Source organism: Nocardia heshunensis, from assembly GCF_054782115.1.
In genome coordinates this window covers 114,141-169,860 of the sequence record NZ_BAAGTC010000009.1, presented here as the reverse complement: position 1 = coordinate 169,860, position 55,720 = coordinate 114,141, and the positions used below count along the sequence as shown (strand labels likewise).

Annotated in this window: 55 protein-coding genes, 1 tRNA gene and 1 pseudogene (2 of these 57 only partly in view); 32 read left to right on the top strand and 25 right to left on the bottom strand. The window is 68.3% G+C overall.

The window, feature by feature from the left end; translation table 11 throughout:
* Positions 1–822: the 5' portion of a phosphotransferase family protein gene (locus ACYVN4_RS28695; RefSeq protein WP_460725131.1), read on the bottom strand. It extends 312 nt beyond the left edge of the window; the window shows 822 of its 1,134 coding nt (coding positions 1–822); the start codon lies at positions 820–822; the stop codon falls past the left edge of the window.
* Between the two features lie 88 nt (positions 823–910).
* Complete coding sequence (locus ACYVN4_RS28690; protein ID WP_460725130.1) at positions 911–1,546, bottom strand: TetR/AcrR family transcriptional regulator; 636 nt, start codon at positions 1,544–1,546, stop codon at positions 911–913.
* A gap of 219 nt (positions 1,547–1,765) precedes the next feature.
* Here ACYVN4_RS28690 and ACYVN4_RS28685 point away from each other — a divergent pair, with 219 nt between their 5' ends.
* Entirely contained in the window at positions 1,766–2,086 is a 321-nt protein-coding gene (locus tag ACYVN4_RS28685; protein ID WP_460726709.1) for a YbjQ family protein, read from the top strand.
* 51 nt (positions 2,087–2,137) lie between these two features.
* Here the strand turns inward: ACYVN4_RS28685 and ACYVN4_RS28680 are convergent, their stop codons facing one another.
* The 4 genes from ACYVN4_RS28680 to ACYVN4_RS28665 form a co-directional block, all read right to left on the bottom strand.
* A complete protein-coding gene (locus ACYVN4_RS28680; protein WP_460725129.1) occupies positions 2,138–2,956 on the bottom strand; it encodes a hypothetical protein in 819 nt (272 codons plus the stop codon).
* A gap of 64 nt (positions 2,957–3,020) precedes the next feature.
* Positions 3,021–3,455, bottom strand: coding sequence for an ABA4-like family protein (locus ACYVN4_RS28675; protein ID WP_460725128.1), 435 nt, complete (start codon positions 3,453–3,455; stop codon positions 3,021–3,023).
* Entirely contained in the window at positions 3,452–4,378 is a 927-nt protein-coding gene (locus ACYVN4_RS28670; RefSeq protein WP_460725127.1) for a hypothetical protein, read from the bottom strand. Before ACYVN4_RS28670 ends, ACYVN4_RS28675 begins: the two co-directional genes overlap by 4 nt.
* A gap of 42 nt (positions 4,379–4,420) precedes the next feature.
* Positions 4,421–4,843, bottom strand: coding sequence for a hypothetical protein (locus ACYVN4_RS28665; RefSeq protein WP_460725126.1), 423 nt, complete (start codon positions 4,841–4,843; stop codon positions 4,421–4,423).
* 147 nt (positions 4,844–4,990) lie between these two features.
* On the opposite strand from ACYVN4_RS28665, the gene ACYVN4_RS28660 reads away from it, so the two are divergent.
* Positions 4,991–7,897 (top strand): AfsR/SARP family transcriptional regulator, encoded by a 2,907-nt coding sequence (locus ACYVN4_RS28660; RefSeq protein WP_460725125.1) that lies wholly within the window; start codon positions 4,991–4,993, stop codon positions 7,895–7,897.
* Between the two features lie 12 nt (positions 7,898–7,909).
* On the opposite strand, the gene ACYVN4_RS28655 is transcribed toward ACYVN4_RS28660, so the two are convergent.
* Positions 7,910–8,593, bottom strand: a complete 684-nt coding sequence (locus ACYVN4_RS28655) for a hemerythrin domain-containing protein (protein WP_460725124.1) — start codon at positions 8,591–8,593, stop codon at positions 7,910–7,912.
* A 78-nt stretch (positions 8,594–8,671) separates the two neighbouring features.
* Positions 8,672–9,226 (bottom strand): LppP/LprE family lipoprotein, encoded by a 555-nt coding sequence (locus ACYVN4_RS28650; protein WP_460725123.1) that lies wholly within the window; start codon positions 9,224–9,226, stop codon positions 8,672–8,674.
* Positions 9,227–9,329: 103 nt separating this feature from the next.
* Here ACYVN4_RS28650 and ACYVN4_RS28645 point away from each other — a divergent pair, with 103 nt between their 5' ends.
* The 4 genes from ACYVN4_RS28645 (at position 9,330) to ACYVN4_RS28630 (ending at position 16,355) form a co-directional block, all read left to right on the top strand.
* On the top strand, positions 9,330–9,815 hold the full coding sequence (locus ACYVN4_RS28645) for an Lrp/AsnC family transcriptional regulator (RefSeq protein ID WP_460725122.1): 486 nt from the start codon (positions 9,330–9,332) through the stop codon (positions 9,813–9,815).
* A 191-nt stretch (positions 9,816–10,006) separates the two neighbouring features.
* On the top strand, positions 10,007–13,483 hold the full coding sequence (locus ACYVN4_RS28640; RefSeq protein WP_460725121.1) for an indolepyruvate ferredoxin oxidoreductase family protein: 3,477 nt from the start codon (positions 10,007–10,009) through the stop codon (positions 13,481–13,483).
* Between the two features lie 255 nt (positions 13,484–13,738).
* Positions 13,739–14,809, top strand: coding sequence for a Glu/Leu/Phe/Val dehydrogenase dimerization domain-containing protein (locus tag ACYVN4_RS28635; protein ID WP_460726707.1), 1,071 nt, complete (start codon positions 13,739–13,741; stop codon positions 14,807–14,809).
* Between the two features lie 49 nt (positions 14,810–14,858).
* The gene (locus ACYVN4_RS28630) at positions 14,859–16,355 is read left to right on the top strand and encodes an amino acid permease (RefSeq protein WP_460726705.1); all 1,497 of its coding nucleotides are present in this window, start codon (positions 14,859–14,861) and stop codon (positions 16,353–16,355) included.
* Here the strand turns inward: ACYVN4_RS28630 and ACYVN4_RS28625 are convergent.
* Complete coding sequence (locus ACYVN4_RS28625) at positions 16,316–16,600, bottom strand: YciI family protein (protein WP_460725120.1); 285 nt, start codon at positions 16,598–16,600, stop codon at positions 16,316–16,318. The genes ACYVN4_RS28630 and ACYVN4_RS28625 overlap by 40 nt on opposite strands.
* Positions 16,601–16,751: 151 nt before the next feature.
* Here ACYVN4_RS28625 and ACYVN4_RS28620 point away from each other — a divergent pair.
* Positions 16,752–17,489 (top strand): annotated as a pseudogene (locus tag ACYVN4_RS28620) (formate/nitrite transporter family protein); the annotation flags it as partial.
* A gap of 30 nt (positions 17,490–17,519) precedes the next feature.
* Here ACYVN4_RS28620 and ACYVN4_RS28615 read toward each other — a convergent pair.
* The gene (locus ACYVN4_RS28615) at positions 17,520–18,779 is read right to left on the bottom strand and encodes a serine hydrolase (RefSeq protein WP_460725119.1); all 1,260 of its coding nucleotides are present in this window, start codon (positions 18,777–18,779) and stop codon (positions 17,520–17,522) included.
* An 84-nt stretch (positions 18,780–18,863) separates the two neighbouring features.
* On the opposite strand from ACYVN4_RS28615, the gene ACYVN4_RS28610 reads away from it, so the two are divergent.
* From ACYVN4_RS28610 to ACYVN4_RS28600, 3 genes are read left to right on the top strand one after another with little or no spacing between them, the layout of a single operon-like run.
* Positions 18,864–19,430 (top strand): helix-turn-helix domain-containing protein, encoded by a 567-nt coding sequence (locus ACYVN4_RS28610; protein ID WP_460725118.1) that lies wholly within the window; start codon positions 18,864–18,866, stop codon positions 19,428–19,430.
* An 11-nt stretch (positions 19,431–19,441) separates the two neighbouring features.
* Positions 19,442–20,005, top strand: a complete 564-nt coding sequence (locus ACYVN4_RS28605) for an NUDIX domain-containing protein (RefSeq protein ID WP_460725117.1) — start codon at positions 19,442–19,444, stop codon at positions 20,003–20,005.
* The gene (locus ACYVN4_RS28600) at positions 20,002–20,511 is read left to right on the top strand and encodes a P-loop NTPase family protein (RefSeq protein WP_460725116.1); all 510 of its coding nucleotides are present in this window, start codon (positions 20,002–20,004) and stop codon (positions 20,509–20,511) included. Before ACYVN4_RS28605 ends, ACYVN4_RS28600 begins: the two co-directional genes overlap by 4 nt.
* Before the next feature lie 10 nt (positions 20,512–20,521).
* On the opposite strand, the gene ACYVN4_RS28595 is transcribed toward ACYVN4_RS28600, so the two are convergent.
* Positions 20,522–21,457, bottom strand: coding sequence for an SDR family NAD(P)-dependent oxidoreductase (locus ACYVN4_RS28595; protein ID WP_460725115.1), 936 nt, complete (start codon positions 21,455–21,457; stop codon positions 20,522–20,524).
* 191 nt (positions 21,458–21,648) lie between these two features.
* On the opposite strand from ACYVN4_RS28595, the gene ACYVN4_RS28590 reads away from it, so the two are divergent.
* On the top strand, positions 21,649–22,494 hold the full coding sequence (locus ACYVN4_RS28590; protein ID WP_460725114.1) for a thioesterase family protein: 846 nt from the start codon (positions 21,649–21,651) through the stop codon (positions 22,492–22,494).
* Between the two features lie 49 nt (positions 22,495–22,543).
* Positions 22,544–23,506, top strand: coding sequence for a LysR family transcriptional regulator (locus ACYVN4_RS28585; RefSeq protein ID WP_460725113.1), 963 nt, complete (start codon positions 22,544–22,546; stop codon positions 23,504–23,506).
* Between the two features lie 51 nt (positions 23,507–23,557).
* Here the strand turns inward: ACYVN4_RS28585 and ACYVN4_RS28580 are convergent, their stop codons facing one another.
* Positions 23,558–24,448, bottom strand: coding sequence for a serine hydrolase (locus tag ACYVN4_RS28580; protein ID WP_460725112.1), 891 nt, complete (start codon positions 24,446–24,448; stop codon positions 23,558–23,560).
* A 155-nt stretch (positions 24,449–24,603) separates the two neighbouring features.
* Between ACYVN4_RS28580 and ACYVN4_RS28575 the strand changes: the two genes are divergently transcribed.
* The 4 genes from ACYVN4_RS28575 to ACYVN4_RS28560 are packed head-to-tail and all read left to right on the top strand — an operon-like array spanning position 24,604 to position 29,869.
* Entirely contained in the window at positions 24,604–26,379 is a 1,776-nt protein-coding gene (locus tag ACYVN4_RS28575; RefSeq protein WP_460725111.1) for a penicillin-binding transpeptidase domain-containing protein, read from the top strand.
* Positions 26,380–26,426: 47 nt separating this feature from the next.
* On the top strand, positions 26,427–27,350 hold the full coding sequence (bla, locus tag ACYVN4_RS28570; RefSeq protein ID WP_460725110.1) for a class A beta-lactamase: 924 nt from the start codon (positions 26,427–26,429) through the stop codon (positions 27,348–27,350).
* Positions 27,351–27,389: 39 nt separating this feature from the next.
* Positions 27,390–28,160 (top strand): cyclase family protein, encoded by a 771-nt coding sequence (locus ACYVN4_RS28565; RefSeq protein WP_460725109.1) that lies wholly within the window; start codon positions 27,390–27,392, stop codon positions 28,158–28,160.
* A 5-nt stretch (positions 28,161–28,165) separates the two neighbouring features.
* Complete coding sequence (locus ACYVN4_RS28560) at positions 28,166–29,869, top strand: thiamine pyrophosphate-binding protein (protein ID WP_460725108.1); 1,704 nt, start codon at positions 28,166–28,168, stop codon at positions 29,867–29,869.
* Positions 29,870–29,878: 9 nt separating this feature from the next.
* On the opposite strand, the gene ACYVN4_RS28555 is transcribed toward ACYVN4_RS28560, so the two are convergent.
* From ACYVN4_RS28555 to ACYVN4_RS28540, 4 genes are all read right to left on the bottom strand, one after another.
* Positions 29,879–30,700 (bottom strand): hypothetical protein, encoded by an 822-nt coding sequence (locus tag ACYVN4_RS28555; protein ID WP_460725107.1) that lies wholly within the window; start codon positions 30,698–30,700, stop codon positions 29,879–29,881.
* A 73-nt stretch (positions 30,701–30,773) separates the two neighbouring features.
* A complete protein-coding gene (gene sigI / locus ACYVN4_RS28550) occupies positions 30,774–31,640 on the bottom strand; it encodes an RNA polymerase sigma factor SigI (protein WP_460725106.1) in 867 nt (288 codons plus the stop codon).
* 98 nt (positions 31,641–31,738) lie between these two features.
* Positions 31,739–32,503, bottom strand: a complete 765-nt coding sequence (locus ACYVN4_RS28545; protein ID WP_460725105.1) for an SDR family NAD(P)-dependent oxidoreductase — start codon at positions 32,501–32,503, stop codon at positions 31,739–31,741.
* 39 nt (positions 32,504–32,542) lie between these two features.
* A complete protein-coding gene (locus ACYVN4_RS28540; RefSeq protein WP_460725104.1) occupies positions 32,543–33,181 on the bottom strand; it encodes a DUF4386 domain-containing protein in 639 nt (212 codons plus the stop codon).
* A 103-nt stretch (positions 33,182–33,284) separates the two neighbouring features.
* Here ACYVN4_RS28540 and ACYVN4_RS28535 point away from each other — a divergent pair, with 103 nt between their 5' ends.
* Positions 33,285–33,767, top strand: coding sequence for a MarR family winged helix-turn-helix transcriptional regulator (locus ACYVN4_RS28535; protein WP_460725103.1), 483 nt, complete (start codon positions 33,285–33,287; stop codon positions 33,765–33,767).
* Positions 33,768–33,780: 13 nt separating this feature from the next.
* On the opposite strand, the gene ACYVN4_RS28530 is transcribed toward ACYVN4_RS28535, so the two are convergent.
* The gene (locus ACYVN4_RS28530) at positions 33,781–34,203 is read right to left on the bottom strand and encodes a helix-turn-helix domain-containing protein (RefSeq protein WP_460725102.1); all 423 of its coding nucleotides are present in this window, start codon (positions 34,201–34,203) and stop codon (positions 33,781–33,783) included.
* An 86-nt stretch (positions 34,204–34,289) separates the two neighbouring features.
* On the opposite strand from ACYVN4_RS28530, the gene ACYVN4_RS28525 reads away from it, so the two are divergent.
* The gene (locus ACYVN4_RS28525) at positions 34,290–35,105 is read left to right on the top strand and encodes a class I SAM-dependent methyltransferase (RefSeq protein ID WP_460725101.1); all 816 of its coding nucleotides are present in this window, start codon (positions 34,290–34,292) and stop codon (positions 35,103–35,105) included.
* A 212-nt stretch (positions 35,106–35,317) separates the two neighbouring features.
* Here ACYVN4_RS28525 and ACYVN4_RS28520 read toward each other — a convergent pair whose 3' ends face one another.
* Positions 35,318–36,475 (bottom strand): glycosyltransferase, encoded by a 1,158-nt coding sequence (locus ACYVN4_RS28520; RefSeq protein WP_460725100.1) that lies wholly within the window; start codon positions 36,473–36,475, stop codon positions 35,318–35,320.
* A gap of 57 nt (positions 36,476–36,532) precedes the next feature.
* On the opposite strand from ACYVN4_RS28520, the gene ACYVN4_RS28515 reads away from it, so the two are divergent.
* From ACYVN4_RS28515 to ACYVN4_RS28475, 9 genes are all read left to right on the top strand, one after another.
* Positions 36,533–37,165, top strand: a complete 633-nt coding sequence (locus ACYVN4_RS28515) for a TetR/AcrR family transcriptional regulator (protein WP_460725099.1) — start codon at positions 36,533–36,535, stop codon at positions 37,163–37,165.
* Between the two features lie 87 nt (positions 37,166–37,252).
* Positions 37,253–37,966, top strand: a complete 714-nt coding sequence (locus ACYVN4_RS28510; RefSeq protein ID WP_460725098.1) for a GntR family transcriptional regulator — start codon at positions 37,253–37,255, stop codon at positions 37,964–37,966.
* 3 nt (positions 37,967–37,969) lie between these two features.
* Positions 37,970–41,584 (top strand): urea carboxylase, encoded by a 3,615-nt coding sequence (uca, locus tag ACYVN4_RS28505; protein WP_460725097.1) that lies wholly within the window; start codon positions 37,970–37,972, stop codon positions 41,582–41,584.
* On the top strand, positions 41,585–43,303 hold the full coding sequence (gene atzF / locus ACYVN4_RS28500; protein ID WP_460725096.1) for an allophanate hydrolase: 1,719 nt from the start codon (positions 41,585–41,587) through the stop codon (positions 43,301–43,303). It begins immediately after the preceding gene.
* A 113-nt stretch (positions 43,304–43,416) separates the two neighbouring features.
* Positions 43,417–43,563 (top strand): DUF6307 family protein, encoded by a 147-nt coding sequence (locus ACYVN4_RS28495; RefSeq protein WP_460725095.1) that lies wholly within the window; start codon positions 43,417–43,419, stop codon positions 43,561–43,563.
* A gap of 104 nt (positions 43,564–43,667) precedes the next feature.
* Positions 43,668–44,495, top strand: a complete 828-nt coding sequence (locus tag ACYVN4_RS28490) for a slipin family protein (RefSeq protein ID WP_460725094.1) — start codon at positions 43,668–43,670, stop codon at positions 44,493–44,495.
* Entirely contained in the window at positions 44,492–44,914 is a 423-nt protein-coding gene (locus tag ACYVN4_RS28485; protein WP_460725093.1) for a DUF5994 family protein, read from the top strand. The genes ACYVN4_RS28490 and ACYVN4_RS28485 overlap by 4 nt, the downstream gene beginning before the upstream one ends.
* 1 nt (position 44,915) lies before the next feature.
* On the top strand, positions 44,916–45,314 hold the full coding sequence (locus ACYVN4_RS28480) for a DUF5994 family protein (protein ID WP_460725092.1): 399 nt from the start codon (positions 44,916–44,918) through the stop codon (positions 45,312–45,314).
* 146 nt (positions 45,315–45,460) lie between these two features.
* Positions 45,461–46,177 (top strand): TetR/AcrR family transcriptional regulator C-terminal domain-containing protein, encoded by a 717-nt coding sequence (locus ACYVN4_RS28475; protein ID WP_460725091.1) that lies wholly within the window; start codon positions 45,461–45,463, stop codon positions 46,175–46,177.
* On the opposite strand, the gene ACYVN4_RS28470 is transcribed toward ACYVN4_RS28475, so the two are convergent.
* Positions 46,146–46,493, bottom strand: a complete 348-nt coding sequence (locus ACYVN4_RS28470; protein WP_460725090.1) for a DUF5994 family protein — start codon at positions 46,491–46,493, stop codon at positions 46,146–46,148. The two genes, ACYVN4_RS28475 and ACYVN4_RS28470, sit on opposite strands and share 32 nt — an antisense overlap.
* A complete protein-coding gene (locus ACYVN4_RS28465; RefSeq protein ID WP_460726703.1) occupies positions 46,490–47,146 on the bottom strand; it encodes a TetR/AcrR family transcriptional regulator in 657 nt (218 codons plus the stop codon). The genes ACYVN4_RS28470 and ACYVN4_RS28465 overlap by 4 nt, the downstream gene beginning before the upstream one ends.
* 89 nt (positions 47,147–47,235) lie before the next feature.
* Here ACYVN4_RS28465 and ACYVN4_RS28460 point away from each other — a divergent pair, with 89 nt between their 5' ends.
* Positions 47,236–48,465, top strand: a complete 1,230-nt coding sequence (locus ACYVN4_RS28460; protein WP_460725089.1) for a fatty acid desaturase family protein — start codon at positions 47,236–47,238, stop codon at positions 48,463–48,465.
* Here the strand turns inward: ACYVN4_RS28460 and ACYVN4_RS28455 are convergent.
* A complete protein-coding gene (locus tag ACYVN4_RS28455; protein ID WP_460725087.1) occupies positions 48,449–48,988 on the bottom strand; it encodes a DUF5994 family protein in 540 nt (179 codons plus the stop codon). The two genes, ACYVN4_RS28460 and ACYVN4_RS28455, sit on opposite strands and share 17 nt — an antisense overlap.
* A gap of 233 nt (positions 48,989–49,221) precedes the next feature.
* On the opposite strand from ACYVN4_RS28455, the gene ACYVN4_RS28450 reads away from it, so the two are divergent.
* Entirely contained in the window at positions 49,222–50,676 is a 1,455-nt protein-coding gene (locus ACYVN4_RS28450; RefSeq protein WP_460725086.1) for a serine/threonine-protein kinase, read from the top strand.
* Here ACYVN4_RS28450 and ACYVN4_RS28445 read toward each other — a convergent pair.
* Positions 50,673–51,026 (bottom strand): DUF4870 domain-containing protein, encoded by a 354-nt coding sequence (locus tag ACYVN4_RS28445; protein ID WP_460725085.1) that lies wholly within the window; start codon positions 51,024–51,026, stop codon positions 50,673–50,675. The two genes, ACYVN4_RS28450 and ACYVN4_RS28445, sit on opposite strands and share 4 nt — an antisense overlap.
* A 201-nt stretch (positions 51,027–51,227) precedes the next feature.
* On the opposite strand from ACYVN4_RS28445, the gene ACYVN4_RS28440 reads away from it, so the two are divergent.
* Positions 51,228–52,682 (top strand): aldehyde dehydrogenase family protein, encoded by a 1,455-nt coding sequence (locus tag ACYVN4_RS28440; RefSeq protein WP_460725084.1) that lies wholly within the window; start codon positions 51,228–51,230, stop codon positions 52,680–52,682.
* A gap of 71 nt (positions 52,683–52,753) precedes the next feature.
* Here the strand turns inward: ACYVN4_RS28440 and ACYVN4_RS28435 are convergent.
* Positions 52,754–52,826 (bottom strand) — tRNA-Lys (locus tag ACYVN4_RS28435).
* 223 nt (positions 52,827–53,049) lie between these two features.
* On the opposite strand from ACYVN4_RS28435, the gene ACYVN4_RS28430 reads away from it, so the two are divergent.
* Positions 53,050–54,258, top strand: a complete 1,209-nt coding sequence (locus ACYVN4_RS28430) for a L,D-transpeptidase (protein WP_460725083.1) — start codon at positions 53,050–53,052, stop codon at positions 54,256–54,258.
* Positions 54,259–54,338: 80 nt separating this feature from the next.
* On the opposite strand, the gene ACYVN4_RS28425 is transcribed toward ACYVN4_RS28430, so the two are convergent.
* Positions 54,339–54,680 (bottom strand): hypothetical protein, encoded by a 342-nt coding sequence (locus tag ACYVN4_RS28425; RefSeq protein ID WP_460725082.1) that lies wholly within the window; start codon positions 54,678–54,680, stop codon positions 54,339–54,341.
* A 181-nt stretch (positions 54,681–54,861) separates the two neighbouring features.
* Positions 54,862–55,509, bottom strand: coding sequence for a cyclase family protein (locus tag ACYVN4_RS28420; RefSeq protein WP_460725081.1), 648 nt, complete (start codon positions 55,507–55,509; stop codon positions 54,862–54,864).
* 127 nt (positions 55,510–55,636) lie between these two features.
* Here ACYVN4_RS28420 and ACYVN4_RS28415 point away from each other — a divergent pair, with 127 nt between their 5' ends.
* Positions 55,637–55,720 carry the start of a hypothetical protein gene (locus tag ACYVN4_RS28415; protein WP_460725080.1) on the top strand. It continues 621 nt past the right edge of the window, so only the first 84 of its 705 coding nucleotides appear in the window; its start codon is at positions 55,637–55,639; its stop codon lies beyond the right edge, outside the window.

The window sequence follows — 55,720 nt, the reverse complement described above, 5'->3', positions numbered from 1 at the left end:
GCGGGGGCCGATCGTCGCCATCTCCCAGTCCAGCACCGCCACCGGCGTGAAATCCCGGTACATCACGTTGCCGAGCCGTGCGTCACCCCACGACAGCACGGTCTCATACGAGCCGGGCTCCGGCAGATTGGCGTCGAGCCAGGCCAGGATTCGCTCCACCAGCGGTGAGCGGCCGGTGTCACGCACCGAGTACTCGTACCAGGCTCGGGCGCGGTTGAGGTTGCGCTCGAGCAGGGTTTCCCCGGGGTGCTTCGGGTCCAGGAACGCGAAAGTGGTTGCCGCGTCGGGGATCGCGTGCAGTGCGGCCAGGGTCCGGATAGTGCTGTCCTGCACGCGACGCTGCTGCTCGACGTCGGCGTCGAAGAGCCAGTTGCTGCCGAAGGTGTAGGGCATGACGTCCGGCGGCACCAACCCGTCGATGCGGTCCATCAGCAGGAACGGGGTACCGAGCACCTCGCCGGTCGGCTCCAGGAACCGCACCCGTGGCACGCGGACGTCACTCGTCTCGGCCACGATGCGCATGACTTCGAACTGGTCGGGCAGGTTGTAGTGCTCGTAGACGGGAAAGTCGCCGGGCGCCGGGACCACACGCGCGATCAGCTCGGCGACCTGCGTTGCTCCGGCCGCACGCCAGGTCAGGGTCAAGGTCAAAGTCTCCGCCGACATGCCGTTGCTGTCGATGCCGGACCCCAGGGCGAGTTCCGGGTCGGCGCCCTCGGGAAGCTGTCCGGCCAGCCATTCGGTGAGGCGCGGGATCAGGGCGGCGGTGTCGCGGCTGCTGCGTTGCAGACGCATGCCCTGGTCATCGGGAGACGGAGACATGGATCACTCCTGACTGATCGCGAAAAGCTGGGGGTAACAGTGGACCCCCTCTCCGCAATTGTCAACGAGGGTTCTCAAAGAATGTGGATCACTCCAGGTAGACCGCTATCGCGTCGACGAGACACGCTCGCGCGCCGGTCAATTCGGCGGGCGAGGACAGCCGCCGCTCGTTATTGATGCCGCGCATGGCCATCGGGATGAGCCGCTGCACGCCACGCAGCTTGTCCGCGTCGAGCGACAGGTCCGCCAGGAAGTATTCGAAGGCCCGCAGCCAGGCGTCCTCGTACCCGGCCAGGGCCGCGGCGGTCAGCGGGAAGACCTCGGACCGCTCCGCCTGGCCGGTGGGCAGGCCCCCACGCAGGGTTTCGACCGCCCGCCCCTCGGGTGTGTCCAGGATGGTCCACATCGCATCGACCATCTCCCACACCCGATCCCGGATCGAGCCCGCGACCCGCGGCCAGACCTCGGGGCTGTTGCCCCCGCTGCGATCGGTCAACTCGACCAGCACCGCCGCCCACAGGCCGTCGATATCACCGAACTGATGCTTGAGCGTGCCCCAGCTGACCCCGGCCTCCCGCGCCACCCGATTCGCCGACAACGGTTCCCCGGCCCCCTCGGCCAGACACCCGATGGCCACGTCCAGCAGCCGCTGCCGGGTCTCGCGCCCCCGCCGGTTGAGGCGAGTCCCGGCCGCGGACTGCACTACTGAACTCGCCTCTGTCATCCTGCGACGATAGCGCCGCGCCCACCCCGAGACCGACGCCGCCGCAAGTCGTACACCGGCCCCATCGGCACACGACCTGAGGATGACGTGGCTCGGAACCTGCGGGCGATGCCGGGCAGCGGTCCGGAGGCCGAGGATCGACAGGGAGAACGTCAAGCGAGAGGACATGTTGTGAGCGTCGACGACATCAGCGCAACCACGGCTTCGAATGCCGACACCATGCTGGTCAGCACCATGAACGATCTGCCCGGCTACGAGGTGGTCGAGGTGCTCGGGGACGTCTTCGGGCTGACCGTGCGCAGCCGCCACCTCGGCTCGCAGATCGGCGCGGGCATCAAGTCGATGTTCGGCGGCGAGCTCAAGGGCATGACGAAGATGCTGTTCGACAGCCGGATCGAGGCCCAACAGCGAATGATCGAACTCGCCCGCGAGAAGGGTGCCGACGCGATCCTCGCAATGCGCTTCGACGCCAACGACTTCGGCGACAGCGGCCAGGAGATCTGCGCGTACGGCACGGCGGTCAGGATCCGGCGACTGTAGTCGCGCCGGTGTCCGCTCCCGCGGTCGAGCGGGAGCGGGGCGGCATCGCGGTCAGGCGCAGGGCTGGGTGCCCGCGGCGGCGATCGGCATCCACATTTCGCCGGCGCTGCCGGGCTGAATCACTGCGTCGCTGAGGAAGCCGGGCTGGGCTCCGGTGTCGTACTGGCTGTTCAAGTGGTGCAGCCCTGCCGTCGTCGGGGTCCATTTGAAGGTGACGCTGCTGCCGTTGATGGCGGTGTTGCCGGTGCTCGTGCCGTTGTCGGACATCCACGCGTTGCGGGCTACGGAGCCGGCGCTGAGGCTGGACAGCATGGCCGAACCGGAGGAGGCCGCCAGCGAGGCCGGGATGGTCGAAATAGTCACGGTGAGTGCGCATCCCACCTCGGGAGTGCCGTGGACGGTCGTGCAGACCGAGGCGGCGGTGTCGCCACACGCCTTGGGATCGGCGCTGCCGTTGCCGCCGACCTCGACGGTGGCATTACCGAGATCGGTGTAGGGCGGGAGATTCGGGTTGCTGTTGCCGAAGCCGATGCCCAGGAGGTGGGTGCCCGGGGTCAGCGGGGTCCACTGGATGGTCTCGGTGGAGGTCGTTCCGTTGCAGGGCTTGCCCGCGATGCTCGAGGTGATGGTTCCGGCGGCTCGCACGGTCACGCCGCCGGAGGTGTCCGACATCCCCGGGAGATAGCAGCCGGACACCGGGACGACGATCGTGTAGGTCTGTCCGACCTGAAAGTTACTGCCCTGCACGGTCATTCCCGTGCCCGCGATATCGGCATGGGCGGCCGTCCCGGCGCTGAGCGCGGTCAGAACGGAGGCTGCGGCGGTGATACCGGCCGCGGCGTAGGTACGGGCAGATGTCCGGGTACGCATACGGGTCATTCTCGATTCGACAGGGATGTGAAGGGTTCACATTTCAGTTTGCGAATAGCACTGTTCACCGATCGCGATCCCGTTGCATGCCCCCGCTTTTGGGGGCAAGCAAATAGGACAGCAATCCGATGGGAGACAGGAAGATCGTGACGAACAGGATGGGCGAGACGAGCCAGGGAGAGATCCGGCGCGCCCGGCTGTCGAGGTAGATCCAGCGGCCGATGAACAGGTCGAAGCCGATGAGGTGGGCCCAGATCGCGGCGGCTCCCCAGTCAGCACCGAGGATGTCGCGCAGGGCGTGGAGGTTGGGGTGGACCATGACCGAGAAGAACTGGGGGAAGTGCGGGAGCATGATCGCCAGGTAGATCAGCAGCGGTGGTACGGCGATCAGGGGTGAGGCGACCAGGCGGCGGGTCCAGGGGTGGGCGGGGGCGAGGATCATGGCGGCCCAGAAGGGGGCTGCCAGCCAGAAGACCAGGCCGAACAGGGTGGGGATCATCGGCGGACCGCCCAGGTCGAGGCACCGGCGGTGGCGATCGCGAGGACGCCGAGCGAGGCGAGGGTGAGCGCCTGGGGATGGATGATCGACTCGCCGCGGAGCGCTTGCCACGTCACCACGGCCATCAGAGCGGCGTAGGCGGCTGCGGCGACCGTGACGAGTCGCGCTCGACCGCCGACGTCACGTAGGGCCGGCAGGCGACTCGCGAGCAGCTCCAGCGCGATCACGATCAGCGGAATCACCTGCAGCGCATGGAGTCCCACGAAATGCGGGATCCGCAGATCACCGCCGACGGTGCTCCAGCCCAGCAGCGGCAGTCCGGGTCCGCCGTCCGGCAGGCCGACGGTGTGCGCGCCCGCGATGAGACGCGGTCGGCCGCTCTGCTTTTGCGTCGGCAGCACCATGAGGAACCCGAGCGCCATCCCGACCAGCGACAGGACGGTGCCGTAACGAATCCCCAAGGCGCGGGCGCGATCCGGCCCCGGATTGCGCCACAGCACCAGCCCGATCGCGGCGGTGGCTAGCCAGACGCCGATGATCGAGATCCCCATCGAGTACCAGAGGGTGCTGTTGAACGGGCTGCTCACATTGAAGTGGCTGGTGGTTCCCCGCGTCACCTGGATCACGATGATCACCATCTCGACGCCCAGCAGCGCGGCGGCGATGGACCCCGCCCAGCGCGCCACCCGCCCACCCCTGGGTAGCTGCGGAATGAGCCACGACCACGTGACCGCGTAAATCAGTACGGAGAGAGCGAATTTCGCGGGTTTGTCCCAGGCGGGTAAGCCGGTGATGACCCGGTGGTCGAACACCATGCCGCCCACCGACCAGACCACCAGCACCGCCATGGTCGCCGCCAGCCAGAGCAACGGCCGATGCCACGACGTTCGAACGGGAGCAGGAATGACAGTCGCATAAGTCATATCGGATAGCGTAACTATCGATAGTACGACTGTCCATATGGCTTATTTGTTCGGGACCGGGCAGTTGGCGACCTGAACCTGCTGCAGGTGCAGGGTCGCCTTGGCCAGGGCCGGGCCCTCGGCCGTCACCGTGGTGGTGCCCGCGGCGATCGCGCGATACGTCGCGCTCATGGTGTCGATGTCGGCGACAGCGTCGGCGGGTGCGGTCGCCTTCAACGCGTCGTACTGGTCGGCGGTCTTGCTGTACTCGGCCGGGGTGATCGTCGACTTCGAGGCGATCTCGCGGGTGGACTTGGCCAGGTCGCGCATGCCGGAACAGAAGTCGGTGGCCTGCGCGGCAGGACTCGCGGGGGCGGTCGCGGCGGAGCTCGGGGCGGCGGTGTCCTTGCTGTCGCTCGAGCAGCCGGCGAGCGCGGCGCAGGTCAGGCCGGTCAGCGCGAGGGCGGCCGATACGCGTCGAATCATGCGGGTTCTCCTGGTTTGACTGGGTACCGGCCGCGTTTCGCGGGGTACGGGCGGCGCTGCCCGGTTGCTATCGTCGGCTCAGTAGATCAACGCGAAGCCTGTCGTCGATCAACAGCGGATCAACGGCCTCGGACTGGAGTGTGCGCGGTGACGGATGCGGAACTGCGGTTCACGATCCTGGGGCGAATGGCGGTCCGGCGCGGCGACATCGAGATCACCATGGCACGCCCGCGCACCCAGGCGGTGCTGGCTGCCCTGTTGCTGGCCGACGGGCGGGCACTGGCCGCGGGCCGTCTGATCGATGCCGTGTGGGGTGACGATCCGCCGGAGCGGGTGCTCGGATCGCTGCGCTCGCATATCGCATTGCTGCGCAAGGAACTCGAGCCCGAGCGGCCCCCGCGCACTCCCCCGAGCGTCATCGTCTCGGTCGGCGACGGCTACGAATTGCGGGCCGGGCGCGACGCGGTCGACGGCTGGCAAGCCGAATCCCTCGCGGCGGCGGCCGAGAATGCCCGGCGGGCAGGAGAATTCGACCGGGCACAGGAACTGGTGGACCGCGCGCTGGCACTGTGGCGCGGCGAACCGCTGGCCGGTGTGCCCGGCCCCTTCGCCGAGGCCCAGCGTCGCCGCTTCACCGAATTGCGGGTCGGGTTGCGGGAATCGCGCCTCGCGCTGGACGTGGAACTGGGCCGGGGACATCAGGCCATCGGTGAGCTGACCGCGTTGAGCGCCGAGTTCCCGCTGCGCGAACGCCCGCGCGGACTGCTGATGACGGCCCTGGCGCGCACCGGCCGCCGCGCGGACGCGCTCGCGGTCTATCACGAGATCCGCCGCGCCCTGGTCGAGGAACTCGGCATCGAACCCGGCCCCGAATTGGCCGAACTGCATCGCCGCATCCTGAACGACGAACTGCCCGTGGCGATCACCACCGGCCATGACGAGCGGGCGCCCCTCGGCGAGACAGCCGCCGGTCCGTCCGCTGCCCTCCCGACCGATATCAGCGACTTCACCGGCCGCGAAGCGCTACTGGCCCACCTGGATTCACGCCTGACGCCCTCGCCGACCGCCCCGACCGTCGTGGTGATCACCGGCATGGGCGGCATCGGCAAGACGACGGTGGCCGTGCACCTGGCGCACCGGCTCGCCGTCCGCTACCCCGGCGGCCGCCTCTACGTCGATCTCGACGGTGTCGGTGAACATCCCGCGGAACCGGATGCCGTGCTCGGCGTGCTGCTGCGGGCTCTCGACGTCGGCGAGGGCGCGATTCCGCCGGGCGGAGCCGAACGTTCGGCCCTGCTGCAACGCCTGCTGGCGGATCGAAAAGTGTTGCTGGTGCTCGACAATGCCGGTGACGCCGCGCAGCTGGCCCCGCTGTTGCCGACCGCCGCGGGCAGCAGCGCCTTGATCACCAGTCGCTCGACCCTGGCCGAACTGCCCGGCGCGCAACTGGTTCCGGTCGATGTGCTCGACACCGGTCAGGCGCTCACCCTGCTGGCCCGCATCATCGGCGAGCCCCGGGTCGCGGCGGAAGACGAAGCGGCCCAACAAATTGTGCAGGCCTGCGGCCTGCTGCCACTGGCCGTGCGGATCATTGCCGCCCGGTTGGCGGCTCGCCCGCACTGGTCGCTGGCCTCGGTCGCCGCCCGGCTCGCCGACGAGAGCACTCGCTTGAGCCAGTTGCGGCTGGGCGCGGCGGCGGTGGAGTCGACCTTCCGTTTCAGTTACCGCCAGCTCGACGGTGAAACCGCCCGTGCCTTCCGACTTCTGGCGGTACCCGCGGCCGGTGACCTGTCGGCGGTGGCCGCCGCAGCCGTCCTCGAGCGCACCGAGACCGACGCCGAGCAGCTCTGCGAGACCCTCGTTGATCTGGGCATGCTGCAATCGCCGCAGCCGGGCCGCTACCGCTATCACGATCTGCTGCGGCTGTTCGCGATCGAGGAGGACGAGCCCGAAGCCGAGCTCGCACCCGCACGCCTGCTGGATTTCCTGCTGGCGACGGCCAAGAACCTGCTGCGCATCCAGTGCCCGGGCTTCCGGGTCGACCATTTGGCCGCGACCACCCATTCCGGCACCGTGATCCCGGATGTCGCCCGGGGCGCGAGTTGGCTAGGGCTCGAACAGCCCACCATCACCGCCGTGATCCGGCAGATCGCCACCGACTACCCGGCGCACGCGGCCGCCGCCATCGATCTCACCTTGGCGCTGGCCGCACTCCTCGACGCCAGCGAGTACTCCCCGCACCGGGCGCAATCGCTGCGCCTGCTGATCGAGGTGACGCGCCGCAGCGGCGATCAGGCCGCGGAGGTCGCGGCCCGATCGGTACTGGGACTGCTGCTGGTCATGGATCTCGACGAGCGCGAGGAGGCCCGCCGCGTGCTTGCCGACCGCACGATCGCCGCCACCACCGACCCCTTCATCCTCGGCACCGTCGCCTACGACTTCGGCATCGCCGAATTCCTCGACGGCCGACTCGATACTGCCGCAACACATCTCGACACCTCCATCGACCTGTACCGGGCCGCGGCCGACACCTCCCTGGAGGGCATGGCCGTGGCCAGCCTCGCCCTGTGCCACGGCGAAGCCGGGCACTGGGACAAATGCTCGACGGCCGCCGAGCGAGCGCTGACCCTCGTCCGCGCACACGGCGACCCCGGGCTGTGGGGCGGCAGCTCCGCGTCCCGAAGCACCCCGCCCGCCTGGAGTGGTTCCTCGCCGAAGGGTGGCGCCGGGCTCTCGAGTAGTGCTGCGGAATTCGAGTCGATCGCGCTGGGCGAGCTCAGCCGGGTGGCGCTCGAACGGGACGACGATGCGGAGCGGGCCATCGAGTTGGCGCGGCAGGCGGTGGAGGCGGCCCGGGCCCGCGGCCGCCACCGCCACGAGGGCTGGGCGCTACTGCGCCTGGCGGAGGCGGGCCTGCGCGCCGACCGCCTCGATCTCGCCGAGTCGGCCGCCGACACCGCCGTCCGCATCCTCACCGACCATGCCGGGCCCGCCCATCGTGCCCAGGCGATGCTGGTGCACGACCGGGTGATGGCGGCCGTGCCGCCGCGATAACGGTTGTGGGACTTACGCTTCCACCGGCGCGTAGAGTCGTTCCCGGGTCCGGCGGTACGAGGGCCGCCCCGCGAAGCGCCACAGCAACCGCACCGGCCCGGGCACCCGATCGAGAAAGATGTGCCGCTCCGCCGGTGTCGCGACCGCGAGCAGCCCGCTCAATTCGGCCAGCTTCTTGCTCGGCGGTTTGCGGCTCGTGTTCGCCGCGGCGGCCCGGCCGAAATCCTCCCATTCCTCGGCGGTCAGATACTTCGAGACCAACGGCAGGATCGAGCGTTCCTCATCGTCCATGTGGGTGCTCAGCGCCGACCGCAGATCCTCGAGGAATCCCGCCACTCGTTCCCGCACACCCGTTTCCGGATCGGCCGTCAGTGCGGGCAGCAGGTTGGCGACCTCGGTGGCCAGCCATTCGATATTGCGATGCTGTTCTTCCATCCGGTGCACCACCCCGGCTTGCAGGGTCACCCGCGGTGACAGCACCGGCCAGAGGTGGTCGTCCTCATTGGTGTGGTGGTCTTCGACCGCCTCCAGCACGTCACGCAGATGGCCGACAACGAATTCGGTGCGGGCCCGATCCCCCGGCCGCAGCGTCCGCACCAGATCCGGCGTGCGCCGCAGCAATTCCCGCAGCCAGCGGTGCACCACCACCATTTCCTGAATGTCCGGCCCGGCCTCGACGCGCGATTGTGTATTCATGCGTCCGATCGTCGGCCGCCCCGCTCGAGGCCGGATCGCCACCGGATAGCCACCCGTTGATCGAGCGTTGATCGCCGCTCAGTTGTGCGGCGGGAACTGGCCGTCGGCGGTGACTTTCGTGCCGTTCAAGCTGAAGGTGACGGCGCTGGGCCCACCCGCCGGGCAGCACATGGCCTCGTTGTCCTTGATCCAGTGGTAGGTGAGGGTCACGGAAGTGCGGGTCTTGCCGGTGATCTGCGTATACATGTACGGCTCGGAGGTGGCGGTACCGAGATAGGCACCCCCGGTGAAGAACAGCAGGTGCGTGTAGGGGTGATTGATGGTCGAGCTGACTTCCATCCACGACAGCACACCGTCACAGCCCGCGGAGATCGGATTGTCGCTGGCCTGACCTGTCTGCCACTTGCCCAGTGGCGCCGGCGCCAGCTTGGCGATGGCCGCCTGCGCCAGATCGGAATTCACATCGAAGCACGACCCGTGCCCACTGCCCGCGGGCGCCGCCTGCTGCTGCGCGACCGTCGGCACCGTCGTGGTCGTCGTCCCTCCCGCCGTGGTGGACGTGCCACCACACCCGCTGACCGCGACCGTCATCGCTGCCACCGCCGAAACCAGCGCCGCTGACCTGGCCTTCATGATTCCCCTCCGCTCACGTTGCACGACTGGATCATCGAGCAAGCCGGAATTCGCGTTATCCCCGGCCCTCCTGTCGCACCTGTCCGGAGTGCGAGAATGCGTTATGAGCATCAAGATCGACGGGCTGGATTCCGCGCTGTTGGCGGAGTTGGCGGGTGATCCGCGGGCGCCGATTCTGGAGTTGGCGCAGCGGTTGGGGATCGCGCGGAACACGGTGCAGGCCAGGATGAAGCGGCTGGAGGCGTCCGGGGTGGTGCGGGGGTATCCGCCGGATGTGGATCTGGAGGCGATCGGGTTCGCGGTGCACGCGTTCCTGGGGATCGAGCTGAACCAGAACAAGATGAACGACATCGTCGAGGCGTTGCGGGAGTTCCCTAACGTGCTCGAGGTGCATGCGACCACCGGGCGCGGGGATCTGCTGGTGCGGATCGCGGCGCGGTCGCAGCCGGATCTGCTGGCAATCATCCAGCGCGTGCATTCGATCCCCGGGGTGAAGCACACCGAAACCATGCTGGCGCTGGCGACTCCGGTGGAGTACCGGTCGCTGCCGCTCGTCGAGCACCTCACGAGTCAGGCGGGCACGGACTGACGGTCGGCGCGCTACGGCGCTGAACAGATTGATGCGCGCGTCACAGTGTTCCAGATCACTTTTGAGCAATCTGATCAACTTTTCGCGCCACAGTTGACACACATCACACATCACGGCAGATTTCGCGGCACCGATCGCTTGATCCCCTTCGTTTGCAGCCCACAAGGCTGTGGAGAGTGTGGTGACCGTCCATGACCGACGTTGCCTGGGCGCCTGTCCGTCAGGCCGAACCGGCTACGCCCTACGACCTCGCCGACCGCTATCGGTCCGGCGCGGGTCCGGTCCTCCTGACCGGAGTTCAGGCCATCGCCCGGCTACTCGTGGAGCAGCATGTGCGCGATATGCGGGCCGGACATCGGGTCGCGACCTTCGTCTCCGGCTATCAGGGCAGCCCGCTGGGCGGGGTCGACAAGATGCTGCTGGGCATGCCGAATGTGCTGGCCGAGCACGACATCGCGTTCACGCCCGGCTTCAACGAGGAGCTCGCGGCCACCGCGGTCTGGGGCAGCCAGGCCGATCTGCCCGCCGGGACGCCGACACACGATGGCGTGGTGGGGGTTTGGTACGGGAAGGGCCCCGGCGTGGACCGGGCCACCGATGCCATCCGGCACGCGAACATGTACGGGGTGAACCCGCGCGGCGGTGTGCTGCTGCTGGTGGGTGATGATCCGGCCTCGAAGTCCTCGACCGTGCCCGCGGTGAGCGAGCGCTCGCTGGCGGCCATGGGTGTGCCGGTGCTGTTCCCGCGCAATGCCCGCGAGATCATCACCATGGGCATGCAGGGTGTGGCGCTGTCGCGCGCCTCGGGCTGCATCGTGGCCATGAAGATCGTGGCCGATGTCGCCGACGGCGCGTGGACGGTGGACTCCTCGGTCGCCGAGCTCCCCATCTCGGTGCCGGAAGTGCAGTGGGACGGAAAGACTTTCGCCTACCGGCAGCGGCCGATGGCGGCACCGGCGGACAGCGTGCTGGCCGAGGCGGATCTGTACGGGCCGCGCTGGGCCACCGTGCGCGCCTTCGGGGCCGCCAATGACCTCGATGTCATCGAGGTGGATCCGGTGGGGGCGCGGCTGGGTATCGCGGCCACCGGCACCACCTTCGACGCGGTGCGCCAAGCGCTGGTCGATCTGGGCGTCGACGAGGCGGCCATGCATCGGGCGGGGATTCGACTGCTGCGCATCGGTATGCCGTATCCGGTTGGGGCGCAACGGGTCACCGAGTTCGCGCAGGGGCTGGAGCAGGTGATCGTGGTCGAGGACAAGACCGCGTTCATCGAGACCCAGATCCGCGAAATCCTGTACGGGACAGCCGATGCGCCGCGCATCATCGGCAAGCTGGACGGCAACGGCATGCCGCTCATGCCGTTCGACGGCGAGCTCACGGCGGGCCGCCTGCTGGGTCCGCTGCGGCGGGTGCTGCGGGATCATGTCGAGCTGAAAAAGGCTCCCCCACCCGCGCTTTCGCTGGAGGTGCTGTCGGCCAAGCGCACCCCGTACTTCTGCTCCGGCTGCCCACACAACCGCTCCACCGCCATCCCGGAGGGTTCGATCGGTGGCGGCGGTATCGGCTGCCACACCCTCGTCACCCTGTCCGGGCGCAGTGACAGCGCGGTCACCGGGCTGACCCAAATGGGCGGCGAGGGCAGTCAGTGGATCGGGCAGGCCCCGTTCACCGATGTGCCGCATCTGTTCCAGAACGTCGGCGACGGCACGTTCTTCCACTCCGGGCAGCTGGCCGTGCAGGCGTGTGTGGCGGCGGGGGTGAACATCACCTACAAGCTGCTCTACAACGAGGTCGTCGCCATGACCGGCGCGCAGGACGTGGAGGGGCAGCTGTCGGTCGCGCAGTTGACGCACAAGCTCACCGTCGAGGGCGTCAAGAAGATCGTCATCTGCGCCGATGAACCCAAGCGGCACAACCGCAAAGCGCTCGCCAAGGGCACGCTGCTGTGGCATCGCGACCGGCTCGACGAGGCGCAGAAGATGCTGCGCGAGATCGAGGGCGTCACCGTACTGATCTACGACCAGCACTGCGCCGCCGACGCCCGCCGTCAGCGCAAGCGCGGCACACTGCCGGTGCGCAATACCCGCGTGGTGATCAACGAGGCCGTGTGCGAGGGCTGCGGCGACTGCGGCACCAAGTCGAACTGCCTGTCGGTGCAGCCGGTCGAGACCGAGTTCGGGCGCAAGACGCGCATCGACCAGACCTCGTGCAATACCGATTACAGCTGCCTGGACGGCGACTGCCCGTCGTTCGTCACGGTCGAGGTCAACCCGGATGCCAAGGGGCGCAAGGGTTCCAAGCGCAAGACCGCCGAGCCGCCCGCCGTGGCGGATCCCGGGCTGGGCGCGCCGCCGGGTACCCAGAACGTGCTCATCGCGGGCATCGGCGGCACCGGCATCGTGACCGTCAACCAGGTGCTGGCGACCGCCGCGCTGCGGGCCGGGTACGCGGTGGAGAGCCTCGACCAGATCGGGCTGAGCCAGAAGGCCGGGCCGGTGCTGTCGCACTTGCGTTTCTCCGCAACGGAATTGGAGCCGTCCAACCGGCTCACCCCGGGCAGCGCGGATTGCATCGTGGCCATCGATCTACTGGGCGCGGCCGATCCCAAGAACCTGCAGTACGGCAATCCGGCGGCGACCGTTGTGGTCGCCTCGACCAGCCAGACCCCGACCGGGGACATGGTCTACGACAAGTCGGTGGCCTACCCCGAGACCGGCACGCTGCTGGATCGCCTTGGCGCGGTGTCGGATTCACTGTTCGACTTCGACGCGCTGGCGGCCGCACAGCAGCTGTTCGGCAATACCGCCGCCGCCAACTTCCTGATGGTCGGTGCGGCCTTCCAGACCGGCGGACTGCGGCTGCCCGCGGCCTCGATCGAAGAGGCGATCGGCATCAACGGGGTCGCGGTGGCGGCCAACGTCGCGGCCTTCCGCTGGGGCCGCGTGGCCATCGCCGATCCGCAAGCCTTCGCGGCGGCCACGGAATCGGCTGCGGCCCGGCGTACTCCGCGGGTGGCTCCCGCCGAGCTGCTGGCGGGCACCACCTTCGAGGGTGAGGTGCGGCGGATCGCCGAGCTGCGCGCCGCCGAGTTGCTCGACTACCAGAACGCGAAGGTGGCCCACCGGTACCTGGACACCGTCCAGGCCGCGTGGACGGCCGAGCGCACCGTGACCGAGCGCACCGAATTCAGCGAAGCGGTGGCGCGCGGGCTGTACAAGTTCACCGCCTACAAGGACGAGTACGAAGTGGCCCGTCTGCTGGTGGATCCCGCGTTCCTGGCCGAGGTTTCGGCTCAGGTCCCCGGCGGCGAGAACCTCACCTACAAGCTGCATCCCCCGGTGCTGCGGGCCCTGGGCCGCAAGAAGAAGATCGGCCTCACCCCCAAATCCCATGTGGCGCTGAAACTCCTCGCCAAAGGCAAGGCCCTGCGCGGCACCAAACTCGACCCCTTCGGCTACGCCCACGTCCGCAAGGTGGAACGGGAGCTGCTGTCCCACTACACCGAAATGATCCACCGCCTCGCCGCCGGACTCACCGACCAGACCTACGCGACCGCCACCGAGGCAGCAGCCCTGCCCGACCTGGTCCGCGGCTACGAGGACGTCAAGCTCGGCAACGTCGAGCTCTACCGAGCCCGCCTCCGCGACCTCGGCCTCGACGGCTGAACCGAGCCACACCGACCTGGGACCAGCCCCTACCCCGGGCCAACCCCACCCCGTCATTCCGGCGTGCTTTTGGCCGGAATCCACCAAAACTGTTGGACCACTCCGCGTGTGGATCCCGGCCAAAACCATGCCGGGATGACGAGGGGTGTCCATACCCCGGCCGCCGCCACCGCGCGGCCACCCCGGCCGCACACCACGCGGCCACCAACCAGCCGCCACAAGCGGCGCACTTGAAAGGAATCGATTGTGACCGCAATGCACACCGAGGCAGGGGTTTTCGGCCGCGCACACGAGCTCAGCGCCCGAGGCCACGAGCAGGTGGTGTTCTGTGAGGACGACAAGAGTGGGCTCAAGGCGATCATCGCGATTCATTCGACCACGCTGGGGCCGGCGTTGGGCGGGACCCGGATGTACCCGTATGCGAGCGAGTCGGCGGCGCTGGATGATGTGCTGCGGTTGTCGTGGGGCATGACCTACAAGGCCGCGGCGGCCGGGTGCGATCTGGGCGGCGGTAAGGCTGTCATCATCGGTGATCCGGCGCTGGACAAGAGCGAGGAACTGTTCGCGGCGTACGCGCGGTTCGTGGAATCCCTTGGCGGCCGGTACATCACGGCGGGCGACGTGGGCACCAACACCGACGATCTGGATACCATCGGCCGCTACACCAACCATGTCACCGGTCGCAGTGCCGGGGCGGGCGGCTCGGGTGACAGCGCCCGACTGACCGCGCTGGGCGTGTTCAACGCCATGCGCGCCGGGGCCGAATCCGTCTGGGGCGCACCCACTCTCGCCGGTCGCACGGTTGGCGTCGAGGGCGTCGGCAAGGTCGGCAGCGAGCTCATCGCCCTGCTGCTGGCCGACGGCGCGGAGGTATGCGCGACCGACGTGAACCAGGCTGCCCTGGAACGCCTTACGCACGATCACCCCTCGGTTCGACTGTTGAGCGCCGTCTCCACCGCTCCGGTCGACGTCTACGCCCCCTGCGCGCTCGGCGGCACGCTCACCATGTCGAGCGCCGAGGCCATCGAGGCGAAACTCGTCTGCGGCGCGGCCAACAACCAGTTGGCTACGCCCGCAGTGGAATACACCCTGAACGAGCGCGGTATCACCTGGGTCCCGGATTTCGTGGCCAATGCCGGTGGGCTCATTCAGGTGGCCGGTGAGCTGCGTCAGGCAGCCGCGGCCGAGGTCGAAGGCGCGGTGAGGGGCATCTTCGACCGTTGCCGCGACATCATCGCGGAAAGCAAGGCCGAGGGAATCGGCACCGGAGCGGCGGCGAACAGGTTCGCGGAACGGCGTCTCGACGCCATCCCGCGCGGCCTCTGATCGCACCCGCAGTTCAGAGAGGAGACGCAAAGTGGCGTTCGCGAGCGGCATGTTCCGCACCAAATCGGTCGAGCAATCGATCCGGGATACCGATGAACCGGATTCCAAGCTACGCAAGGATCTGACGGCGAGGGATCTCACCATTTTCGGTGTCGCGGTGGTGATCGGGGCGGGCATCTTCACGCTCACCGCCCGGACCGCGGGCACGGTCGCGGGACCCTCGGTCTCGCTGGCCTTCGTGTTCGCGGCCATCGCCTGCGGATTGACGGCGTTGTGCTACGCCGAATTCGCGTCCACGGTGCCGGTGGCGGGCAGTGCGTACACGTTCGCGTACGCCACTTTCGGCGAGGTCATCGCCTGGATCATCGGGTGGGATCTCATTCTCGAGTTCGCCCTTGCGGTTTCGGTGGTCGCCAAGGGGTGGTCGCAGTATCTCGGCGAGGTGTTGGGCGGGGTGGTGAATCCGGTCGCGCACGTCGGGTCGATCTCGTTCGACTGGGGCGCGGTGCTGATCATCGCGGTCGTCGGCGTGCTGCTGGCCACCGGAACCAAACTGTCCTCGCGGGTTTCGGCGGTGGCGGTCGCCATCAAGCTGGCCGTGATCGCCCTGGTGCTGGTGGTCGGCGCGACCTACTTCAAGGCATCCAATCTGACCCCCTACATTCCGCCGTCGCAGCCCTCGGCGCAGGCGGGCGGCGTGCACCAGTCGCTGTTCTCGTTCCTGACCGGTTCCGGCGGAACCAATTTCGGCTGGTACGGCCTGCTGGCCGCAGCCTCGCTGGTGTTCTTCGCCTTCGTCGGCTTCGACGTGGTGGCCACTACCGCCGAGGAGACTCGCAACCCGCAGCGTGACGTGCCGCGCGGCATCTTCGGCGCGCTGGCCATTGTCACCGTGCTCTACGTGGCGGTGTCGCTGGTGCTGACCGGCATGGTGCCCTACACCGAGCTGGCCAGCGGAAACGCCACCCTGGCAACGGCTTTCGCCATCCACGGCGCGACCTGGGTGAAGAACATCATCTCCATCGGCGCGTTGGCGGGCCTGTCCACCGTCGTCATGGTGATGTTCCTGGGTCAGACCCGCGTGCTGTTCGCGATGGCCCGCGACGGACTGCTCCCCCGCGGGCTCGCCCACACCGGCAAGCACGGCACCCCGGTCCGGCTCACCGTCATCGTCGGTGTCGTCTGCGCCCTGCTGGCCGGGTTCGTCGAGTTCGGCACGCTCGAGGAGATGGTGAACATCGGCACGCTGGTTGCCTTCGTCCTGGTCTCCCTGGGTGTACCGATCCTGCGCCGCACCCGCCCGGATCTGAAGCGCGGCTTCCGCGTTCCGCTCGTCCCGGTGGTTCCGATCCTCGCGGCACTGGCCTGCTTCTGGCTGATGCTCAATCTGTCCATCGAGACCTGGCTGCGGTTCGTCATCTGGATGGTCATCGGCATCGTCATCTACTTCGCCTACAGTCGCCGCCACTCGGTGCTCGGACAGCGGCAAACCCCGTCGGCGGAGCCTCAGACGGTGACTTCGGAGATCACCGAACGGGTCGGCTGAAACTTCGTGACCGAATACACGGCCAGTCCCTCCCGGTGAAAGGGATCCTCGGTGATGATCGCGTCGATGACGGCGCGATCATCGCCGTTCGCCAGGATGAGCCCGCCGGTGCGCGGATTCTTGCGGCCCGCCATCAAGAACGTTCCGGTGGCCAGGTGCCGATCGAGGTACTCGTAGTGCTCGGGGATGAGGGCGTCGAGTTGATCGAGGACGCCGTCGTGATAGGTCAGATCGAGAATGAACATGGTTGACAGCTAACCCTTTCGGTTGCCACGTCCACGAGCCGCTGCTTTGCGGGGGTTGCGCAGCTCACACCGATACACGGTCACGAGAGGTCGACCCGGGATTCGGGACATTGGTCCGTGTTGCGGGAACCTTGCGGCTTCTAACGTCGTGATGGTGAATACCGTTGCGGAGAATGTCGCGAGCACCGTCGACCAGGCGGTACACAAGGCCGAGGAGCTGCGCAGTCCCGGGCGGTTCCTGGTGTCGGCCATGCTCGCCGGGGCGTTCATCGCGGTCGGCGAGGTGCTGTTGCTGGTGGCGGTGTCGCCGTTCGTGGCCGAGCATTCCGCCGGGGTGAAGCTGCTCGAGGGGGCGGTCTTCCCGATCGCGCTGACGCTGGTGATGTTCGCCGGAGCGCAGCTGTTCACCTCGACGGTGATGATCATGTTGGTCGGGGTGTTGTCCGGCCGCACCGGCGTCAAGGACATGCTGATCGCCTGGGCGGCAACGCTTATCGGCAATTTCCTGGGCACGCTCGCCTTCGCCGCCATGGTGCACGCCTCCGGGGTCACCTCCACGTCCACCGCGAAATCCATGCTTGCCGAACTGCTTTCGGCGAAGAATTCACTGGCCGGGGGCCAGCTGTTCTGGCGTGCGGTGCTGTGCAACATGCTGGTCTGCCTGGCGGTGTGGATGTTCTCGCGGGTGCGGGGCTCCGGCGCGAAGATCGCGCTGCTGTGGATGCCGGTGCTGGTGTTCGTGGCTGTCGGCTTCGAGCACTGTGTAGCCAATATGTCGCTCTACACGATCGGGATGTTCGAAGGCGAAGCCACGTTCACCGAACTGCTGCGCAACCTGCTCTACACCGTGCCCGGCAATATCGTCGGCGGTGGCCTGCTGGTGGGCGCCGTCTACTGGTACACCTCCGGCGCCCGCCGTTCACACCTGAGCCGCGGCGAGCAGCTCGAACGCGCCCTGCACGATCCGCAGACCCTTGATGGCCGTGACGGCCTCGTCGAACGCGGTGTCGGGGTCGGACACCATCAGGCTGGTCACCAGGGTTCGACCGTCGGCGGTGCGGGCCAGGTAGTTCAGGCTCAGCACGCCGGGTTCGCTCCCCGGTTTGGACCAGACGGTCGGGAACTGCGTCCCGTCTAGGCCCAGCCCGTGGTCGTCACGGGTCAGGATGTGATCGACCTCCGGTTGCTCGATCCGCGACAGCGCGGCATAGGCGCGACAGATGTCCATCGGCGTTGCGAACCATTCGAGCTCGTCGATGTAGCGCGGCCGCTTCTGCTCGATCCATGCAGAGCCGGCCGTCTCCGGCAGGGCGAGATTCTCCAATTCTTCTATCAGAGTGAGCCGTTCGCCCGGTGTGGACGCGAGGTAGCGCTGGGCGTACTCGCCGTCGTCGGGGACCTTGCACTGGAACATCGCCTTGGTCGTGAGGAACGGGGAATTCAGAGCGGGCTCGTGGTGGCCCAGCGCGGCCAGCTGCCGGTACACGGCGTCGCGGCCGAGGTGGTGAATCAGATGGTCGGTGGCGGTGTTGTCGCTGATCGACATCATGTACTCGGCATAGGTTGCCAGCGTGAGCTTTTCGCCGTTCGGGCGATGCTGCAGCGTGCCCGAGGGGAAGCTCTTCCACTCCTCGCGGATCGCCAGCGCCTCTTCCCATGTGGCCGCGCCCGTCGCGACCGCGTCGGCGAGCGCCGCCAGCACGTACAGCTTGAATCCCGAGCCGATGGGATGCACGGTGTCGACGTGCAGCCCGTGGATGACCGACGGCTGCCCCGCCGCGCCGATCTGCGCCACCACGAACGCGACCCGGCCGTCCAATTCACCCAGCCGCGCATCGATTTCGTCCCACGAGGCCGGGACCGGGATGTCCGCGGCCTCCGGAATCAGTCGGGCGCCGTCGATGAGCCCATCGGCGTCCAGATGCATGACCAGCAAGCCCGGGGCGTCACCGGTGATGGTCGCCGTAATGGCGTCCGGCTGCGATCTACGGATCTCCCCGACCGCCATCCGGCCGAGACTGGCGAGCACGGTATTGAACCCGTCCACCCCGCCGACGGCGTCGACCAGCACGGACGCCACCCGGCCGCCGATCTCGCTGTCCGCCAACGGCAGTCGGGTTGTCGCACCCAGCAGCCATTCCAATGCTTCCGCTGCGGTCACCCGCTTCGACTCGGACATTCCCCCACCCTCCAAACGTATCGTTATCACTATTGATATCAATACTTTTATCACAACTGATATCAATCGCGATAGAGTCCGGAGGTGACCGGTTCCGCGGATCTGCTGCTGCACCCCGTTCGCCTGCGCATCGTGCAGGCGTTCCTCGGCGACCGCGCCTTGACCACATCGCAACTGCGAGAAGAACTTTCCGACGTTCCGCCGGCCAGCCTGTACCGGCACATCGCCCGCCTGGCGCAGGCCCAGGTGCTCACGGTGGTCGCCGAACGGAAGGTCCGCGGGACCACGGAACGCACCTATGTGCTGCGCCTCGCGGCGGCGTCGATCGGCCCGGAAGAGGCCGCGGCCATGAGCGCGGACGAGCACCGGCAGGCGTTCACGTCCTTCGTCGCCGGGCTGATGGCCGACGCCGACCGCTACTTCGACCGCGCCGAGGTAGATCTGCAACGCGACCAGGTCACCTATCAGCTCAACGGCCTGTGGCTCGATGACGACGAATTGCGGCAACTACTCACGGGATTGACCCGCGTCCTCGCCCCACTGGCCGCCAATGGCCCGCGTGCGGGCCGTCGACGCCGCATCCTGGCCTCGATCCTGCTTCTCGGCGACGACGCACCCGACACCGATCCGCCTGTCGCACCCCGCGCGTAGGCTGCATCGCCATGCAGCCCGCCACCGCTGTCGTAGCCGACCTCGTCGCCGCCATCGACCCGTGGGACGACCTCGAACACCTGCACCGCACCCGCACCCTGGCCTGGCTGACCTCGACCGACGACATCTACCGCCGCCACGGCCCCTCGACGCCCTCCCCGCACCTGGTCGCCTACACCGTCCTCACCGACCCCGACAATCCCGCCATATACCTTGGCCTGCACCGCAAATCCGGCCTCCGCCTCCCCATGGGCGGCCACGTCGAACCCGGCGAACACCCCCTCACCGCCGCCCACCGCGAGGCCCACGAGGAAATTGGCATCACCCCCACCTTCGACATCACCGGCAACCACCCCCTCTTCCTCACCATCACCACCGTCACCAAACCCGCACGCCACGTGGACGTTTCCCTCTGGTACATCCTCCGCGGCAACCGCACCCACCCCTACACCCTCGACCCCGCCGAATTCGACGGCGGCACCTGGTGGCCCCTCGCCTCCAACCCCCTCCCCGCCTCCGACCCCCACCTCCCCCGCTTCACCCGCAAACTCACCGCGGCCCTGTCCACCCGATGAGCGTGCTGGTCGTGATTCGCGGCAACTCCAGCTCCGGGAAATCCACCACCGCCCTCGCGGTGCAACAGCGCTTCGAGCGCGGAACCTGCCTACTCGTCCCGCAGGACGTGGTGCGCCGCCACCTCCTTCGCGAACCCGACGTGGACGGCGCGGCCAATATCGAACTGCTGGAACAGATCGCGAGCTTCGGTCTGGCGCGCGATCTGGTCGTGATCGTCGAAGGCATCCTCAACGTCTTCCGCTACGGCGCCGCACTGGAGCGCCTGACCGCCGCCGCCGACCACGCTCTGCACTACAGCTTCGACCTCACCTTCGAGGAGACCGTCGCCCGCCACCAATCCAGCTCCCGGGCAACCGAGTTCACACCAAAGCAGATGGCCGACTGGTACCACGGCTGGCAGCCACTGCCGTTCGCGGAGGAGACCCGCATCGATTCGAGCTGGAGTTCGGCCACGACCGTCGACCGGGTTCACCGCGACATACTGAGTCTTCTTGCTCGCCGGTGATGCGACGGCGCTAGCCAGCGGACTCAAGGAGTTCGGTTGTCGCATCCCACAGTCGGGCCTCGCGGGCTCGATCCATGGCGAAGGGTTGGACGTCGCGTTCCTTGTCCTTGACCACGAAGGCGCCGTCACGCAGGTGGGACCAGCGGTCGTCGAGCACGATCGAGGCGAGGGCCGGGCCGGAGCGGACCGGCGAGGAGACGCCGGGGATTCGCTCGAGCGCACGTCCCACGCGCTGGACGGCCGGGCTCTGCCCGCGCATCAATCCGGTGCCCGGCATGAAGCCCGGTTCGAAGACCACGACGTCGATCCTGCTCGGCGCTCGGCGCTGTAGCTCGTGGGCGTAGTAGAGGATCGCGAGTTTGGAGTCGGAGTAGGCGGTGCCGCTGAGCTTCAGCGATGCCGGAACCGCGGCGGGGGTGGGTCGGGACAGCTCGACGGGGTCGCGCCACTCGGCGGGTGCGACCGACAAGATCCGGCGGAAGATGTTCTGGTAGTAAGTGTTCGAACCCAGCAGCACGATTCGTGCCGGTTCGGTGAACGAGTCCAGCAGATCACCGATGAGCTGGGCATGCGCGAGGTAATTGACGGCGAAGGTGAGTTCGTAGCCATCGGCCGAAGCATGGTGGGTGTCGGTGGGCGAGAGCCCGGCATTGGCCACCAATCCCCGCAGGGGGCGCACCGCACCCTCGTTCAGTAGCTGCTTCGCCTGTTGGGCCGCGGCGCGGACGTCGGCCAAGCGGGCCAGGTCGCAACCGATCTCACGCACCACAGCCCCTGCCGACCGGGCCTCCTCGGCCACCTCGCTCAGCGCCCGACCGGCCCTGCCAACCAGGAGCAGGTCAGGGCGGTCATCAGCGGGACGGGCGGCCATGGCAGCTGTCGCAGCGCGTCCCAATCCGCCGGTCGGCCCGGTGATCAACACAGTTCCGGATGCGATCGAGTTCATGATTTCTCCGTTCATCGGGGTGCCGAGTTCGGGGCGCGGTGGAGAAATGGACTCCGGGGAGTCCGGTACGACCGTACGCCGGTGGCGCGAGCGGATGCGCTGATCGGACGCGTGAACGCACCGGTTGTCGTACGGCGTCTAGTGGCTGCGACGTGGGCTGATACGTTGGGGCGGTGACCAGGATGCATGACGTGACAGCGGTTGACGGGGCGGATGCGGTCGACGCGGCCGGGACCGTGGCCTACTACCTGGCGCGCGGCGCGGGGGCCGACGGGTTCGAGCGGTATCTGGCTACCGCGTCGACCGTGAGCGTGTGGGCGGCGTCGATGCAGCACGGGGCGCCGCCTTCGGCGTTGTTGGCTCGGGCGGTGGAGCGGTGTGCGCCGCGGGCGGGGGCTCGGGTGGTGCGGTTGACGATGGAGATCCTCGGGCCGATGCCGGTCGACGAGATCGAGGTGCGGGCGTGGATCGAGCGGCCGGGCAAGCGGGTCGAACTGGTGGCGGCGGAACTCGTGGCCGTGCAGCCGGACGGCAGCCGTCGGGTGGTGGCCAAGGCCACGGCGTGGCGGATTGCCACGTCCGACAGCTCGTCGGTGGTGCACAACGCGGATGCCGCGCTGCCGCCCGTGCCGGAGAGTGGCGAGGCCGATTGGGGTGTGCCGCCGGGCTGGGACGTCGGGTATGTGAAGTCGGTGGAGATTCGGGTCGTCGACGGTGACGCGACCACTCGCCGGGTGTGGGTGCGCCCGCTCGTCGAGGTGGTCGAGGGCGAGGAGATCTCGCCGCTGGTGCGGGTGTTCGCGGTCGCCGATCTGGCCAATGGCATTGGGGCGCAGCTGGATCCGTTCCAGTGGACCTTCATGAACACCGATCTGACCATCGATCTGTTCCGGCTGCCGGAGAGCGAGTGGATCGGGCTGGAGGTGCAGACGTCCATCGGTCCGGACGGGGTCGGCATGTGCTCGACGGTGCTGCACGACGAGCGCGGGCCCATCGGGCGCTGCCTGCAGATCCTGGAAGTCCGCGCCCGGGGCTGAGCGAATCCGGCCCGGGCCGAGCGATAAGGAAAGCGATATCGTCGGTCGGATGGATCCGCTGCGTCAGTTGCGCTACTTCATCGCCGTGGCCGAGGAGCTGCATTTCGGTCGCGCCGCCGAGCGGCTGCGCATCGCGCAACCGGCGCTGAGTCAGCGGATCCGCAAGCTGGAGAGCGATCTCGGGGCGCGGCTGCTGGATCGCGACAGCCGCCGGGTCGAACTCACCGAGGCGGGGCAGATCTTGCTGGTCGAGGCGCGGGATCTGATCGCACGCTGGGAACGAGCGACATCGCTGGTGGGCAAGGCGCATCGCGGCGAGATCGACGCGCTGCGGGTGGGAGTGCCGCCGGAGCTGGCGGGCCGGGTGCTGGCGGCCATCCTCACCGCGTTCGAGAGCCGTGACGTGCGAGTCGACCTGCATGAGCTGACCACCGCCGAACAGGTTCGGCTGCTGGCGGATCGGCAGTTGGACGCGGGGCTGCTGCAGTATCCGGTCGACGTGGTCGGGCTGGAGTCGGGCCCGGCCGTGGAGACCCCGCTGGGCGTGGTGCTGCCCCGCGATTCCCCGCTCGCCGCCCGCGCCACCCTGACACTCGCCGATCTGGCCGGGCACGGGCTGGTCATCTTCCCGCGCGCCGCCGCGCCCGGCCTCTACGACGCCACCCTGCGCACCTGCTGGGAGCACGGCTTCCGCCCCACTTCGGTGCAGCACGCCCGCAATCCCGAATTCGTGCTCGGCATGGTGCTTTCCGGTCGCGGCGTCGCCTTCGACCAGGGCCTGGTGGCGCAGAAGGAGCCGCGCGTGGTGTGGCGGCCGCTCCCCGAAGGCACCTTGAGCTGGCGATTCGCCCTGACCTGGCCTGCCGCCGCCCCGCATCCCCTGGTCCGGGAACTCGCCGAACTCGTCGTGACCGTCGTGCAGGGCGACGGTGCGTCCCGCCCGGCCCCGATACCGGACGCCCCACACGCCCCCCGACGCCGCCCGTGGGATGTGGTGGCGGGCAGGCACTGAGCGACCCGCATCAACCGCCTGTCCGCAACCGACCGTCAGTGCACACCCGCGTCAGCTGGCCGTGAGCGATCCGCTGCGGCAACTATGGACAACGCGGTCGACCGCTTCCCGCGCAGCCTCGCCGATGGCCCGGTCCACCGCGGGCTGCCGCCCGTCCAGACGCTGTGAGACGGTGAAAACCGCGACGGCGTAACGGCTTCCGTCCGGGTAGCCGACCACCCCGATCTCATTGCGGATGCCCGGCATGGTCCCGGTCTTGGACCAGATGTCGGTGCCGGGCGGGAACCCCGACGGCAGCCGATTCCCGAAGACCTGCCGCCGCATGAGATCCCGCACCCAGCCGCACGCCTCCGGCATCGCGGCCCGATCCTCGCCGATCAGCCACAGCAGCCGCGTCATCTCCCGCGCGGTGCTCGCGGTGGTCCGCAACGGATCCACCGCGCGCGAGCCGAAGACGTCGGCGGCACTCGATTCCGGGTAGCGCCGGGCGAATTCGTGCAGGTCACGCGCGCCGATATCCTCGGCCATGCTGTAGAGGATGTCGCGCAGCGAGCCGACGATCCGGGTCTCGGTGAGCCCGAGCTCGCGCACCAGCGACCGCACATTCTCGACCCCGACCCGATCGAACAGCAGATCCGCCGCGGTGTTGTCGCTGACGGTGAGCGCGAAGTAGGCCGCGTCGCGCAGGCTGTACTCGACATCGTCGAGGCAGCCCGCGGTCGCGACCCCGCCGAGCCGGTCGGCAGCGGTGGCCCGGACCCGATCGGTCGGATCCAGCTGTCCCGCCGCGACCTGCCGCGCGAACTCCAGCACCAGCGGCACCTTCACCACCGAGGACAGCACCACCGGTTCGTCCGCGGCCAGGCCGAATTCGCCGTCACAGTCGAAGCAACGGGCATGCACACGGCCCGTGACACCGGCCGTCCGGAAGATCTCGTCCACCCGTCCAGCATCCCCGGTCCCCGAATCGGACGATCGACCACCCGAGACAGCAACCGTCGAATCCCCCGTACGCTGCAACGATATCGATCGGTATATCGGTTTCCGACCGTGTTGGTCTTGGACAGTCACCGGTGATCCGTGTTGGGGTGGCAGGCATGGCAGAGTTCAGCAGGCGGACGCTCACCGGTGTCTGCGCGGCGGTGATGCTGGTGACCGCGACGGCATGCTCGTCGAATTCCACGTCGGGGCTGTCCAAGACGGTCGACGGTTTCGCCGACGCGCTCACCCGCGACGACCTGCAGGCCGCCGCCGCAGCGACCAGCGACCCGGGCGCCGCCTCCGGCGCGCTGGGCCCGCTGTACGACAGCCTCGGCAAACAGGTGCGGTTCACCGCGAGCAAGGTCGAGACCAGCGACAGCGGCGGCACTTTCACCCTCGACGCCACCTGGAAGCTCGGCGCGGACGGCAAGAACGAGTGGACCTACACGACCACCGGTCGCGCCAGCCGCTCCGGCAACGACTGGAAGATCCAGTGGGATCCGGCCACCGTCGCACCCGGACTGAACGTCGGCCCGCTGTCCTATGCCATCGCCTATCCGGATCCGGCCAAGGTGCTCGACGGCTCCGGCGGCGCGCTGCTCACCCAGCAGGTGGTGACGCTGGTGAATGTCGCGCCCGGCGCGGACACCGCCGCCGTGGCTGCCGCCCTGGCACCGGTCGCGCCGGATGTCACCGCCGCGAGCCTGCAGTCGGATCTGGCTGCCGCGCAGGGCAAGTCGATCACCGCCGTGATCCTGCGCGACGCCGATTACGCCACCGTGCAAGCCGCGCTGACCAGTCTGGCGAATGTCACCACCGCGCAACAGACCCGCCTGCTGACCGTCGACAAGGCCCTGTCCTCGCCGACCTTCTCCGGCCTATCGGATCTGTGGCAGCAGCAGGCCGACGCGGCCGCGGGCTGGGCGGTCCGCGCCCAGGGCAGCGACGGCACGCAGCGGGTCGGCGGCCCGGATCCCAAGCCGGTCACCGATATTCGCACCACCCTCGATATCGGACTGCAGCGCGCGGCCGAGGCGGCGCTGACCCCGATCACCACGCCCGCCGCCATCGTGGCCATCCAGCCCTCGACGGGTGACGTGCTGGCCATGGCGCAGAACGCGGCCGGGGACGCGCAGGGCCCGATCGGGTTGACCGGGCTGTATCCGCCCGGTTCGACCTTCAAGACTGTCACCGTGTCCGCGGCGCTGCAGGCCGGTCAGGTGACCCCGGACGCGATGGTCGCCTGCCCCGGCAAGGAGAACATCGAGGGCCGGGAGATCCCCAACGACAACAACTTCGACCTCGGGCAGGTGCCGCTGCACACCGCCTTCGCCAAGTCCTGCAACACCACCATGGGCCGGCTGGCGGTGCAGCTCGCGCCGGACGGGCTCACCAACGCCGCTGCACAGCTGGGGCTCGGAATCGACTATGTGACACCGGGTCTGACCACCGTGACCGGCAAGGTACCGACCGCCGACACCCCTGCATTACGCGTGGAGGAGGGCATCGGCCAGGGCAAGGTGACCGCGTCGCCGTTCGGCATGGCGCTGCTGGCCGCCGCGCTCGCCCAGGGCTCGGTGCAGCCGCCGACGCTGGTCGCCGGGCAGCCCGGTAAGCCCGACAAGCAGCCGCCGGCGCTGCCCGCCGGAATCGCGGATCAGGTGAAATCCATGATGCGCGAGACGGTTACCGGCGGCACCGCCACGGCGCTGAAGGACATCCCCGATCTGCTCGGCAAGACCGGCACCGCCGAATACATCGACGACAAGCACGCGCACGGCTGGTTCGTCGGCATCGACGGCGACCTCGCGTTCGCCGTATTCATCAGTGACGCGGGCAGTTCCGAGCCGGCCGTGCAGGCCGCGGGACGCATGCTGCGCGCTGCACGCTGATCCGTTTCACCGCTTCCGTTTTCCCAGTTCAGATGGAAAGGCTTATTTTGTCGACCCTGAAATACGGCGCGCTGGCGTCGCTGCTGCTGCTCGCCCCGCTGGTTGCGGGCTGTGACTCCGCCTCGAAAGGCGAAGCGGCACAGCCGGGATCCAGCACGACTGCCGCCCCGATCACCGTCACCGACGACGCCGCACTGAGCGCCCTCGAACGCGACCACAATGCCCGGGTGGGCGTGGTCGCCATCGACACCGGAACGGGCAAGACGCTCGGCTACCGGCAGGACGAGCGGTTCGCCATGGACTCGACATTCAAGGGCCTCGCCTGCGCGGCACTGTTGAAGGCGCACCCGCTCAGCAGCGGCTACTTCGATCAGGTCATCCATTTCACCGAGGCCGACCTGTCGGTGGGCGCGCCGGTCTCCAAGGATCATGTCGCCACCGGCATGACGGTGAGCGAACTCTGCGCCGCCGCCATCGAAGCCAGCGACAACGCCGCGGCCAATCAGGTGCTGAAGCTGCTCGGCGGGCCCTCGGCCGTCACCGACTTCGTGCGCTCGATCGGCGATCAGATCACCCACCTGGATCGCTGGGAACCCGAGCTCAACACCAACATTCCCGGCGACGAACGCGACACCACCACCCCGGCCGCCCTGGCCGCCGACTATCGCGCCATCGTGCTCGGCGATGTACTGCCCGCCCCCGAACGCCAGCAGCTCACCGACTGGCTGATCGCCACCACCACCGGCAACCAGCGCATTCGGGCCGGACTGCCCGCGGACTGGAAGACCGGTGACAAGACCGGCACCGGCGATTACGGCCAGGCCAATGACGTCGCGGTCACGTGGCCCAGCAGCGGCGGCGCGCCCCTGGTGATCGTAGTGCTGACCACCAAGCCGGCCGATCAGGCTGCCGCAGCGGACAATCCGCTGGTGGCGGCTGCTGCCAAGGCGGCCGTGGGGGCCGTGCACTAGAGCTATGCTGACAGCCTCGAATGGGAAGAGGTAAGGCCCATGACGGCTGTCACCGCACTGTTGGCCGCGCTCGCCGACGGTTCCACCGACCTCATCGATCTCACCGCACCACTGCATTCCGGCACCCCGATTCTGCAACTGCCGCCGCCGTTCTCGAACACGATTCCGTTCGGGTTGGAGGAGATCAGCCACTACGACGAGCGGGGTCCGGGCTGGTATTGGAACAACATCCACACCGGGGAACACACCGGAACGCATCTGGATGTGCCGATTCACTGGGTCACCGGGCAGCAGGGTTTCGATGTGCTCGCGACGCCACTGCGGGGGCTGATCGCTCCCGCGGTGGTCGTCGATGTTTCGGCCCGGGTCGCCGGAAACCCTGATTTCCTCCTGGAAGTCGACGATCTGCTGGAGTGGCAGAAGCAGCACGGCCCGCTGCCGGACGGTGGCTGGGTGCTGCTGCGCACCGGCTGGGATGCCTACGCCGATGATGCGGGCCGGTTCCTCAATACCGACGGGACCGGCCCGCACTCCCCCGGCCTGTCCGCTGAATGCGCGGAATGGCTTGCCCAGCAACCGATCTTCGGGATGGGCGTGGAGACAGTCGGCACCGACGCGGGCACGGCGCACAGCTTCGACCCGCCGTTCCCGTGTCACCATTTCCTGCTCGGCGCGGGCAAATGCGGGCTGACCCAGCTGCGCAATCTGTCCCGGCTGCCGGTGACCGGGGCCGGGCTGATCGTGAGCCCGCTACCCATCAAGGGCGGAACCGGCAGTCCCGCACGGGTTCTCGCCCTCGTCGACCGGTAGCGACGGTGCCGACCGCGAACGAGGCGCCGACCACGAACGAGCCGTCGGCCGTGAACGAGCCGCCGACCGTCAGCGAGGCCGTCGGCCGCACCCTCGCCGAACTGGGCGTCTCCCGCGTCTTCGGCGTGGTCGGCAGCGGCAACTTCGACCTCACCAATGCCCTGCGCGCCCACGGCGTCGACTACATCGCGGCCCGCCACGAATGCGGCGCCACCGTCATGGCCGACGCCTACGCCCGCATGACCGACACCGTCGCGGCGGTCACCCTGCACCAGGGCTGCGGCCTCACCAACGCCCTCACCGGCATCGCCGAGGCCGCGAAAAGCCGCACACCCCTGCTCATCCTGGCCGCCGACACCCCGGGCGAATCCGTCCTATCCAACTTCCGCGTCGACCAGACCGCCTTGGCCACCGCCGTCGGCGCCACCGCCGAACGCATCCACTCCCCACACACCGCCATCGCCGACACCATCCGCGCCTTCCGCACCGCCCGAGACCAACGCCGCTGCGTAGTCCTCAACCTCCCGCTGGACATCCAGTCCGCCCGGATCCCCGCAGTATCGGAGTCATCGTTGCCCTCGCGTCGGCGCACCGTGTCCGAGCCTCCGGAGCCGGTACGCCCTGGTGCGGATGCGGTCGCGAAACTGGGCGGGCTGCTGGCGGAGTCGGCTCGGCCGGTGTTCGTCGCCGGTCGTGGCGCTCGTGGGTACGGGCCGGAGTTGCGGGTGTTGGCCGAGTCCACCGGGGCATTGCTCGCTACCTCCGCGGTGGCTCACGGCCTGTTCCACGGTGATCCATGGTCGCTGGGGATTTCGGGTGGGTTCGCCTCGCCCGCCGCTGCGGAACTCATTGCCGGGGCCGATCTGATCGTCGGGTGGGGGTGCGCGCTGAATATGTGGACGATGCGGCACGGGAACCTGATCGGGCCGGGAACCGTGGTGGCCCAGGTGGATTCGGATGCGGCGGCGCTGGGCGCGCATCGGCCGGTCGATCTCGGCGTTCACGGGGACGTCGGCGAGACGGCGCGTGATGTGCTGCCGCACGTGTCGGCTCGGACCGGTTATCGGACCGCGGCCGTCGCCGAACATCGTGTGGCCATGGGTAAGTGGCGTGACGTGCCGTTCGAGGACCTGTCGACCGGCGACCGCATCGACCCGCGCGTGCTCTCCATCGCGCTCGACGATCTGCTGCCCGCCGAACGCATCGTGTCCGTCGACTCCGGCAATTTCATGGGCTATCCCAGCGCCTACCTGGAGGTCCCGGATCAGTACGGCTTCTGCTTCACGCAGGCGTTCCAGTCGATCGGGTTGGGGCTGGCCACGGCCATCGGCGCGGCACTGGCCCGTCCCGATCGGCTGCCGGTGGCGGCGCTCGGGGACGGCGGTGCGCTGATGGGCATCGCCGAGCTGGAAACCGCCGTGCGCCTGGGCCTTCCGCTGCTCATCGTGATCTATAACGATCACGCCTACGGCGCGGAGGTCCACCATTTCCGCGACGCCGACCTCGGCGCGGTGACCTTCCCCGACACCGATATCGCAGCCCTGGCCCGAGGCGCGGGGTGCGAGGCCGCCGTCGTTCGCACCGTCGACGACCTCGACATCATCCCGAAATGGCTGGCAGGCCAGCGGAATACGCCCTTGCTGCTGGATGCGAAGATCAGCAGCGACGGCGGATCCTGGTGGTTGCAGGAGGCTTTCGCCCGGCACTGAGACCGGCGGTCAGGACTGCCTCGTCGAGCTGCCGCTGCCCAGGAAGGTCAAATTGCCCTGCGGGTCGGTGCTGTTCATGGCGGAGATCAGTCGGGTCCCGTCGGTGGACATGGACCAGAACGACATCTTCTCCACCCCGCCGGGCACGTCGCAGGTCTGCTCGGCGGGCGCGAGTTCGGCGGTATTGCCGTGCCCGTCCAGCGTCCACGCGCACCCGTCGTCGGTGTGCGCGACCAACTGGCTGCCGTCCACCGAATCGATCCGCACCACACCGGATTTCACCTGATACCCGGGCGAGGTGAGGTTGTTCATGTACACCGGGTTGACCGGGTCGTAGGCCCAGGACCCGCTGAACAACCGGGCCGCGTCCCCGGGAGCCGCCGCATCGGCCCGGCTACGTTTGCCATTGGCAAGCTCGAAATCGAAAGTGCCGTAGGGCAGATAGCTGTTGGCGCGGATCAGCTCCTGCTCATGCCCATCGCGAAAAGTCACGTGCCACTGATAGATGTTGTACCCGGAGTCGATGACGTGGTTGTAGCAGTATTGATCGGTACTGGTCAGATCCAGCCCGTCACCATTGACCCGGAAGTGCCAGGTACAGCCCTGATCGGTGTGGCCCGTGATGTCCCCGTCGGCTCCGCGCGCGAACACCACGGTGCCGACCTGCGGATAGGTCAGCGGCTCGAGTCCGAACTTCCCCGCGGTGGCGACATTCGTCATGTCCGCACGCTGCGGCTGGTCGTAGTTCCACGTTCCCAGGTACTGCGCGGCATCGTCCGCGTGTGCGGCCGGGGCGCCCCAGGCCAGCATCGCGCCGAACATTGCCGCCATCGCGAGTTTTCCGTGCCGTGCACGAATTCTGTTGTGTGTCATGCCTTCAAGGACGAGACGGCCGCCCGGAAAGTTACCGATCCACCGTCGCCTCGATGCTCACGATCCGATCGTCGGCCACCGTCAACACCAGCACGCCGAACAACTCCCGATCGCGGTAGGCGAGCAGCGCGGGCCGCCCGAACGCCGAATGGGTGACCAGTGTGGTCCCGGGCCCGAAGAACGCGATCATATTGGCGGCCACCACGTCCGGCCCCCGGCTGATCGGCGCCACGATCGGCGAATCGGGCCGGAAGGTGGCGAGCCCCCAGACTTCGGGATCCAACACCACCAGCAGCTCCGCCAGATCCCCACCGGCACAGGCGGCGATGAACCGTTCGGTCACCGCCCGATGTTCGGCCGCGGCCACCGGGCCGTCGGGCCGCCGCGCCTCCGTCATCTTGATCCGGGCCCGCCGCGCCAACTGCCGACAGGTCCCGACCGGTCGCCCGACGGTGTCGGCCACCAACTCGAACGGCATGGCGAACACATCGTGCAGGATCAGCACCACCCGCTCGGCAGGGCCGAGCCGCTGCAGCATCCGATACAGCGCCAACTGCACCTCCTCGTCCAGAGTGATGCGGTCGACCGGATCGACGGGCAGGGGCGTGGCGACCGGTGCCGCGGATTCCAACCGTTCCGGATCGTCGGCCCGTTCACGCCGGACCCGCGCACTGCGCAGTTCGTCCAGGCAGATCCGGCTGGTCACCACGGTCAGCCAGGCGCGTTCGTCGCTGACCTCGCCGGGCCGGGTGCGGGCCAGCCGGGTGAACGCCTCCTGCGCGGCGTCCTCGGCGGCCCCGATATCGCCGAGCAGCCGGAAGGCCAGGTCCACCACGTACGCGCGCTGCCGCCGCCAGGCGGCGGCGAAACGGTCCTGCGGATCGGGCTCGGTGCTCATACGAAGTCCTCGGTACTCATACAGATACGACGGGACAGGCCCGCCGAAAGTTACCGGCGGTGGCCCACCAGGGCCACCGCCGGTCGGATTCGGCGTGGTCAGTTGGTGATCCGCCCACCCGCGACATCGATGGTGATACCGCTCAGATACCCCGACGCGTCCGAGGCCAGGAACAGCGCGGTCTGCGCGACATCGGTGGTCGACCCCAGCCGCCGCAGCGGATGCGACCCCGCGACCTGCTGCTGCACGGACTCCGGCATGTTGGTGGCGACCTTCTCGGTCAGGATCGCGGACGGCGCAATGGCATTCACCCGGATCCCCTGCGGCCCGAGCTCGGTGGCAAGGTGCCGGGTCAGCATGACGACTCCGGCCTTGGCCACCCCGTAGGCGAGATTCGCCTGGCTGGGCTGGCGGCCCGCCGAGGAGGTCATGGTGATGATGCTGCCCGAGCCCTGGGCCAGCAGCATCGGCAGAAACGCCTGCACGGTCAGGAAGGTCGAGGTCAGATCCGAGTCCAGCACCCGCCGCCACAGCTGCTCGGAGAGCTCGGACGCCGGTGTCGGGTAACCCATTCCACCGGCGAACGCGGCGAGGATGTCGACCCGGCCGAATTCGTCCGCCACGAGGGTTGCGACATCGGCGAGGGCGGCGGACGAGGTGACGTCGGCAATCGCGCCGATCGCGGTGCCGCCCGCCGCGTTGATGTCGGCGACGACAGTGTCGAGTGCCTGCTTGTCGCGGCCGACGACGCACACTCGCACGCCCTGGGCGGCGAGCAGTCGTGCGGTCTCGGCGCCGATGCCGCGGGAGCCCCCGGTGAGCACGGCGGTCTTGCCATCGAGGTCGGAGTAGGTGCTGAGCATGGCGGTGAACCTTTCGATGCGATTGGTAGAGCGGTTGATTCAGCGACGGGACAGGATGACGGCGACGGCGACCAGCCACAGCAGCCCGCCGAAGCGCACCACCGGCAGCAGGAATCCGAACGGGGCGGCGACCAGCGCGAGGGTGGACAACGCGGCCACCACGGCGATACCCAAGCCACACCAGATCAGCCAGCCGGGCAGCTTCCGTTCCAGCAGTGCGGGAATCGCGATGCCGATGGCCAGTAGCCCGAATCCGCCGGCGAAGGCGGGTCCGCCGGACAGGTAGCCGAGGTCGGCGAGGGTTCGTGCCAGATCCGGTGCGGCGGAACCGTTCAACCGGGAGCCGGCCCAGCCGAAGACGGCACTGAAGGTGAGTCCGCCCGCGGCGAGCGCGCCGCCGATGGTGAGGATGGACGGCCCACGCAGCACGTTCTGGATGATTCCGGTGACGATGACCAGCGGTGCGGCCGACAGCATCAGCAGCAGCGCGCCGACATGGATGAGTCCGGTGTGCGCGGTGGTGTAGGCGAGGACGTCGACACCGCTGGCGTCCGGGTGCGGGGTGCGCGCATTGGCGGCGACGTAGGCGATGGTGAGCGCCGCGAACGCGGCGGCGGGGGCCAGAACGGCGAGGTTGGTGCGAGTGACGGGGGTGGTGCGAGCGGCAGTGGTGCTCATCGCGGGTTCCTCAATCTCGGGTGAACCGTACTGCTCAAATAATGATTACAATCTGTAACGATTGTCAAGCGTCTATTATTTGTCCGCTGCTACTATTGCCCGCATGGATGGGAAAGAGGAGTTCGCGCCGCAGCGCGCCCTGACCGCCGTCGGGTTCCTGTTGGCCCAGGTCGGGGCCTATGCCGCCAATCGATTCGCCGAGCGCACGGCCGCCCTCGACCTCACCCCCGCCCAGGCCGGACTGCTCCGACTGCTCATCGCCCAGCCCGGTCGCAGCCAACGCGAGCTCGCCGACGAACTGGGCATGCCGCCCAGCCGCTTCGTTCAGTTCGCCGACAAGCTCGAGGAGCGCGGGCTCATCGAACGCAAACGCAATCCCGAGGATCGGCGGCAGCACGCGCTGTACCTGACCGCCGAGGGCCGCACCATGCTCGGCCAATTGGGCGCTGTCGCACGCGAAGCCGAGGCGCACCTGTGTCGGTCACTGACACCGGAGGAACACAAGCAACTGTCGGATTTGCTGGTCCGCGTCGCCGCCGACCAGGGCCTGATCCCTGGCGTGCACCCGGGCTACAAGACGGTGTGATCGACGCGGATCGTCAGGGGATCAGGGCTTCGAGGGCGGCGATCCGGCCCGCCATGACCTCGCCCAGCAGGTGCCGGAAGCTCGGGCAGTCCCCGTGATTCGGGGACGGGCAGGCGGCGGCGTGCCGCAGGCCGTCGCGCACCGCGCTCAATTCCTTGATGGTGCGATCCAATTCGTCGGCCTTGCCGAGCAGCAGTCCACGGTCGACCTGCAGTTCGCCCTGCGGCCCGAACAGGCGCACGATGTCGTCGAGAGCGAATCCGGCGGTGCGGCCGAGCGCGATCAGCGCCAATTGCTCCAGCACCGACTCGTCGAATTGCCGACGTAACCCGCGGCGGCCGGTCGAGACGATGAGGCCCCGCTCCTCGTAGTACCGCAAGGTCGAAGCGGGAACACCGGATCGGCGCACCACCTCGGCGATATCCAGATTGCTCACGCGATCACCCCGCGCCTTGACTTCAAGTCGACTTGAATTGGGACAGTGTAGCTCTCCCGATCGTCCCCCACCGAAGGACCGCGACCGTGCCCGACATCGATCAATCCGCCCGCTGGAACGGCCCTTCCGGCAATGCCTGGGTGGAGCTGCAGGACATCGTCACCCGGCTCCTGCGCCCCTTCGAGGACGTTCTGGTGACCGCGGCCCGCGCCGTCGACGCCCACCAGGTGCTCGATGTCGGATGCGGCACCGGCTGCACGACTTTCGCGGTCGCCCGCGCCCTGGATGCCCGATGCACCGGCATCGACATCTCCGAACCGATGATCACCGCCGCCCTCGCGAGCCCCGACATCGAGGCTCTCCCGGTGAGTTTCGTTCAGGCCGACGCGCAGACCCACGCCTTCGAGCCCACCTATGACTTGATCATCTCCCGCTTCGGCGTCATGTTCTTCCCCGACCCGGTGGCCGCCTTCACCAATCTCCGCCGGGCCGCCCGTCCCGGCGGCAGTCTCGCCTGCATCGTCTGGCGCACCCCCGAGGACAACCCCTTCTTCACCACCGCCGAACGCGCCGCCGCTCCCCTGCTCGACCTGCCGCCCCGAATCCCCGACACCCCCGGCCAATTCGGCCTCGCCAACCCCGCCCACACCAGGGCGGTCCTGACCGAGGGCGGCTGGACCGACGTCGCTCTCACCCCGATCGACCTCGAATGCGCCATGCCCGAGGAGGATCTGACTCCCTACATCTCCCGCCTCGGCCCGGTCGGCCTGGCCCTCGCCGACGCCGACGACGCCACCCGCGCGAAGGTCATCGACACCATCCGCCCCGCCTTCGCCCCCTACCTGCGCGATTCCGAGGCGGTCTTCACCGCCGCCTGCTGGCTCGTCACGGCTCGCGCCTGACCGGCCGCGAAACGCGTCAGAAGCCTTGGGGGCCCGTGGGGTACGGGCCCTGCGGGTACGGCGGCGGGTAGACCGGGATCGGCGCGGGGCGGAAGTGGGCGCTGGACTGTTTGAACAGCATGCTCAGGGTGTACAGGCCGATCCTCCCTCGAACTCCCCGACCAGTTCGAGCAGCATACGGCGTACATCCGTCCGGCGACCGCCGGCAACGGTCACGCCCCGACGGCGAATCCGTCGAGCAGGGATCGCGCGGCGGACTCCGAGGAAGGGCGGGCTGCGATCTCTGTACGCAACTGGGCGGCGGCGCTTCGATAGGACTCGTCGCTCAGCACGGCGTGGACCGCGGCGTGCACGGCGGCCGGGGTGATCGCATCCGGGGCCAATACCTGTGCCGCACCCGCTGCCCGGCAGGCGGCGGCCGTCGGGAATTGGTCGGCGCCGCGCGGTGAGAGCACCAGGGGCAGCCCGTACGACAGTGCCGCGAGCGTGGTTCCCGCCCCGGCGTGACACAGCACGGCATCACATCGGGGCAGCATCGCCGCGAGCGAGAGCCACTGTGTCACATGGATATTGGATGGAACCGGTCCCAGCGCGGCCGGGTCGGTGCCGGTGCCGACCGTCACGACGACATCCGCACCCGAGTCCGCCAGCCCGGCGAGCAGCGGGCCGAACGCGCCCGGCTGGTTGAAGATCGGCACGGTTCCCAGCGAGAAGTACACCACCGGCCGATCCCCCAGGCGGCGAATCGATTCCGGTAATTCGTCGGTGGCCTGGCCGGAGACGGCGGGGCGAATCGGCTGCGTAATGGCCGCCGCCACACCGAGATCGGGCTGCAGGCTCGACGGAACCGGATCCAGGTAGCCGTGCCGGTACAGCCCGGCGTGCTCGTCGGGTTCGAGACCCGCCGAATGCCACACCGGCGCCACCCATTCCGCCATGGCCGCGACCAGCTCGGGTTCGAGCATGAGCCCGGTGCCGTAGGTGATCGACGGGATGCCGAGGCGGACGGCCAGGATCGGGGCGGCCAGATCGACCGGCGCGTGCAGCACCAGCTCCGGTGCGAAACGCTCGGCGATCGCGCTCAGATCGGCCAGCTTGCGTGGGGCCATGACCTTCGCGAACATCACCGCCCCGATTCGCCAGGGCTGGGTTCCGGCCGCGAATTCCGGCAGCGTCACCGCCTCGGCCGCGGCGTCCGGCGCATCCGGCCCGGCCTCGACCGCGGGCAGCCCGGCCGCGCGCACCCGGGCGGTGAGCTGGGGGGCCGTGGCGACCAGTACTCGATGTCCCGCCGACTGCAGCGCCGCGGCGAGCGGGGCCACGGGCGCGAACACCCCTTCCATGGGCGTTGTCGCGATGAGAATGCGCATGCCAACCCTCCCTTGGTATAGCGAGCTATATAGTGAACTATAGTTATGCTGGTGAGCATGTCAACCGCATCCCGCGGCGGTGCCCGCCGCCTGGCGACGCGTCGCCGCATTGCCGAGGCCGCCGCCGCGCTGTTCGCCGAACGCGGCTATGCCGCAACGACTCTGCAGGCCGTCGCGGATGCCGCCGGGGTGCATGTGCAGACCATCTACCAGGCATTCGGCACCAAGGTCGGCGTGCTCGCCGAGACCGCGGCCGTGCTGGTCGCCGGTCCCGACGAGGAGGCCGCGACCCCGCCGCCGGAGCGCGCCTGGGTGCGCGAACTGTTCGCCGAACCCGATCCGGCCCGGCAGTTGGCGCTGTACGCGGCGCACATGCGCACGGTCTCCGAGCGCTATCTCGGGCTGCTCGACGTCATGCGGGTCACCGCCGCGGTCGACGCCGAGGTGAGCGCATTCCTCACCGCCGCCGAACAGGGCCGCTACGACGGACCCCGGCACATCACCCCGCACCTGGCCGCCAAGGGCGCGCTCAAACCCGGCCTGACTCCCGAGCGCGCCGCCGACATGATGTACGCCCTGACCACCTACGACGTCTACCGCTCGCTCATGATCGACCGCGGTTGGACCGGTTCGGAGACAGAGCAATTCGTCGCCGCCACTCTCGTGACGGCGCTACTCGCGAGTTCCTGACCCCACCACCGGGCAGTGAGTTCCCTCTTACCTGACGGTAACGTGCAGTGACACAAGGGAAATGGCCGCTTCATACCGTATACCGGCATGTCGACCCCAGTGGATACACAAACCGAAGGCGTGAGTGGTCATCTGCGGGACGTGGTGTATTCCGCGTTGCGCGACGAGCTCATGAACGGGCGGATCAAGTTCGGGCAGCGGCTGACCGAGCCGAAGGTCTCCGCGCGCTTCGGCATTTCGCGGACACCGGCGCGCGAGGCGCTGGCCATGCTGTGGTCCGACGGGCTGCTGCAGCGCGACGAGGTCGGCTTCACTCCGGTGCGGCCCAGCATCCCGCTGGTGCGTGATCTGTACGAGCTGCGAATCACCCTCGAGCTCGGCGGTATTCAGCGCGCGGTCGACAATCCGGCGGTCCGGCACGATCTGGACGCGCTGCGGCAGGAACGGGAGCGCTGGCTGGCGCTGCGGCTCGATCCGCCCGCGCAGGAACCGGGATTCGTGGTGGTGGACGAGCAATTCCACATCGCGCTGCTGACCGCGTCGGGCAATCGGGAGATGGTGCGCGCACTGGTGGCGGTGAACGCGCGCATCCGGCACGTGCGGATGTTCGACTTCATGGTCAACAACCGGGTCGAGGTGACCATCGCCGAGCATCTCGCGATCCTGGATGCCGTGCTGGCCCACGACCTTCGGCTGGCACACGAGCTGCTGCGACGGCATATCGGCGAATCGCTGGATGTGGTCGTCGACCGCGTCACGCGCGCCATGATCGCCATGACCCTCGCCGACGTGCAGGAGTAGCCGGTGAGCTCGGATTTCGACACCCTGTTGATAGCGAACCGGGGTGAGATCGCCTGCCGCATCATGCGGAGCGCGAAAATACTGGGTCTGAAGACGATCGCGGTCTACTCCGAGGCCGACCTCGGCGCACCGCACGTCCGGATGGCCGACGCGGCCGTGGCGCTGGGACCGGGGCCGGCTTCACAGTCGTACCTGCGCACCGAACGGGTGCTGGAGGCCGCGCTCGCCGGCGGGGCGGGCGCCATCCACCCCGGCTACGGATTCCTCTCGGAGAACGCCGATTTCGCGACCGAGGTGGCGGCGGCCGGGCTGCGTTTCGTCGGGCCGACACCCCAGCAGCTGCGGGTGTTCGGCGACAAGCACACCGCCCGCGAGGCGGCCCGGGCGGTCGGCGTGCCGCTGATCCCGGGCAGCGGCATCCTCGATTCGGTCGAGCATGCCGTCGCCGAGGCCGAACGCATCGGGTATCCGGTCATGCTCAAGGCGGTCGGTGGCGGCGGCGGGATCGGCATGCAGGCGTGCCACACCGCGGACGAGGTCCGCACCGCCTACGACCGGGTGCAGCGTTTGGCCGCAACGAATTTCGCTTCGGCCGGGGTGTTCCTGGAACGCTTCGTGACCTGCGCCCGGCACGTGGAGGTCCAACTCTTCGGCGACGGCCGCGGCCGGGTGGTGAGCCTGGGTACGCGGGACTGCTCGCTGCAGCGGCGCAATCAGAAGGTGCTCGAGGAGGCGCCCGCACCGGACCTGCCGGACGCGGTCGTAGCGGAGTTGCTCAGCAGCTCACGGGCTTTGGCGCGATCGGTCGACTATCGGTCGGCGGGCACGGTCGAATTCGTCTACGACACCGAGCGGGGTGCCGCGTCGTTCCTGGAGATGAATACCCGGCTGCAGGTGGAACATCCGGTGACCGAGGCGGTGACCGGCGTCGATCTGGTGGCGTGGATGCTGCGTCTCGCGGGTGGTGACACCACGGTGCTGGACGGCATCGCCGACGACGGGCCGGAGCTCCGGGGGTGGGCGGTCGAGGCCCGGGTGTACGCCGAGGATCCCGGCAACGACTACCGGCCCAGCGCCGGATCGATCACCCACGCAGAGTTTCCGGACACCGCGCGCGTCGACACCTGGGTGAGCACCGGTACCGAGGTGAGCCCGTACTACGACCCACTGCTGGCCAAGGTCATCACGCACGCCGACACTCGTGACGCGGCCCTCGATCGTTTGACGCAGGCGCTCACCGTCACCCGCGTGTACGGGGTGCAGACCAATCTGCCGCAACTGCGGGCGGCCGCGGCCGCGCCGGTGGTGCGGGCCGCCGCGCACGTCACGAGCAGTCTGGCCGAGATCGGCTGGGCGACCCGCCGGATCGATGTGCTGCGGGCGGGCACCATGACCACCGTGCAGGACCATCCGGGCCGAATCGGACTGTGGGAGGTCGGAATTCCGCCCTCGGGCCCGATGGACGACCTGTCGTTCACGCTGGCCAATACCGCGGTCGGCAATCCGCCCGGCGCACCGGGTCTGGAGTGCACCTTGCAGGGGCCGCGGCTGCGGTTCTCCGGTCCGGCCGTGGTATGTGTGAGCGGCGCGCCCGCCGTGGTGACCGTCGACGACATTCCCGTACCGATGTGGGAGCCGGTCACGGTGGATGCGGGCGCGGTACTCGATATCGGCGCACCGTCCGACGCGGGCCTGCGCACCTACCTGGCCGTGCGCGGTGGCCTCGATGCCCCGCTCTACCACGGCAGTTCGAGCACGTTCGCGCTCGGCGGCTTCGGCGGGGTGACGGGTGGCGCGGTCATCGACGGTGACGTGCTGGCGGTGGCTGCATCGGGAAGCCATGCCCTGCAGGCGACTTCGGCTGTGCCGCTCGCCCGGCGGCCGGTCTTCACCCACGAGTGGCAGTTAGCCGTCGGCGAGGGACCACAGACCGCTCCGGCCTACTTCACCGATGCCGATATGGCGCAGTTCTACGAATACACCTGGCGGGTGGGCAGTCACGCGAACCGGACCGGGATTCGGCTCGAGGGACCGAAGCCGCAGTGGTCGCGTCCCGACGGCGGTGACGCCGGACTGCATCCGTCGAATCTGCACGACAACCCGTACAGCGTCGGCGCTGTGAACGTCTCCGGTGACACCCCGATCCTGCTCGGCCCCGACGGCCCCAGCCTCGGCGGATTCGCCTGCCCGCTGACGGTCGTGTCGGCGCATCGCTGGAAACTCGGCCAGGTGCGGCCCGGCGACGGGCTGCGTTTCCGGCCCGTCGGTGACGACGCCGCCACCGCCCTGCGCCGCGACCCGGCCGCCCGGGCGTGCGCGCTGCTCCCCGATGAGGCTGCGGCACTGCGAGATCGGGGCGTGCTCGGCCACCGCGCGGCGGGTCCGGATCGCCCGGCGGTGTCCTACCTGCGGGGCGGCGACGACAATATTCTCGTCGAGTACGGCGAGATGGTGCTGGATCTGGGTCTGCGGATGCGTGTGCACGCCCTGTCGGGTGCGCTGGCCGCGGCCGCGCCGCGCGGCATCCTCGACATCACCCCGGGCGTGCGTTCGCTGCACATCCATATCGATCCCGAAGTCCTGCCGCAGTTCCGGCTGCTGGGTCTACTGAGCGAGCTCGAGGAACAGCTGCCCGCCACCGCCGATATGGTGGTGCCGTCGCGCACGATCCGGCTGCCGCTGTCGTTCGACGATCCCTCGATCGCCGAGGCGATCGACCGCTACCGCAACGGGATTCGCGACACCGCGCCCTGGCTGCCGTCCAATATCGAATTCATCCGCCGCATCAACGGGCTCGACGACATCGACGCGGTCCGACGCACCGTCTTCGACGCCGAATATCTGGTGCTGGGCCTGGGCGACGTGTATCTCGGTGCGCCCCTGGCGGTTCCGTTGGATCCCCGGCATCGGCTGGTCACCACCAAATACAACCCGGCACGCACCTGGACCCCGTCGGACGCGGTCGGGATCGGCGGCAAATACCTGTGCGTGTACGGCATGGAATCACCCGGCGGCTATCAGCTGATCGGCCGCACCGTCCCGATCTGGTCGAGCTATCGGCAGAGCGCGCCGTTCGAGGACGGCACCCCGTGGCTGTTTCGATTCTTCGATCGCATTGTGTGGGAACCGGTTTCGGCCGAGCAGCTGCTCGAGCACCGGGCCGCCGCGCGCGCCGGACGCCTGGACGTCGAGATCAGCGAGGGCAGCTTCGCGCTCGCCGATCATCTGACGTTGCTGCGGGACAACGCCGCCGACATCGGCGCGTTCGAGGAACGCCAGCAGGCGGCGTTCGAGGCCGAGAAGCAGGCCTGGCACGCCGCCGGGGAATTCGACCGCGCCTTCGTGGCGGCCACCGCCCCACCCGCACCCGTGGATCATCTCGCCGATCTGCCACCGGGCGCTACCGTCGTGACGGCTCCCATGGTCGGCAATGTCTGGCGCATGGAGGTCACGCCCGGAACCCGCCTGAACGCCGGTGAACCCGTCGCCGTGCTCGAGGCGATGAAACTCGAACTGCCCGTTGTCAGTCCGGCCACCGGCACGGTGCTGCGCGTTCTCGCCGCACCCGGCAGCCAGGTGCAACCCGGAACACCCCTAGCCGTGATCGGAGTCGACTGAATGAGCACCCATCCCGCCGCACGCCCCACCCCGACCGCTCGCGTCGAGGCCGCCTACCGCCGGATCACCGAAACCGATCGACCCGAAGTCTGGATCACCCTGCGCGATCAGGCGCGGGTCCGCGCCGAGGCGGTGGCATTGGAACAGCGACTCGCCGCGGGCGCGGAATTGCCGCTGGCCGGGCTGCTCGTCGCGGTCAAGGACAATATCGATGTAGCGGGCCTGCCGACCACCGCGGGCTGCCCCGAATTCGCTTACACGCCGGTCGAATCCGCCACCGCGGTGCAGCGGCTGGTCGCGGCCGGGGCGATCGTGCTCGGCAAGACCAATATGGACCAGTTCGCCACCGGGCTGGTCGGCACCCGCAGCCCCTACGGCGCAGTCCGCAACGCCCACGACCCGCGCCTGATCTCCGGCGGCTCCAGTTCGGGTTCGGCGGTCGCGGTGGCGCTGGGGCTCGCCGATCTCGGAATCGGCACCGACACAGCGGGATCCGGACGCGTACCCGCCGCCTTCCAGGGCATCGTCGGCCTCAAGGCCACCCTCGGCATCATTCCCACCGACGGTGTCGTCCCGGCGTGCGCGGACTACGACGCCGTCACCGTCTTCGCCGCCGACCTGGACCTCGCCGTCGCGGCCGCCGCCCTCATGGCCGGTCCCGAAACCCGCGACCCGCGCAGCCGGAGCTGGCCCGCCGATGTCCGCCTGGCCGCGCCACGTCAGCCACGGCTCGCCATCCCCGACCCGATGAACCTGACCGAGCTGAGCCCGCAGTATCGCGAAGCCTTCGACCGAACGGTGGCCGAAGCGGTCGCCGTCGGGTGCAAGGTCGAAGCCGTCGACATCACGGTCCTACTCGAAGCCGCGGGCCTGCTCTACGACGGCGCGATCGTCGCCGAGCGTCACGCCGCCGTCGGCGAATTCCTCGACACCCACCCGTCCGGTGCCGACCCGACGGTCGCGGCCATCATCGCCGCGGCCGCGGCGACCACCGGCCCGGCCTTCGCCACTGACCTCGACACCCTGGCCCGCGCCCGCGCCACCGCGCGGGTGCTACTGGAACCCTTCGACGCCCTGGTGCTACCGACCACCACCGACCATCCCTCCCTCGGGGAAGTCGCCGCGGACCCGATCGCCACCAATCGACGACTAGGCACCTACACCAACTTCTGCAACCTGCTCGACATGGCCGCCGTAGCGGTTCCCGGCACCCCGACGGCCGAGGGTGCTCCCTTCGGCGTCATGGTCGTCGTCCCCGCCTTCGCCGACCAAGTCGCCATAGACATCGCAGCCCGACTCCACAACCCCGGGCCCGCACCACTTTTCGTCCCCTCCGGCGTAGACCTCGCTGTCTTCGGCGCCCACCTCCGCGGCCAACCCCTCTACTGGCAACTCGAGGACCTCGCCGCCCGCTTCACCGGCGCCATCCACACCACCGACGCCTATCGCCTCACCGCCATGGACACCACCCCACCCAAACCCGGCCTGGTCCGCACCGAACCCGGTGCCGGAGCACCCATCTCAGGCGAGCTCTACCGCCTCTCCCCCGCCGCCCTGGGCCGCTTCCTCGCCACCCTCCCGGCCCCCATGGCTCTAACAGCTATCGACCTGGACGACGGCCGCACCGTGGTCGGCTTCACCGCCACCCACAACGCCACCGCCACCGCCCTCGACATCACCGACCACAGAAGCTGGACAACCTATCTGAGTAGCCGCTGACAGCCCTGCCACAGCCCGTCTCCCCGCGCCGCCACTACTGTCAACGTTGTAGAGCTACAGTAGGAACCTACAGTGGCGATGCCGGTCCACCCGGCACGACAAGGAGTATGAGAATGACGCTGACGACACCGTACGAGCGACGCATGACCCGGGTGCGGGACGTGGTGCAGGAACACTCGGGACTCGACGAAAAGGCCGCGACCGAGCTGGCCGTTCAGGTACTGCGGGCACTCGACACCATCCCCGAAAACATCCGCTGACGGCGGCGATCCGGGGGTGTCAACCTTGTAATTCTACAACGTAGACACTAACCGTAGAAACGGCCTACGCTGGGGTATGGCACTCACCTCTGTGAGGAGGAGTCGTGAACGTACTCGGTGTCGCGATCGTTGTACTCGTGGTGGTTCTGCTCGGGCTCGCACTGTCGATCCGGGTGGTGACGCAGTACGAGAAGGGGGTGTTGTTCCGGCTCGGGCGGGTGATCGCGGTCCGGGAACCGGGACTGAACTTCATCATCCCGGTGGTCGATCGGCTGCCGCGGGTGTCGTTGCGCATCGTCACCATGCCGATCCAGTCGCAGGGCATCATCACCCGTGACAATGTCAGCGTCGACATCTCCGCCGTCGCCTACTTCCGAGTCGTCGACGCGCAGAAGTCGGTGGTCGCGATCGAGAACGTCTATGCCGCAATCGATCAGATCGCGCAGACCACCCTGCGCAAGGTGGTCGGACAGCACACGCTCGATCAGGCGCTGGCCGAGACCGACTCGATCAATGTCGATATTCGCCGGATTCTCGATGTCACCACCCTGGAATGGGGTGTCGAGGTCACCCTGGTCGAGCTCAAGGACATCCAGCTGCCGGAGAGCATGAAGCGGGCGATGGCCCGCCAGGCCGAGGCCGAGCGCGAGAAGCGCGCGAAAATCATTGCGGCCGAGGGGGAATCGATGGCCGCGGCGGCACTCGGCGACGCCTCCGACACCATGATGGCGCACCCGCTCGCACTGCAATTACGCAATCTGCAGACCCTGATCGAACTGGGCGTCGACAAGAACACGACCATCGTCTTCCCGGCGCCGCTGATGAGCGCGATCGGCGAGATCAGCGGCTTCCTGTCCCGCGAAACCACCTCCGCGGCACCGTATGCCGCCGCCAAAGCCGCCACCAATTCGGAAGCAGGCAGCCACCCATGATCATTTTCGAAGGTGTCCTCCGCCGGTGGGGGCACGACCGCCCGGCCGGACTCGAAGGTCCGCCCGACCGCGCCCCACGCTTGCGTTTGGAGCCGCGAGGTGAGGACGCCGGCTACATCGACGGTGTCTGGTGGCCCCGATCCGATGATCTCGCAACGGAATTGCCGAACCTGCTGACGGCGCTGGCCGGCCGGCTGGGCCCCGCTCGGCGCGTGGTCTACGACCGCACCAGCTGGTCACCGGCCCGCGCCCGGCTGATCCTCGACGATCGCCCGGTGCAACTCGACGCCCACTCGTTCGAACTCGGCAACACCATGTACGTCTTCGGCCGCGGCGGCGGCATGATCGTCCTGCGCGTCATCACCTCGGCCACCGACCGCAACCTCGCCCGCTCGATCCTGCTGGACTCGAAAGCCTGAAATGTTCCATTTCTACACAGGCGTCCTGCACCTGGGCCCGGCCCCGGATCAGACCCAGCCCTTTCCGGCGCCGTCCCGCACGCCACGGCTGCTGCTGCAGGAGCTCCGCACCGGGACCGGCGAGGTCGACGGCGCATGGTGGCCCTGGACCGCCGATCTCCCGGCCGAACTGGACGATCTGATCGCCGCCGTCACTCCTCGCATGGGACCGATAGCCCGCGTCGGATTCGACTGGAACGCCAGCAGTTCGGCCCTCGACCAGCCGCCCGCGGTCATGCGGCTGACCGGCACCGACGGCAGCCTGCTGATCCTGCGCGTCATCCCGTTCGACACTCCGGTCCAGCTCGCCGACGAGCAGCTGCGGCAGGCAGCACGACTACGAACATCCCGGCGTCGGTGACTCCAAGGCGAGCGCCACGGAGATCCCGCTGAACTGGGCCGCAGCGCACGCATGCCTCGGATAGTGCGAGTCGCGCCGTGCTGTCAACGGCGTATGTCTACGATCGCATCATTCGGATGGTCCGAAGGGAACGGAGGATCCTCCGCATGGTCGAGCGCGGCACCGGCAAGAACTCGCGATCCGCGAACCGGCGGTCCGAACCCGGCAACGGTCCGATCACCAGGGCGGTCGTCCTGACCGCCGCGCTCGAGCTGATCGATCGCGAAGGGGTCGACGGATTGTCGATGCGGCGGCTGGCCGAAGCCGTCGGACGCGATCCGATGGTGATCTATCGCCATGTGGCGAACAAGGCGGCGGTCCTCGACGGAGTCGCCGAGATCGTCTTCGCGCAACTGTCGGTCGATGCCACCGACACCGACTGGAGCCGCCAGTTGCGGGTAGTCGCAAGGGATTTCCGCCGCCTGGCGCTGGCCCATCCGCGGGTGGTGCCGCTGCTGGTGACCCGGCCCCTGTCCACCCCGTTGGGCCTGCGCCCGTCGTCGGTGGTGCGACCGCTGGAGAATATCCTCGAATTGCTCACCCGCGCAGGCTTTTCCGGCGCCGACGCGCTGCACGTCTACCGTGCGCTCTTCGGTTTCCTCTACGGCCACGTGCTCAACGAGCTGCAAGAGATCGTGGAGCGGCCCGAGGAAACCGACGAGGTACTGCGCCTGGGCCTGTATCGCCTCCCACTCGAGGAGTTTCCGCTCGTGCGCGGGCTCGCTCCGGTACTGGCGTCCTACGACGGCGCGGCCGAACTCGAACGCGGCCTCGACATCCTGTTGACCGGCCTCACCGCGACCCTGCCCGTTCCCGGTCACTGACCGTCACCCGCCGGCCCGCCCCACCCTCGGATTCCCAACGTTGTTGTGCGGCACCGAGTTCGGTGTCGCCGATCAGGGAGTCGAGGCGGAGGGTGAGCCGGGAGTCGCTGTCGACACCGTGGAATTCCAGGATTCCCGCGGGCAGGTGCCGATAGCCGCCGAGCCGGATCCACCGGCCGCCGATATCGATTTTCCGTGGCGCAGGGCCCCATTCGTCGAGGTGGTAGATCACCCGGTGGATCGGATCCGGTCCGCCGACCAGCTTCGCGATGAGTCCGGGCAGCTCGGCGGCGAGGTCGCGGCGTGATGAGGTCATGATCGATGCTTCTTCCTGGGGCTGGTCACGGTCAGGGGAATGGTGGTGGCGAGGCCGCTGAGCAGAGTGTCGAGGCCCCGTTCGAGTTCGAACGCGCCGTCGTAATGGGCCAGATTCGGGGCGAGACCACGAAGCAGCGGGAACTCGCCGATCGGCAGGCGATGCAGACCCAGGCGCAGCACATCGTCGGTTTCCTCCGGGTGTTCGATGAGTTCCTGGAGTTCGGTGAGGATGTGGCCGTGCAGGAATCCGAACAGCGAGCGGTAGATGTGCAGCGCGTCGGGGCCGCTGAATTCCGCCCGGGTGAGTAGTTCGAGGATGCGCTCGAGCGGTCGCAGGGTGCCCAGGGGGCGCAGGGCCAGCGGGGTGGCCAGCGGGAGGGTGACCAGCAGCGGCACCGTATGCGGGTGCGCGACAGCGAGTTTGCGGTAATCACGCGCGATGCTGCGCAGTTGACGGCGCCAGTCGACGTCGTCGGCATCGACGGTCAGCTGTGCGAGCACGAGTTCGGCGACGCCGTCGAGCAGTGCCGCCTTGTTCACGGCGTGCCGGTAGAGCGCCATCGGGTCGCGACCGAGGGCCTGCCCGAGCCGTCGCATCGAGAGCTGGTCGACGCTGTCACGGTCGATGATCTCGAGCGCGGCGGTCAACATGGCGGTCCGGGTGAGCGGCGGCCTGCGTTCGTCCACACCGTCAGTCTACGCTGTAGACATGCGCTGTAGTGCGCGTCTAAGCTGGGGATATGGCGATCACACAGGTCGCGGTCTACGCGCATCTGACCACCGCGGACGTCGAGGCACTCGGACACGAGCTCGATGCGATTCGCCGCGACATCGACCAGCGACTCGGCGCACGCGACGCGGCCTATATTCGAAGGACGATCGCGTTCCAGCGCCTCCTCGACCTCGCGGCACGCCTGGTCATCGCCTGCAGCAGAGGGAAGTTCGGCCTGGCGGCGGGAACGGCGGCGCTGGCGACGGCCAAGAGCATCGAGAACATGGAGATCGGCCACAATGTCTGCCACGGCCAATGGGACTGGATGAACGATCCGGAAATCCACTCCAGCACGTGGGAATGGGACATGGCGGGCGTGTCGTCCCAGTGGCGCTATTCGCACAACTACCGCCATCACGTCTTCACCAATGTGCTCGGCATCGACGACGACATCGGCTTCGGCGTGATGCGGGTGACCCGCGATCAACCGTGGCGGGCGCGACTGCTGGCGCAACCGCTGCAAAACCTGTTCCTGGCACTGACTTTCGAATGGGGAATCGCGCTGCACGGCCTCTACTCCGAACAGGATCGCGCCGCGACCGCCACCGAGAAGTCCACGTACACCAGGGCATTGCTCCGCAAGATCGCCCGCCAGGCCGGCAAGGACTACCTGATCTTCCCGACCCTCAGTGGCCGCCGCTGGCGCCGCACCCTCGCCGCGAACGCGGCCGCCAACACGCTCCGCAATCTGTGGGCCTACGTGGTGATCTTCTGCGGCCATTTCCCCGACGGCGCAGAGAAATTCACCCCCGCCGCGATCGAGCACGAGTCGAAATCGGAATGGTATCTACGGCAGATGCTCGGCACCGCGAACTTCGACGCGGGCCCGGTCCTGGCCTTCCTCAGCGGCCACCTGTCCCACCAGATCGAACACCATCTGTTCCCCGACCTGCCCAGCAACCGCTACCCCGAGATCGCCCGCCGCGTCCGCGCGCTCTGCGACAAATACGACCTGCCCTACACCACGGGCCCGCTGCCCCGGCAATACCTGCTCACCCTGCGCACCATCAACAAACTCGCCCTTCCCGACGACTTCCTGATCGACACCTCCGACGACGCCCCCGAAACCTCCTCGGAAGACAAGTTCGGCCCGCATCCCCCGCCCGGCATCGATTCCCCGTCCGGCCGCCACGGCCTGCGCACCGCGCTCGCGGAACGAGCCCGCCGGCACGCGGCGGATGTCAGTTGGCCGAGGTAGTCCGATCGGCCCAGTTGCGGGCCGCGGTCTTGCGGACCGCCCGTTCCCGCCGACGGCGAATGCCGTGTCCGAGTAGCTCGTTCACCGTCGGCGTGCCGTTCGGCGCGGCCGCGGAGGTCATCGTGGCGCACGCGTCGCGAGGCTCGGTTCCGGGCGGCACCACCAGCACCACCAGCCTGCGGCCGCGCGTGCCGATCAGTTCGACCGTGTGCGCGGGGGTATAGCCGTGCCAGTCGAGCCGTACCGACTGCCCGTCGACGACGAGCGCGCGCGTCGGCGTCTCCCAGTCGATCAGGTAGTAGTCGACCCGCAGCACCGGACCGAGACGCTGCGTGAGAGCGGTGATCAGGCCGGGAAGCTCGTTTACGAGGTCGCGGCTGTAGGGCCACCAGGCTCCGTCGACATACCCGGTCTTCGGGGCCCGGGGTTTCATCAACACCCGCGGACGGGGTTCGCCCAACCCGGAGAGCGCGGCGGCACCGGCACGAGTCGGCTGTGACGTGCGGATCGACTGCGTCGTCATGATGTGACGTCGTCCTGTCTCAGCCCCGAACGGGGCCGGTTCTTCGAGAATCGACTGCCGAAACGGCCTGGATACAACCGGATACGAGCTGCCGTCGATACCCCCAGCCTACGCTCAGCACCCGGTCACCGAGCCGGCGGCGGCGGGCGCGGGCACCGGACGGTGACGTCCGGATTCGAGTACGGTTGACTGGTTCCGAATGTTGCTGGGGCACAGAACTGCTGGGGGCCTTGATGTCGGCACTGGGACGACCGGGGTGGGTACTCGCCGACCGCTACCGGTTGATCGAGAAGCTGGGCAGCGGCGGATTCGGGACCGTCTGGAAGGCGCGTGACGATCAGCTGCGCATCGATGTCGCGGTGAAGGAAGTGCTGCTCCCGCAGTCCGAATCGAGCGCGGAACATGCCGAACGCGTCGCGCGGGCCGAACGCGAGGCCCGCAATGTGGCACGGCTGCGCGATCATCCGAACATCGTCAATGTCCTCGACGTGGTCACCGACGGCCGGACGCCGTGGATCGTCATGCGCCTGGTGTCGGGCCGTTCCCTGAAGCAGCGGCTCGACAGCGACGGGCCGATGGCCGTCCCGGAAGCCACCACCGTCGCCACCGCCCTGCTGGCGGCCCTGCGCGCCGCCCACGCGGCCGGTGTCATCCACCGCGACGTCAAGCCGGGCAATATTCTGCTCGCCGCCGAGGGCGAGGTGCTGCTCACCGATTTCGGTACCGCACGCCATCATTCGGATCACACGCTGACCGCCAAGGAGTCGATCATCGGCTCCTTCGAGTACATGGCGCCCGAACGCATCGACGGCGACGACAGCCCCGCCGGTGACCTGTACTCCCTCGGCGTCACGCTCTATCACGCCCTGGAGGGGGTTTCCCCGTTCCGCCGCGACACCATTCACGGAACCATGAAGGCGGTGATGTTCGGGACCGCTCCCCCGCCCGCGCGCGCCGGGCAACTCAGTCGGCTGATCACCCGGCTGATGGACAAACAACCGGAGCGACGCCCCTCCATCCCCGACGCCCTGACCCTGCTCACCGCCCGGACGCCACCGGCCCTCGCGTCCAAGCCGGAAGCCCCGGCCGAGAATCCCCGGCCGCCGGGAGCCGGTCGCAGACGGGGCGAGGTCGGCCAGCTGCTGGCCCGCGCCCGCGACCATCAGAAGCGCGGTGACATCGGCGAAGCCGAACGGCTATTACGCCAAGCCGCCGCCATGGACGACGCCCTGTCGATGTCCTTCCTGGCGCGGCTACTCGAAAACCGTGGCGCCCGTACCGAAGCCGAGCGCTGGTACCGGCGGGCCGCCGAGAACGGCGAGACGCTGTCCATGCTCACTCTCGGCCACATGTGTATGAAGGCGGGCGATCTGGGCCAGGCCGCCTATTGGTACCGCCGCTACATCGACAATGGCCACATTCTCGGAAAGGTCCACCTGGCAACGGTTCACGAGGCCCTCGGCGAGCACGAGCGCGCCGAACTCCTCTACCGGGAGGTGGAACAGGACGGCGACATGGTCGCCCTGAAGGCCCTGGGCGACCAGTGGAAATCCCTGGGCCGCACCGGACCCGCCCAACGCGTCTACCGCAAATCCGCCCGCGCCGGTTATGCCCCGGCGAAGGCGGCGCTCGAGCGCATGCCCGGGGCCCGGCCTGAGAACAGGCCGGGCCAGGCACGTTCCACCTAGTTGATCGAGGCCGCCAGCCGGTCGGCGTACGGGGCGGTCCACTTGCCGACGATGGGTAGTTCCGCGCGGACGCCACCAACGTTGTTGGCCTGCACCATGGCCATGATCCAGACGACGAGCGCGAAGAGCGCGACGAGCAGTCCGACCAGGCTGAAGATGATGCCCACGGCGCCGAGCAGCGAACCGAGGATGCTCAGCACGATATTGACCACCGAGACCGCCCCGAAGAAGACGATCGATTGCGCGGCATGGAACTTCACGTCGGGGTCGTTCTTCCCCACGAACAGGAAGATGATCCCGGTGAGCCACCCCAACGCATAGGACAGGATCGCGCTGGTCTTTTTGTCCATCCCGGCTGACTGGGGCCGGTCGGCAGGAGGTTGAGAAGATGTCATGCGGCAAGTAGATGCCGCCCCCGGTCCCCTACCGATCCCAACTTTCCGCACGCCCAGGAAATAGATTGCGTGCGATGGATTTTGTGAATCGCCGTATCGGCGGACGGCGAGGCTGGGATCGTGAGATGCGGAGAATCCCGACGGAAGGTCCGCATCATGACCGCCACCCATCGCCCGATCGCACCGTCCACCGATGACAGCGCGGCGATCGCCGAACTGCACACCTCGTTCGCCCGCCAGCGGGCCGCGTTCGCGCAGCAACCGCATCCGAGCCGCGCGGAACGACAGGATCATCTGGGCGCACTGGCCGCCATGATGCTCGGCAGCCGGGAGCGGATCAGAAGTGCGGTGTCCGAGGACTTTTCGGTGCATCCGGAGCTGTTCACCGACCTGGTCGAAGTGCTCGGTGTGGTGGGCCGCGCCGTGTACGCGGCCGAGCAGCTGTCCACCTGGATGGCGGACGAGCCGCGGTTCACCGACCCCGGCCTGTACGGCTCCGCGCAGGCCGCGATCCGGTATCAGCCCAAGGGCGTGGTCGGCAATATCGTGCCCTGGAACTTTCCGTTCGACCTGTCGGTCGGCCCGCTGGTGGAGATGCTCGCCGCGGGCAATCGGGTGATCCTGAAGCCGTCGGAGTTCACCCCGGCCTGCGGTGAACTGCTGAAGGAGATGATCGCCGCCACCTTCGACGCCGACCGGGTCACCGTCGTCACCGGCGGCGTCGACCTGGCTCGCGCGTTCTCCCAGCAGCGCTGGGATCACCTGCTGTACACCGGAAATCCGGAGGTCGGCCGGTTGATTGCCGTCGAAGCCGCGAAGAACCTGGTCCCGGTGACACTGGAACTGGGTGGCAAGTGCCCGGCGATCCTGACCGCGGACAGCATCGACGCGGCCTCGGTCGAACAGGTCCTCGGCACCAAGCTGATCAAGAACGGCCAGATGTGCATCTCGGTCGACTACTGCCTGGTCCCGCGCACCGGCCTCGACGATTTCGTCGCCCTGGCCCAGGCGCACATGGCCGAGCACGCCCCGAACTTCTCCGACACCGGCGATTGCACCGGCATCATCACCGAACGCCACCTCGACCGTTTGATCGATCTCCTGGACGAGGCCCGCGACGCGGGCTGCACCATCGTCGACCTCCAGCCCACCGCGAAGGTCGACCGCGCGAGCCGGCGCATGCCGCTGTCCCTGGTCCTCGATCCCGCCGACGACCTGGGCGTGATGCGTGAGGAGATCTTCGGCCCGATCCTCGTGGTCAAGCCCTACGACACCCTCGACGACGCGATCACCCACGTCAACGCGGGCGAAAAGCCGCTCGGCCTCTACGTTTTCGCCAAGGACGCCGCCCTCGCCGACCAGGTCCTGACCCGCACCTCCTCCGGCGGCGCCTGCGTCAACACCTGCGCCGTCCAGGGCGCCCTCCCCGCCCTGGGTTTCGGCGGCATCGGCACCAGCGGCAACGGCCGCCACCACGGCATCGAAGGCTTCCGCGAATTCTCCAACCCCCGCGGCGTAGTCACCCGCGGCGAAGGAGACCTCATCGCCGCCCTCTACCCGCCCTACACCGACCTCGCCCAAGCAGTAGTCACCGCCGCCCTCGAGGGCTGAATCACACCCAGAACCCTTGGCGGACAACAAAGAAGGCCCCGACCGATTACCCGGTCGGGGCCTTCTTCTTGTGCGCCATCAGGGACTCGAACCCCGAACCCGCTGATTAAGAGTCAGCTGCTCTGCCAATTGAGCTAATGGCGCGTGTATCGCCGCCGGGGGCTTGGGCTTTCGCTTTGGCTCTCTGCGGTGCGGAAAGAACATTAACAGGAGTCTGCACGGAAAGTGAAATCGCCCCTCTGAGCTGGGCGTTTTCCGGGGGGTCGAGGGTTGTTAACGCGACGGGGGTGATCTCGGATGTTTGGGGAGAAGCGTGGTGGGTCGGCACAGGCGTGCGGTCGGGCGCCGAGACGTGAACGGGGTTGCGATGAGTGGCGCGAAGGGTCGGCGACGGACGGGGCGGTTGCTGGGTGTGGGGGCGGTGGTTTCCGTGCTGGTTTTGGCGGTGGTCGGGTGTTCTTCGGGGAGCAAGCACCAATCCTCGGCGGGGGCAATCGATTCCAATCCGATCGGCGAGCTGATCAAGCCGAAGGTGATCGCGCCGGTCAAGGACGGGGACAAGGGGGTGTCGCCGGGTGAGCTGACCTTGAAGGTGGAGGACGGCAAGTTCACCGATGTGGCGCTCACCAATCCGGACGGCAAGCCGGTCGCCGGTCAGCTGACGCAGGACGGCAGTTCCTGGCAGCTGACCGAGCAGCTCGGGTTCGGCAAGACCTACAAGCTCAGCGCCGCCGCCATCGGGCTGGGCGGATCCACCACCGCGACTATGAGTTTCACCACGATCACCCCGAACAATCGCACGCATCCCTACCTGCTGCCCGCCGAGAACGATGTGGTCGGCATCGGCCAGCCGGTGGCCGTGCAATTCGACGAGAACATCCCGGATCGCCAGGCCGCCCAGAATGCGATCAAGATCACGACGACGCCGGCGGTCGAGGGCGCGTTCTACTGGGTCAACAATCGTGAGGTGCGCTGGCGGCCGCAGAACTATTGGGCCCCGGGCACCAAGGTCGACATCGCGGTCAACGCCTACGGCCGGGATCTCGGCAATGGATTGGTCGGCGACAGCGACATCCACTCCAGCTTCACCATCGGCGACGCCACCATCTTCACCGCCGACGACAACACCAAGATGGTCACCGTCGAACGCAACGGCCAGGTGATCAAGACCATGCCGACCTCGATGGGCAAGGACTCCACGCCGACCGACAACGGCGTCTACATCGTGGGCGACAAGTTCGACCGGATCATCATGGATTCCTCCACCTACGGGGTGCCGGTGAACGCGCCGGGCGGCTACAAGACGCCGATCGACTGGGCGACGCGAATCTCGTACTCGGGCATCTTCTTCCACTCGGCCCCGTGGTCGGTGGGCCAGCAGGGCTATGTCAACACCAGCCACGGCTGCCTGAATCTGAGCCCGGCGGATGCCAAATGGGTCTACGACAACGTCAAGCGCGGTGACATCACCATCGTGAAGAACACCGTCGGCGGCACGCTCTCGGGCGTGGACGGCCTGGGCGACTGGAACATTCCGTGGGACCAGTGGAAGGCCGGTAACGCCGACCGCAGCTGACAGACGACACGACCGAGGGGCGCCGACTCGATTGTCGGTGCCCCTCGGTCGTGCTCGACAGGAATCTCCGGGTGGCGGTTCTACTTGGTGGTGCCCGGCACCTGGTTGGGATTGGTCTGGATGTTGTTGCTCTTGAAGCCGTCGCAGCCCAGCGCCGCGAAGCCCGAGAGCGCGGACGCCGTGCCGAGCACCGTGCACGGGCCGCCCGGTCCGGCGGATCCGGTGCTCGCCGAGCCGAACGCGCCGCCGAGCTTGAGGCCCGAGGACCCGGTGACGTTGGCCTCCATCGGGTCGTTGGGGGCAGGGTCGGTCGAGGTGGGGGCCGGTGTCGTCGTGCCCGGTGTGGTGGCGGCCGGTGTCGTCGTGGAGGTGGAGACGTCGATGAGCGGAATCTCCGCCGACGCGAGCGGCGCGGCGGTCACGATAGCCGCAACGGCTAGCAAAGTGGTTACGGCACAACGATTCACGTGCGGAGTCCTTCTGATCGAGCGCGGGTCGGGGGCCCCGACTCCCCCAGTTTCCAGAGCAGTCTACGAAGATCGTGTGAGCCGCGCGGCAAAATGCGACACACTGACGTTTCTCTCACACTCCGGGGCCCTGACCTCACGCTTCGACGCGTGCGACCGCCCGGACCGGAGCGCCGTCGGCCCCGGGCAGATTGAGCGGGAACAGCGAGACCTCGATCGGCCGTCCGGCCTCCTGCAGCGCCAGTAGTTCGGACAAACCGGTCAGATTCTCGGCGATCACACCGTGCGCGCCGCACAGGATCCGATGCACGGGAATCTCCTCGGTCGGCGTCGGATCGACCGACAGCGCGTCGACACCGATCGTCCGCACCCCGACCGCGATCAAATACTCGGCCGCCGCCACCGTCAGATGCGGATGGTTCAGGTACTCGTGGGTGCCCCAGTGCCGCGACCACCCGGTGACGATCAACACGATCTGCCCCGCCGCCACCCGGCCTTCGAAGAACTCGCGCCCGATCGCCCCGCCCGCCCCGGCGGCGCGCGCGTCGATCACAACCGCGGGCCCCAGGAACCGTTCCAGCGGAAGCTCGTCCAGGGTGGGCAGCGCGTCGTCGATATGTCGTGGCGCGTCCACATGCGTCCCCGTCTGCGAACCCATATCCAGGTGCAGCACATTGACGCCGTCGACGGCCACCGTGAGCGCGGGCCGGAGTGTGACCTCCGGGTCGCCGGGATACACCGGCATACCGGACCTGATCGGTACCGAAAGATCGATGATGCGCACTTTCCGCCTGCCTCCCTGTGATTTTCGCGCGAAGATGACAGCAGCAAGATCGAATGACGCCGCGCCGATGAGGCTGGGAACACTACAAGATTCGAGAATCGCCATGTCTGCCATACATATTGCCGTGTTGAACCGCAGTACCGTACTGACCGACGCCCAGGTATCCGCCGTGGTGCCCGCCCTGCAGACGCAGGTACACCGGGATTGGGCC

What these genes read in the sequence shown, in the direction of transcription:
- ACYVN4_RS28540 (WP_460725104.1), bottom strand. Translation starts at nt 33,181, where the DNA reads ATGAGCACCACTGCCGCTCGCACCACCCCCGTCACTCGCACCAACCTC.
- ACYVN4_RS28690 (WP_460725130.1), bottom strand. Translation starts at nt 1,546, where the DNA reads ATGACAGAGGCGAGTTCAGTAGTGCAGTCCGCGGCCGGGACTCGCCTC.
- ACYVN4_RS28625 (WP_460725120.1), bottom strand. Translation starts at nt 16,600, where the DNA reads ATGTTCATTCTCGATCTGACCTATCACGACGGCGTCCTCGATCAACTC.
- ACYVN4_RS28430 (WP_460725083.1), top strand. Translation starts at nt 53,050, where the DNA reads ATGAGTGGCGCGAAGGGTCGGCGACGGACGGGGCGGTTGCTGGGTGTG.
- ACYVN4_RS28670 (WP_460725127.1), bottom strand. Translation starts at nt 4,378, where the DNA reads ATGACTTATGCGACTGTCATTCCTGCTCCCGTTCGAACGTCGTGGCAT.
- ACYVN4_RS28665 (WP_460725126.1), bottom strand. Translation starts at nt 4,843, where the DNA reads ATGATTCGACGCGTATCGGCCGCCCTCGCGCTGACCGGCCTGACCTGC.
- ACYVN4_RS28450 (WP_460725086.1), top strand. Translation starts at nt 49,222, where the DNA reads ATGTCGGCACTGGGACGACCGGGGTGGGTACTCGCCGACCGCTACCGG.
- ACYVN4_RS28495 (WP_460725095.1), top strand. Translation starts at nt 43,417, where the DNA reads ATGACGCTGACGACACCGTACGAGCGACGCATGACCCGGGTGCGGGAC.
- ACYVN4_RS28460 (WP_460725089.1), top strand. Translation starts at nt 47,236, where the DNA reads ATGGCGATCACACAGGTCGCGGTCTACGCGCATCTGACCACCGCGGAC.
- ACYVN4_RS28685 (WP_460726709.1), top strand. Translation starts at nt 1,766, where the DNA reads ATGCTGGTCAGCACCATGAACGATCTGCCCGGCTACGAGGTGGTCGAG.
- ACYVN4_RS28675 (WP_460725128.1), bottom strand. Translation starts at nt 3,455, where the DNA reads ATGATCCCCACCCTGTTCGGCCTGGTCTTCTGGCTGGCAGCCCCCTTC.
- ACYVN4_RS28655 (WP_460725124.1), bottom strand. Translation starts at nt 8,593, where the DNA reads ATGAATACACAATCGCGCGTCGAGGCCGGGCCGGACATTCAGGAAATG.
- ACYVN4_RS28445 (WP_460725085.1), bottom strand. Translation starts at nt 51,026, where the DNA reads ATGGACAAAAAGACCAGCGCGATCCTGTCCTATGCGTTGGGGTGGCTC.
- ACYVN4_RS28680 (WP_460725129.1), bottom strand. Translation starts at nt 2,956, where the DNA reads ATGCGTACCCGGACATCTGCCCGTACCTACGCCGCGGCCGGTATCACC.
- ACYVN4_RS28635 (WP_460726707.1), top strand. Translation starts at nt 13,739, where the DNA reads ATGCACACCGAGGCAGGGGTTTTCGGCCGCGCACACGAGCTCAGCGCC.
- atzF (WP_460725096.1), top strand. Translation starts at nt 41,585, where the DNA reads ATGAGCACCCATCCCGCCGCACGCCCCACCCCGACCGCTCGCGTCGAG.
- ACYVN4_RS28515 (WP_460725099.1), top strand. Translation starts at nt 36,533, where the DNA reads ATGTCAACCGCATCCCGCGGCGGTGCCCGCCGCCTGGCGACGCGTCGC.
- ACYVN4_RS28605 (WP_460725117.1), top strand. Translation starts at nt 19,442, where the DNA reads ATGCAGCCCGCCACCGCTGTCGTAGCCGACCTCGTCGCCGCCATCGAC.
- ACYVN4_RS28585 (WP_460725113.1), top strand. Translation starts at nt 22,544, where the DNA reads ATGGATCCGCTGCGTCAGTTGCGCTACTTCATCGCCGTGGCCGAGGAG.
- ACYVN4_RS28545 (WP_460725105.1), bottom strand. Translation starts at nt 32,503, where the DNA reads ATGCTCAGCACCTACTCCGACCTCGATGGCAAGACCGCCGTGCTCACC.
- ACYVN4_RS28480 (WP_460725092.1), top strand. Translation starts at nt 44,916, where the DNA reads ATGTTCCATTTCTACACAGGCGTCCTGCACCTGGGCCCGGCCCCGGAT.
- ACYVN4_RS28555 (WP_460725107.1), bottom strand. Translation starts at nt 30,700, where the DNA reads ATGGCGGCAATGTTCGGCGCGATGCTGGCCTGGGGCGCCCCGGCCGCA.
- ACYVN4_RS28485 (WP_460725093.1), top strand. Translation starts at nt 44,492, where the DNA reads ATGATCATTTTCGAAGGTGTCCTCCGCCGGTGGGGGCACGACCGCCCG.
- ACYVN4_RS28615 (WP_460725119.1), bottom strand. Translation starts at nt 18,779, where the DNA reads ATGTCCGAGTCGAAGCGGGTGACCGCAGCGGAAGCATTGGAATGGCTG.
- ACYVN4_RS28650 (WP_460725123.1), bottom strand. Translation starts at nt 9,226, where the DNA reads ATGAAGGCCAGGTCAGCGGCGCTGGTTTCGGCGGTGGCAGCGATGACG.
- ACYVN4_RS28645 (WP_460725122.1), top strand. Translation starts at nt 9,330, where the DNA reads ATGAGCATCAAGATCGACGGGCTGGATTCCGCGCTGTTGGCGGAGTTG.
- ACYVN4_RS28640 (WP_460725121.1), top strand. Translation starts at nt 10,007, where the DNA reads ATGACCGACGTTGCCTGGGCGCCTGTCCGTCAGGCCGAACCGGCTACG.
- ACYVN4_RS28565 (WP_460725109.1), top strand. Translation starts at nt 27,390, where the DNA reads ATGACGGCTGTCACCGCACTGTTGGCCGCGCTCGCCGACGGTTCCACC.
- ACYVN4_RS28440 (WP_460725084.1), top strand. Translation starts at nt 51,228, where the DNA reads ATGACCGCCACCCATCGCCCGATCGCACCGTCCACCGATGACAGCGCG.
- ACYVN4_RS28470 (WP_460725090.1), bottom strand. Translation starts at nt 46,493, where the DNA reads ATGACCTCATCACGCCGCGACCTCGCCGCCGAGCTGCCCGGACTCATC.
- ACYVN4_RS28575 (WP_460725111.1), top strand. Translation starts at nt 24,604, where the DNA reads ATGGCAGAGTTCAGCAGGCGGACGCTCACCGGTGTCTGCGCGGCGGTG.
- ACYVN4_RS28630 (WP_460726705.1), top strand. Translation starts at nt 14,859, where the DNA reads ATGTTCCGCACCAAATCGGTCGAGCAATCGATCCGGGATACCGATGAA.
- ACYVN4_RS28595 (WP_460725115.1), bottom strand. Translation starts at nt 21,457, where the DNA reads ATGAACTCGATCGCATCCGGAACTGTGTTGATCACCGGGCCGACCGGC.
- ACYVN4_RS28455 (WP_460725087.1), bottom strand. Translation starts at nt 48,988, where the DNA reads ATGACGACGCAGTCGATCCGCACGTCACAGCCGACTCGTGCCGGTGCC.
- ACYVN4_RS28535 (WP_460725103.1), top strand. Translation starts at nt 33,285, where the DNA reads ATGGATGGGAAAGAGGAGTTCGCGCCGCAGCGCGCCCTGACCGCCGTC.
- ACYVN4_RS28520 (WP_460725100.1), bottom strand. Translation starts at nt 36,475, where the DNA reads ATGCGCATTCTCATCGCGACAACGCCCATGGAAGGGGTGTTCGCGCCC.
- ACYVN4_RS28465 (WP_460726703.1), bottom strand. Translation starts at nt 47,146, where the DNA reads ATGTTGACCGCCGCGCTCGAGATCATCGACCGTGACAGCGTCGACCAG.
- ACYVN4_RS28475 (WP_460725091.1), top strand. Translation starts at nt 45,461, where the DNA reads ATGGTCGAGCGCGGCACCGGCAAGAACTCGCGATCCGCGAACCGGCGG.
- sigI (WP_460725106.1), bottom strand. Translation starts at nt 31,640, where the DNA reads ATGAGCACCGAGCCCGATCCGCAGGACCGTTTCGCCGCCGCCTGGCGG.
- ACYVN4_RS28600 (WP_460725116.1), top strand. Translation starts at nt 20,002, where the DNA reads ATGAGCGTGCTGGTCGTGATTCGCGGCAACTCCAGCTCCGGGAAATCC.
- ACYVN4_RS28510 (WP_460725098.1), top strand. Translation starts at nt 37,253, where the DNA reads ATGTCGACCCCAGTGGATACACAAACCGAAGGCGTGAGTGGTCATCTG.